The following is a 57,671-nucleotide window of genomic DNA, read 5'->3' on the forward strand; positions in this document are numbered from 1 at the left end:
TTTACACCCCAATAAACGCCGAATAAAAGAGTATGATTGGGCAGATTTACACGGTGTTGCCATTCATAACTATTCGCCTTACTCACTAGTTAGCGATATTTTAATGGTGTGCAAACCCGGTACCAATCAAACCATAGACCATATCATGTTCGACCCAATCAGAAATGGGGTAGGCAGTCATTTAATCTGGGGTTGGGTCAATAATTATATGATATTTGATAAATTAGCCGACCCCAGCCGAAGCATCTACCCAACCGACCAAGAAGACAAATTCAAACGGAAAATTATCAACGGTCAAGGTTGGCCAAAATGGATGATCGAAGCATTCAATGCCACAACACAAGACGAGCTAACCAACATCAAACAAAAATATCAGGTTAAGCAATAATAAGGTTAAAAGTTGTTTTTGAAATTTTGACGGTATAAAGATGTATTTATGGGGATAATGTTTTCATTTGAAAAGTTGTAAACTTTTACCTTATCCCCCATAAAAATTAAATTTTGTAAAAAGTGTTCACCTTAGGTGTTTACTAAATAAAAAATAGTCGTATGAAAAAATAAACATTATTTACCAGTATTTTATTTCTCTTACTGTTATCACCTTGTTATCTGAGCCTTGATTTTTTCTGATTGTAGTGGATTTAATCCAGTCTCCATATTTATTATAATCATAAAAATAAGTTTCTGAGCCAACTATTTTTTTATTACCCAAAACTAATGTCATTGTCATCTTTTCTATTTGTCTTTTTTCATTGTACAAATAGTCTATTATATTGATTGTCCTTAATTCATCGGAGTTATACATTAAGGATTTACTCCTTATAGGTAAATCATTTTCCCAGCTAATGTTTATTTCATTTTTTATCTTACCAACTTCTATAAAAGTTTGAATCAATTTTCTATCTTGATAATTATTTATCGATTTATATTGTGAGTCATTTTCAAAAATTTGACGATCATTATAGCCAATATATTCAGTAATTTGGTTAGTATGATTTCTAATAAAGTTTCCATCAGTTATGTTTACTCTAAATAAATTACTGTAAAGTTTAAATTTGCTGTTTTTATAATCATATTCAAAAGAAATTCCCAATGCTTTACTTTTTATATATTTACCATTTGCTAATAGGACATCCCCTGACTTTGTATACTTAAAAACTTGTATGCTTTCTAATTCTCCATTGACTTCGGTTTTTATTATTTGTTGTTTCATATAACGTGAAACAGGAGCAAACATAGGGGGAGATGATTCAAAAGCTACAAATCGATCAAAAGGCTGAGGAGATAAATCGCAACTTGTGAGAAATAAAGACAATAATAAACAATAACAACAAATTCTCACTTGGCACTCCTCATAAACAATATAAAAATAGTATATTAGTTTAAATATTAATATACAACTTAATAAGTAAATCCGTTGTCAACTAATTAATATAAAGATTTTAGTAACTAACCTTGTTCTTCTGCTTTTGGTTGGCAGTCTTTATTCATGTCTCAATTTATTTGTAAATTTGTCCCCATCCCAGTATTATTACGTTTTTTAATATAAGCCTTTAAGTTTTCATTTATAGCCTAATCTAATGATGTGCCAAAGCTGTTTAGTAAAAGGGGCTTATTAGGCCCTGTGTTTTGGACATACTCAATATATGCATGATCTTGCTTTTTCTAAAGCGTCCATTGTGCCGATAACCGTATTACTTTTACCTGCTTAGGGGCTGTGAACACCAGCGTTTTGACTACCTGTGCAAGTGACAAGTTATAAAATATAAACAATTTAATATTATGATTGATTGATATTTTATGATTTGAGTTCAACATATTATTTACCTTCCTTATTGCTAAGTTTGGTATTGAGTCGATTTCTTTGATTGGTAGCGAAACAAGCCAAATCCCTTAATTGTATGAACAAATAACCTATGTCACGCATATCATTTTTAAAGCTTTGCTCGGTATAATCTTCATTTTCACAAGCCCAGAACATCAAATTACCAATCGCACCGATTCCACCTAAAATCGATTGTTGCAGTTCTTCAAAATGGCTCTCTACTCGTGATAAATGTTCGACAGGAAAATCCGCCTTATAAAGATTTAAGACAGAAAGTAAATTAGACAGGTCAAGTTGCCCGTTTTCAGGGTATAGGGTATCATTACTATTAGCCATAGCATTACTCCGTATAATGTTTGTGGTTAGATGCTTCGATAGTGTTGGTAGCACTTCGAGGCATTGCTTTTTGATGGTCTTACCTTTAGTATGGTATAAACCATTAACTAATAATCTAACATAATGGTATAAACCAATGCAAGAAGAAAATAAAAAAAGAAGTTTTGATCGTTCCAAAAGTACATCTAAAATAATCCGTTTCGAAGACGATTTACTTGAACTAATCGAAAGACAAATATTACAAGAAAATAGTAACTTTAGTGCATGGGTCAAGGATGCTTGTCGTGAAAAGCTAGCTAAATCAAAAAAGAAATAGTCTTTTAACTTAATACCACTGATTAGTGGTATTGGTTTTATTCTCGCTATGGGTTCTTTATTATTATTCCCTTAAATTCCTTATTTTCTCTTTTTATGGACTCAAGAAACCTGCTTTTTAAATTCAATCCCATGCAATGAATTTTAAGACGTATACACGTGCGCATAGTGTTCTTAATTAATCGATCCATTTATAAAAGATAGTCTTCATTAAGATCTGTTTGCTCTTTCTTATTAATTATATCTATAGCTTCAGATAAACTATAATATAACGGTTCAGGTAATGCCATTCATCCCTCACGTTCTTAATAGACAATTGAGACAGTTCGCTAGGGTTGCGGATGTTCGGGGATCAGTCTAGATGCAAATAATATTATAATATTCAGTTAGCTACATTATAGCACTGTGTTTATAGTCATAAAGTCAATTTTGAGGTAGTGAATACTAACGAAAAGAGGGGATTTTATTTGCAGTGTTTTAAATAAAATTGTTTTACTTTATAAATGACAAATTTAGAAGTTTCAAATCCTAATAGGATTCTATTAAAAGTATCATCATTACATGGTTTATGACAAACAAAACTTCCATCATTCACATTTTTTATGAGATTATCGACTGAATATATATCTGCTTTTTGATAGAAAATAAAGCTATCATGACGTATAAATTCATGATCTCCAGCCTTTAAAATACATGTTTTATCTACATGATTTTTGTCTGTAACTGTTGAAACATTAACAATTAATACACTGTCAGTTAATGTTCTTGGATAATAAACGGGGTCACAACAAATAATACTTAGATGATCAGTTCTGCCCGACGGAATTAAAATAGTTCCTTTTTTTGCAGGATAAAAACTCATTTCAAGGCAGCCATCACACCATCAAGTTCGTTAATTTCAAGAAGAGAATTAGATAAAGATGTAGCTTGTTCTTCTGTTTTGCCGAGTGCTAAAAAAACATCTTTGTAACTTATTTTTATAGCTCCCCCCTGAGGATCCTTCCACTCTTTACAAAATTCATGTGTAAAATCTCTTAGCTCAAACCCGCTCATGTTTCCAAAACGCTTATAAGTGCTTTCGAGAATTTCTAAATCAGCATCACTTAGCTCGTCAAAAGTTTCTCTGTCTATCTTTTGAGGTATTAAAGATATTTCATTATCTTTTTTATCAGAGATACTTTTTTGCCATGTAGAATCGTCAATTTTACCATTAATTAAATCTAATGTTTGGGACAATACTGGTCCATGAGGCATTGAAAACATTTTATCTTCACTAATTGGATAGCCATATAAGTTCAATGATTCTCTATCTGATAAATATAAAAGTTTTATTAGCTTTAAATGAGCCATTCGACCACCCTCTTTATCTATAAAATACATAGACATTTGAGCGACTTTTGCTGCATTAAACATAGTATAAAACCTCTTTGGTTGTAAATTTGTTAACAACTTGTTTTGTTAACTCTAATAATTATAAGTTATGTTAACTCAACAAGCAAAAGGAAAATAATACTGTTTTAATATACAGTATTTTGCGGGTTTTGTCCATCGCATTATTAATATGCTAAATTCTATAATCAAATTCAATTATTTGATTTAAAATAAAATTAAAGTATGTGATAACTATTTAGTAGCGACTATATTCCGCTTCAGTTTTAAAATATAGACGTTGCAAAGAACTTAAAGAGATTACTATTAGCAAGGTGTTTATAAACTATTGAATCCTCGAGCAACACAATCAATCTTGTTTTTGGCACTTCGTTAATATAAAGATTTACTGTTTCATTTTGTTTTATGCTACTTTTACCGTGCCCTTAAATTCTTCAAGCCAAGAAGGGGGGAGGGGTAATTTAAATAACTTTAATCTTGCTACACATCCCCTGATTTTTTGCAAAATCACGAATTGAAATGATTTTTTAGTTTTTGTTTATTCGCTATCACTATCTTGATAGTTATTTAATCGTTCTTTGGAATATTAAGATCGTCTTAGAATATAACTCATTGATTAGTTTTTATATAAATCAATTTGATAACAATAAGATAAAGATTATATTTAGATGTGAATAATTTTAAGGGTAAGTTTAGCAGTAAAAATAGGCTTTAAGCCTTATTTATGCTGATTTTGATGTGTTTTTAAAGGATTTTGAAGAATGTTGCTGATTATTGAATTGGTGCCGTGGGCGGGACTTGAACCCGCATGCCCTTAGAGCACTACCCCCTCAAGATAGCGTGTCTACCAATTTCACCACCACGGCGCCGTTTTTATTCTGGAATATCCGATGTCGGATTGACATTCGTCGGTTTTGTTTGTTCAACCGAATTTTGTTGTGTTGTTACAGGAGTTGATTCATTGACTTCGATTTTTCTGAACTCACTATGACCAACCATATTTGACAGAACGATACTGATAACAAAAAACAGCACCCCTAAAATTGTTGTTGATCGCGTTAAAAAATTACCACTACCTGAAGAGCCAAATAATGTCGCAGAAGCACCTGCTCCAAAAGACGAGCCCATTTCAGCGCCTTTTCCTCGCTGTACCAATACTAAAATAATTATTGCTATGGCGATAATTAAATAAACTGCTATTAGAAGTCCGTACATTTTAACCTGTCAATTTGATGTGTGTTATACAACAAAAATTTATAGATGCGAAATATTAGCGAAAGTGTGACAAACAAGCAAGTATATTTTCTTATTTTCTGTATTTATCGTAATCAATTGTATGTTTCTCAGGTAAAAATCAGTATAATGTCGCCATTTTTATTATAGTATCGTTGTTTTATGAAATTTATTGTTAAGCTCTTTCCTGAAATTACCATTAAAAGTGAATCTGTTCGTTTACGTTTTATAAAAATATTAACCAGTAATATTCGAAATATTTTAAAACGTCATATTGAAGAAGTCGCAGTTATTCGTCATTGGGATTTTATTGAAGTCCGTCCAAAAGTTGCCAATAGTGAAGCGCAAATTCTCGATTTATTGATCCGTATTCCCGGTATTCACCATGTTTTAGCGGTGGATGAACTCCCTTATGTGGATATTCATGACATATACGAAAAAGCATTAAATTATTATGCTCCTCTGATTGAAAATAAAACATTTTGTGTGCGAGTTAAGCGTCGAGGAAAACATGATTTTACCTCAATTGATGTTGAGCGTTATGTCGGTGGAGGACTTAATCAATTTGTGGCTTCTTCCAAAGTGAAATTAACTCGCCCTGACGTCACTGTTAATTTAGAAATCGATAAAGATAAATTGTTACTTGTTAAAGGACGTTATGATGGTATAGGTGGATTCCCTACAGGCACACAAGAAGATGTTATCTCGCTAATTTCGGGCGGTTTTGATTCAGGCGTATCGAGTTATATGCTCATTAGACGTGGCTGTCGTGTTCATTATTGCTTTTTTAATCTTGGTGGTAAAACACACGAAATTGGTGTCAAACAAATGGCACACTATTTATGGGAGCGTTTTGGTAGTTCGCATAAAGTTCGTTTTATTGCTATTGATTTTGCCGACGTGGTGGGTGAGATTCTTGAAAAGGTGGATGACGGTCAAATGGGGGTTATTCTTAAACGAATGATGATTCGAGCCGCGTCAAAAATTGCTCAGCGCTATAAGGTCGAAGCATTGGTGACTGGTGAGGCTTTAGGTCAGGTTTCAAGTCAGACATTGACCAATTTACGCTTAATCGATAATGTCAGTGATACTTTAGTGTTACGTCCACTCATTACGCATGATAAAGAAACCATTATTAATCTTGCTCGCCAAATTGGAACAGAAGATATCGCTAAAACCATGCCAGAATTTTGTGGTGTGATTTCGAAAAGCCCAACCGTTAAGGCAGTAAAAGAAAAAATTGAAGCAGAAGAGCTCAATTTTGATTTTTCAATTTTGGATAAAGCGGTTGAAGAAGCCGAAAATATCGATATTCGTGAAATCGCTAAACAAGCTGATACAACAATTACACAAATAGAAACGGTTACAAAACTTAATAATGAGCATGTGGTGATTGATATCCGCTCACCTGATGAACAAGAAGATGAGCCGCTTGAATTAAGTGATGTAGAAGTTAAACATATTCCCTTTTATAAGTTAGCTACACAATTTGCTGATTTAGATCAATCTAAGCAATATTTACTGTATTGTGCTCGTGGTGTAATGAGTAAATTGCAGGCTTTATATCTTATGGAACAGGGTTATTTAAATGTAAAGATATTTAAAGTATAAAATTACTAAGAATTTTGTATATTGTTAGCACTTTTTGCATATATAATAAATATAAGGGAGAAAACAAAGCTGTATCAATAATAGGACAAATCTAAAATATAAATTATAAATATTATGAATCAATAGGATTAAGAGGGTTGTAATGAACAAATTACTTGTAGTTGATGATGATCCAGAAATAGCCTCGTTGTTGTGTGAATTATTAGAATTAGAAGGATTTGAAGTTGTAACAGCTAACAATGGAGTCCAGGCTTTAGAAAAGTTTGATAATACCATTGATCTTATTTTACTTGATATTATGATGCCTGAAATGAATGGATTAAGTGTATTATCTCAACTTAGAAATAAATATACGGTTCCCGTCATTTTTTTAACAGCTAAAGACAATGAATTTGACAAAATTATTGGACTTGAACTGGGTGCAGATGATTATATCTTGAAACCATTCAATGACAGGGAGCTTGTTGCAAGAATCAATGCTCTTTTACGTCGAAAACGTTGGGATAATTTAGTTGGTGGCTTTGGCGAGAAGTCACTTCAATATACGATTGATAAACTTACTGTCAATCGGAAGCAACAATCTGTTTCTTTCGATGATAAGTATATTGAATTAACAGGCACCGAATTTCAAATATTATTAAAACTTCTTGAAAATGCTGGGAAAATAATCTCACGGGATACCTTGAGTGAAACAGTGCTAGGTAAGGAATTTATTCCTCTGGCTCGTTCGATTGACGTGCATGTTTCTAATTTACGTAAGAAGCTTCCACCACGTAGTGATGGCTTACCGTGGATTAAAACATTGCGTTCTAAGGGCTATCTATTCGTTGTAGATCAGAATGATGATCTGTTACAAAATTAGATTTTTTTTTCTAAATAAGGTAAGAACATATGTGGATTTTTGATCGTTTAACTATCAGAATTTTCACTATATTCTTACTGACTATAGCATTTTTTTTGATGCTAATTATCATATTGCCGAGTCTTGATTCTCGAAATTTGACCTATTTGTCAAATCAACAGAAACAAGTCGGCAATATTTTGGCTAGTCAGCTCGAAAAAGAGTTAACTAATGTACCTAAGAACAGTTTTCGTTGGTGGATGCGTTTTATTGTTGTCATGGACAGCCATCAAAAATCCAGTCAATATTTATTTATATTGACACCCAATGAACAAATTATAACCGCAGACACTAAAAACGTTGATTTAGTTAAAAATTTTAGTGAAAAATCCCACAATATTAAAGATCCCGCCAAAAAGATTTATGGTTCCCAAGAAATTATTGGCCCGTTTCTTGTTAATTATGCTAAAGAAGAATATAAATTGTATGTTTTACAGCCTGCGTCGGATATACAATCACAATTTGTCAGCTTGATTTTTGATCATCCTTTTTTGTTATTAGCGTTAACAATGCTAATTAGCTCGCCATTTTTGCTTTGGCTATCTTGGAGTATTGCAAGACCAGCACGAGGCTTGAAACGTGCCGCCGATCAGGTTGCTAAAGGTAATTTACAAGAGTGGCCAGATCTTGAAAAAGTAGGTTCTACTGAGTATAAAGCAACGGGTGCGAGTTTTAATCATATGTTACGGGAATTGAAACGAATGCAAGAGTCTCAGCAACGTTTATTTTCCGATATTTCTCATGAATTACGTACACCATTAACACGTTTACAGCTTGCTGCATCATTATTGCGTCGTAAGCAGGGGGAAAGTACGGAAGTCACTCGTATTAATAATGAAGCCTTAAAATTAGATGCTATGATAGGGGATCTATTGTCATTGGCTAGACATCAGTATGATAACAACGAAATTCGTGATTTATATAGTGTTAATATACTATTTAAACAAGTGCTTGATAATGCAACATTTGAAGCTGAACAGATTGGAAAAGATTTTGTAATATTGCATCCTCCAACTAACTATACTATTTTATGTTATCCAACAGCGTTATGTAGTGCGCTTGAAAATGTGATACGTAATGCTTTCCGTTACTCCAATCATAGAATTGAGGTTGATTTTGTCGCTCACCAAAAACACCTGACGATTACCATTGATGATGATGGATTAGGTGTTCCAGATAGTGAATTAGAACAAATCTTTAGACCATTTTATCGTACCAGTGAAGCCCGAGATCGTGAATCAGGTGGAACCGGCTTAGGTTTGGCGATTGTGTCTAATGCTATTATGCGAGATCATGGAACTGTTAAAGCAGAGAAAAGTCCCTTAGGCGGACTGAGAATTGTGATAGTATTGCCTATCCAAAATAAAAAATAGAAGAGAATTGTTGTGTCTAATGCTCCATTAAATATTGTTTTATTCGAACCTGAAATTCCTGCTAATACTGGTAATATTATACGCCTTTGTGCGAATACGGGCTTTAATTTACATATTATTGAACCAATGGGATTCTTTTGGGATGATAAAAAACTTAGACGAGCAGGGCTTGATTATCAAGAGTTTGTCGATGTTAAACGTTATAAGAATATTCATCATTTTTTAGAGACAAATCGACTTGATTTAACCACACAAATTTATGCGTTAACCACAAAAGGGCAAAAGCCACATAGCGAAGTCAGCTATAAAAATGGCGATTTTTTAATGTTTGGCCCCGAAACACGGGGCTTACCAACAACAATACTTGATGCTATTCCACAAGACCATAAAATTCGCATTCCTATGTTAGCCAATAGTCGGAGTATGAATTTATCAAACTCAGTTGCGGTGGTAGTTTATGAATCATGGCGACAATTAAATTATATTGGCGCTAAATAGTTTATCGCCGTTATCGAAAAAAATAGTAATAACCCCAAAATAAGTTTGTAAATAATTTGGGTAAATCAATTTTTTTGTTAATGAAAAATTTACAATACGACTAACAAAAAATTACTGAATGGGTTGGTTATGTCAAAATCTAGGATGTGATTATGAAATTCGATTGTCTATAAGTATTAAGATGCATACTTTTTAGGATATTTAAGCAATATAGCCAAGCATTTTTGCCTGACTATATCGGTTAAAATAGTTAATGTTAAATTAACTTATTTTATTTAACACGTGAAACGTATTCGCCTGAACGTGTATCAACTTTAAGAACTTCACCAATTTGTACAAACAGTGGTACACGGACAACCGCACCAGTTGATAATGTTGCTGGTTTACCGCCTGTTCCTGCTGTATCACCTTTTAAACCTGGATCAGTTTCGATAACTTCAAGTTCAACAAAGTTAGGTGGAGTTACTGCGATAGGTTGACCGTTCCATAACGTTAAAATACATTCAGCTTGATCGACTAACCATTTGGCATTGTCGCCAACCGCTTTGGCATCAGCAGATAATTGTTCAAATGTATCGTTATTCATGAAGTGCCAAAATTCACCATCGGTATATAAATAAGTTAAGTTCATATCGACAACATCGGCTGCTTCAACAGATTCACCCGATTTGAACGTTTTATCAACGGTTTTACCAGAAAGTAATTTTTTAATTTTTACACGGTTAATTGCTTGCCCTTTTCCGGGTTTATAAAATTCGTTTTCAACAATTACGCACGGCTCACCATCTTGCATTATTTTAAGACCGGCTTTAAACTCATTAGTACTATAAGATGCCATAAAAGCTCCAACTATCATTCTGAATTACAAAAATGAGCCATATTATACAGCAAAAAGTTGAACTACCAAATAAAGATGACTGGATTTTTGATCTTGCTAATGTTGTGACCGATATCAAACAACTTTATTGTTATTTAGATTTAGATCCAGATACGATCTCTCTATCAATGAAACAAGCGAAAAAACAGTTTCCGCTTCGAGTTCCTATGGCTTTTATTCATCGAATGAAGAAGGGTGATTATCATGATCCATTGCTAATGCAAGTACTTTGTAATGATAATGAAATGATCAATGTCGATGGATTTAGCGCAGATCCGTTGCAGGAACAAGATAACACTATTCCTGGATTATTGCATAAATATTACAATCGAGCCTTATTAATGACTAAAACGGCATGTGCGATTAATTGTCGTTACTGTTTTAGGCGACATTTTCCTTATCATGAAAATCAGGGTAATAAGAAAAATCTTACTGTTGCATTAGATTATATTGCGAATCATCCAGAGCTTGATGAAATCATATTATCTGGCGGTGATCCGTTAATGGCTAAAGACCATGAATTGGATTATCTAATGAGTGAATTAGAAAAAATTAAGCATGTTAAACGGCTACGCATTCATACCCGTTTAGCGGTAGTGATTCCTTCTCGTATTACCGCTAAACTTTGTCAACTTTTTGCCAAAAGTCGTTTACAAATTGTTGTTGTCACGCATATCAATCATCCTAACGAAATTGATGACGATGTGTCACATGCCGTTAACCAATTAAAACAACATAATGTGACGGTTCTTAATCAAAGTGTATTATTAAAAAATATTAATGATAATGTGAATACTTTAGCTCAATTGAGTAATAAACTGTTTGATAATGGTATTCTACCTTATTATATTCATTTGTTAGATAAAGTTCAGGGTGCGGCTCATTTTTTAGTGGAAGACAAACAAGCTAAACAATTAATGAAGCAGCTAGCTGAACAGATATCGGGTTATTTAGTCCCTAAATTAGCCCGTGAAGTAGGCGGTGAAAAAAGCAAGCGTGTGCTTACATTTAATGATTAATTTTATGAATATGAAAAGTTCATTGTATATATTATGGTTATAAAGGTAGCGCAATTTGGGGGGATTTTATCTCATTTATCTATTAAAATTCCATTGACGAAAAATAAAATAGCCTCTATAATTCCGACCTCTTTAATTAATGCTGTGGAGTTTATACTCTACAACTTGTTGATAAATTAGATTTGGATATAAATCGTCATGAAACGCACATTTCAACCATCAGTATTAAAACGCAACAGAACTCACGGTTTCCGTGCTCGTATGGCTACTAAAAACGGTCGTCAAGTTCTTGCTCGCCGTCGTGCTAAAGGCCGTGCTCGTTTAACTGTTTCTAGCTAATTTAAAGTTGGGTGACTAAACTCACTTTTCCTCGGGAGTTGCGCTTGTTAACTCCCTTTGATTTCAATTATGTTTTTCAGGAATCCATAAGAGCTGGATCGCCTTTTCTTACGCTAATTTCTCGAAAAAATAAATTATCACATCCACGTCTTGGGTTTGCTATAGCCAAAAAACAGGTAAAGCGAGCTCATGAACGCAATCGCATCAAAAGACTTGCTAAAGAGTACTTCCGTCATCACCAACATCAATTACCGAATATTGATTTTATTTTAATGGCAAAGCAACCTGTTGTAGAATTAGATAATCAACAACTTTTAGCAACATTAGATAAACTATGCCAAAAAATTGTAGGCAAACATCAGGTTTGAACAAAATTTTATTGATTATAAAACAGCATGTAATGGCTTGTAAATTATTGATAATAAATGTTTTTGTCTTAATGATTCGCGTTTATCAAAAAGTTATTAGTCCTTTATTTGGTCCAAAATGTCGCTTTACCCCAACGTGTTCTCAGTATGCAATAATTGCGCTAAGACGCTTTGGATTAATAAAAGGAGGTTGGCTAACAGTGAAACGTGTATTAAAATGTCACCCTTTACATGAGGGAGGAGAAGATCTTGTTCCTCCTAATATTAAAAACAATAGAGAAAAACACTAATGGGATCTCAACGTAATATCTTAGTCATTGCTTTACTTTTTGTATCGTTTTTTATCTGGAAGGCTTGGGAAGAGGATCATGCTCCTAAACCGCCTATCGCTAATCAAATGGCACAACAAGTAAGTGGTGATGATTCTAATAATAGCTCAATGCTTGGTAAGAGCATTACTATCAAATCTGATGTTCTTTCACTGACTATTAACACTTATGGTGGTGATGTTCAAGCAGCTCAATTATTAAAATATGAGCAGACACTCCATTCAAATACCCCTTTCCAATTGTTAAACTCTCGCCCTGATTTTGTCTATATTGCTGAAAGTGGTTTAACGGGTAAAGATGGCCCTGATAATGTGATGCAAAATGGTAAACGCCCTGTTTATCAAACTGCACAGACAGAATATACGTTAGCCGATGGGCAAGATGAATTACGAGTACCATTCAGTTATCAGACTAATGGCGTAAAATATACCAAATATTATGTATTGCACCGTGGTAGTTATGCAATTGATGTTGAGTATAAGATTGATAACCAAAGTACAATGCCTGTTGAAATAGCGATGTATGGGCAATTGAAACAGACTATAGAGTTACCACATGATGCCGTGACGGAAGGCGGTGGTGGATTAGGGCTAAGTGCTTTCCGTGGTACAGCTTATTCTAGTGCTGATACAAATTATAGCAAATACAGTTTCGATGATATCAAAGACAAAGCGTTATCAGTCGAAACAAAAACAGGTTGGATTGCAATGTTGCAACACTACTTTGCATCAGCTTGGATTCCAACACAGGATCAAAATAATTTATTTTATTCCCGTGCTACAGCGAATAATTCACAAGCAACCATTGGTTTTAAAGGTGAATCAACGACAGTGCAGGCAAAAAGTACCCAAACAATTAATGCAAAATTGTGGTTAGGGCCTGAAATTCAAAGCGAATTAAAACAGACTGCAAAACATCTTGATTTGATTGTGGATTATGGTTGGCTGTGGTTTTTATCGCAACCATTGTTTTATCTCTTAAAATTTATTCAAAGTTTTGTTAGCAACTGGGGTATTGCAATTATTGCCATTACCTTTATTGTTCGTGGTATTTTATTCCCATTAACACGCGCGCAATATCGTTCAATGGCTAAAATGAAATTGTTGCAACCTCGTTTACAAGCGTTAAAAGAGCGTTATGGTGATGATAGACAAAAAATGAGCATTGAAACCATGGCACTTTATAAGCAAGAAAAAGTAAACCCATTAGGGGGTTGCTTACCGCTATTGATTCAAATGCCAATTTTCTTGTCTCTATTCTATATGTTAGGGAATACTGTTGAATTACGTCATGCACCATTTATATTATGGATTCATGACTTATCAGCACAAGACCCATATTATATTTTACCGTTACTAATGGGTGGAACCATGTTCTTAATTCAGAAGATGTCACCAACACCTGTCACAGACCCATTACAACAAAAATTGATGACCTATATGCCATTAATCTTTACGGTATTCTTCTTATGGTTCCCATCTGGCCTAGTTTTATACTATATTGTCAGTAATTTATTTACGATTGCGCAGCAACGTGTTATCTATTGGGAATTAGAGAAAAAAGGTCTTCACGAAAAGAAAAAGAAATAATGAGAAATAGAAAGGAGGAGTAAAATCCTCCTTTTTTCTATCTGTTTGGATATTAATTTATTATGAATATAGAGCAACAATTACATTTAACAGGAAATGAAAAGGGATATTGGTTTGTTAGTCAAAATGGGCGTCTATGGTTACCGAATGGTAAACTGCCATTCGGACAAGCGAACGAACTAGGTTTTAGTCATGAGATTGCTCAACCAATCGGTGAATGGAATGGACAAATGGCTTGGCTAATTTGCAAAGAAATGAACTCATCAATGAGTTCTATTAAATGCCTTCTGAATAGAGATGATCCGTCATTATTTTATATGGCTGGACGGGCAGTACAATTATCCGAGTTCTATCGTTCACATAAGTATTGTGGCTATTGTGGACATAATATGCATATCAGTCATACAGAGTGGTGTTGTTTGTGTGACAACTGTAATGAACGTTATTATCCTCAAATATCTCCGTCTATTATTGTTGCAATTCGGAATAAAAACAAAATTTTATTGGCTAAACATGCACGTCACAATAAGGATAATTTATTCACTGTGCTAGCTGGATTTACTGAAATTGGCGAGACAATGGAAAATGCTGTTGAGCGTGAAGTGTTTGAAGAGTCAAAGATCAAAATCAAAAATATTCGCTATGTAGGATCACAACCTTGGCCGTTCCCTAACTCACTCATGATGGCTTATTTAGCTGATTATGATAGCGGAGATATCCAGATTGATAAGAACGAATTGGTCGAGGCAGCTTGGTATCATTACAGCCAACTACCTAAAATTCCTGAATATGGGACTATAGCTAGGCGATTAATAGAAGATACGATTGTTCTTTGTCGAGAATATGATGAGCTTGGTAAGAACGAATAAAATTCAGCATGACAATAAATAGGCTAATAGTCGCCTATTTATTAAAAAGAATTTGAGAATTTAATGGCTTTATCTTTAATATTTAAGCTACGCCTAGTATTAGTGACGGCTACACCAAATTGCTAATGCATTACAATCCCAGTTTTTCATCATGTCACACCATGCAGAACGCCAACGTCTAACCGTATTACTGCTAAAATTCATCTTTTTTTCAATTTGAAGGTTATTTTCACCAGAAACAAGTAAATCAATAAATTCTAACCAGAGATCTGATCTAGGAAGTTTATTTAATTGAGTATCGCTTAAAATATTAAAGCTGTGTCGGCAACGTTTACATCGATAACATGTGCGTGTTCCGATTTTAGTTGTATCTGTTGAACCACAATGTATACAAATAGGTTTTTGTTCATTAAGAAGTTCAATGATTTTAGTGTTCATCATTTTATGTTGTTCTGCCAATGTTGTTGGAATTTTGGCTTGTTTATTGTCCGTATACCATTGGTATAAAGAATTATAATTTGTTTCTAAATAAGAAACGATGGCATGATCTCGTCGTATCACTTTCTCAAGAGAGCAATTTAGTTTGTTGGCAATATATTGATAACTTTTATTTTCAATACGATAAGCAAATATCATTTCTAGCCAGTTAAATGGTGTTAACCGATTGAAAGGAGTATTAGTCGCTGCAGTACAATATTTATTACATGCCTTACAACGGTAGGTAACAGTTGGGGTTGAACGAATTGTATAAAAATCATTGTTTTCACAAAATGGACAAATTTCAATGTTTTGTTGAGTAATTTTTTCTAAACTTTTAAGAAAATTATCTAATTCATTATGCAATTCGTTGGGTACTAGTTCATAAATCATTTCTTACTCCCTAATCACTTATCTTCGTAAATATTATCAGATATTTAGCTAAACAAGTAGGCTAACTAACACTTTTTTACATTATTCATATTTGTAAATATTACGAAAATATTAAGAAATATTATGAACAGTTAGTATCAAATAAAATAGTTATTTTGATAACAAATTTATGATTTAAATTTTGAGGAAAATACTTACTTTTAAAGACAAATTTACATCAATTTTTTATTAAAAAATTAATGATAAGTGAAAAAAAAATCGACATTTCAGGTAAAAATGTCGATTTTATAGCAGGTAAAAAAAATAATTTTGTTAAGTGTTATTTAACCATTCGGCGACTTGTTTGGAAAAATAGCTTAATATGCCATCAGCTCCGGCTCGTTTAAAGCAGAGTAATGATTCCATAATTGCTGATTTTTCATCTAACCAATTATTTTCAATTGCTGCCTTTAACATGGCATATTCCCCTGATACTTGATAAGCAAAGGTTGGAACAGCAAAGGTGTCTTTTACTCGGCGAATAATATCAAGATAAGGCATACCAGGTTTTACCATGACCATATCAGCACCTTCACTTAAATCTTGATAAATTTCTTGTAATGCTTCATCGCTATTCGCAGGGTCAAGTTGATAAGTTTTTTTGTTACCTCCTTTTATATTTTTAGCTGAGCCGACCGCATCACGGAAAGGGCCATAAAAACTAGAAGCATATTTTGCGGAATAAGCCATAATTTGCGTATTATGAAATCCTTGGGCTTCAAGTTCGTCACGAATTGCACCAATGCGTCCATCCATCATATCGCTTGGTGCGATAATATCAACACCAGCATGAGCTTGCATTAAGGCTTGTTTAACAAGTGTTTCGACAGAAACATCATTTAGAACATAACCTTGTTCATTGATAATACCGTCTTGTCCATGCGTCGTATAAGGATCAAGTGCCACGTCGGTTAATATGCCAAGATCAGGAAATTCTTTTTTTAATGCACGTACGGCTTTGGGAACTAAACCATTTTCATTATAAGCCTCTTCTGCAAGAAGCGATTTTTTTTCAGCTTCGATGGCAGGAAACAGAGATAAAACGGGTATTCCCAATTTAACAATTTGTTCAGCTTCCTTTAATAATACATCAATACTCATTCTGTTCACATCTGGCATAGATTTAACAGGTTGGGTAATATTTTTTCCTTCAATAATGAAAACGGGATATATAAGGTCATTAACACTTAAACTATTTTCTGCAACTAGACGGCGACTAAAATCTTGCGCACGATTACGTCGCAGTCGGCGTTTAGGATATTGACCTGTGATAAATGGCGACATACAAGCTCCTGCTTATTCTTTTTTTATTAAAATTGGTGTAATTATCTGATGCTCAAAGCTGTTTAGCAAATTAATTTGCTGTACCAGAATAAATCAAATTTTTACTTTACAACATATATTGATTAGAGGTAAAATTGCGCACTAATTTTTAGTCCTTTGTGATATTAACCAATTTTGAGGTGAGAGGCACATGCCAGTAATTAAAGTACGTGAAAATGAACCTTTCGATGTAGCATTACGTCGTTTTAAACGTTCTTGCGAAAAAGCAGGAGTTTTAGCTGAAGTTCGTAACCGTGAATTTTATGAAAAACCAACAACAATTCGTAAACGAGCTAAAGCAGCAGCGGTTAAACGTCATGCTAAAAAGTTAGAAAGAGAAAACGCTCGTCGCACTCGTTTATATTAATATTTTTGCGATAATTTATAATTAAAATTTAAATTGATATAAGAATCAGTTTGCTATTTTTAATATAAAGAATTCTAGCAAGCCGTACGTAAGATACGGCTTGTTGTCTTTCTAAAATGCCAATATTGGTTGAATATTCATTATGAAAGGTCAAATTCCTCGCGATTTTATTTTAGAACTCATCGCTCGATCCAGCATTCTTGATGTGATCAGCAAACGCGTTAAAATGAAAAAACAAGGAAATAACTATTTTGGTTGTTGTCCTTTTCATGATGAAAAAACCGCTTCTTTTTCGCTTAACGAAAAAAAACAGATCTATTATTGCTTTGGCTGTGGTGCGACGGGTTCTGTCGTCACTTTCTTGATGCAATATGAACGCTTATCATTTCCAGAAGCTATCGAAGAATTAGCTAGTATGCAAGGGATTCGTGTTCCTTATGTTGATAGCGAAAATAATCAAATAGATCGATCCAAACATATTGAATCTCGTAATGTTCGCCGTGATTTGTATGAGTTGATGGCTAAAATAACCCATTTTTACCAACAACAATTAGCACTGCCAACGTCAACCACCGCTAATCAATACCTTGAGCAACGTGGATTAAATGCCGAAATTATTAATCGGTATAAAATTGGTTTTGCGCCAAATGAATGGCGATTAACTTTGCAAAATGTGGTCAAAACCAAAACAGAAGCCGAGCTTTACAATCAAGCTGGTATGTTAGTCACGAATGATAATGGTAACCAATATGATCGCTTTCGTGGTCGAATTATGTTCCCGATTCGTGACAGACAAGGTAATGTGATTGCGTTTGGTGGGCGAACGATTATTAATGATAATGCGAAATATATTAATTCCCCCGAAACCTCTATTTTCCATAAAGGGTTTCAGTTGTATGGACTTTATGAAGCGCAAGAAGTCAATCGTAATCCTAAACAACTGATGGTGGTTGAAGGATATATGGATGTCGTATCGCTTGCCCAATTTGGTCTTGATTATGCCGTTGCGGCACTTGGTACTGCAACATCTGAAGAGCATATTAAACTGTTATTTAGAGCAACAGATTCTGTCATATTTTGTTATGACGGTGATAACGCCGGGCGTAGTGCAGCTTGGCGAGCACTTAATGTCTTATTACCTTGCTTGATTGACGGTAAAGAAATAACTTTTGCTTTTTTACCTCAGGATGAAGATCCGGATAGCTTGGTTCGAAAAATAGGTAAAGACGGATTCGAGTCCTATTTGCAAACTGCGCCGAATTTATCTAAATTTTTATTCGATGAGCTTTTAAAACAAGTTGATCTAAAAACGCCAGAAGGAAAAGCAAAATTAAGTTCACTTGCTTTACCACTGCTTGATCAAGTAAAAGCAAAGGCATTTCGTTTAAATTTATTGCAACAATTAGGTAAATATTTGGGATTACTAGATGTGTCTCAATTAGAACAATTGTTGCGGACAAGTCGAGCGAAAGGCAATGAAAAAACTGTAGTCAATACACCTGTATCACAGGTAAAACTAACTACAATGCGTATTTTGATCGGCTTATTAATACAGTATCCTTATCTTGCTAAGCAAGTTACCGATATTCAGGCGGTTAGTCAGGTAAAAATGGCGGGTATCGAATTTTTTATCGAACTACTTGAATTATGCCAACATTACCCAAATATAACTACTGCACAGATTTTAACTGAATACATCAATAAACCGTTTTATAAACAATTAAACCGTTTAGCAACATGGGAGCACCATTATCAAGACAATCAAATAGAGTCAATTTTTTCGCATACGTTAAAAGAGTTATATGATAATATACTCGCCCAACGGCAAGATGAACTGATCGCAAAAGAGAGAGTCTCCGGCTTAAGTACCGCAGAGAAAAAAGAATTAGCGACACTAATACTTGTTTTATCGAAAAAAGACTAAATATTGGGTATATGTAGAACAGAATTTTTATTCTTCTTACATATATAATATATATGACCAAATAACTTAATGTGGATACCTTTATGGAGCAAAATTCTCAATCACAGCTAAAACTCCTAATCATTCGAGGTAAGGAGCTAGGATATTTAACCTATGCTGATGTCAACGATCACTTGCCAGAAGAGATTATTGATTCAGATCAGATTGAAGATATAATCCAAATGATTAATGACATGGGGATTCAAGTTCTTGAAGAAGCCCCAGATTCTGATGATTTATTACTTTCAGATAATGTCCCTGATGAAGAAGCCGTTGAAGCAGCAACTGCATTGGTATTATCTAATGTTGAGTCAGAAATAGGTAGAACAACAGATCCCGTCCGTATGTACATGCGTGAAATGGGCGCAGTAGAACTGCTTACACGTGAAGGCGAAATTGATATAGCCAAACGTATTGAAGATGGTATTAACCAAGTTCAAACATCGGTATCAGAATATCCAGAAGCAATTACTTATCTTTTAGAACAATATAATTTAACCGAAAGTGGTGAAGTCCGATTATCTGATCTAATCACTGGTTTTGTTGATCCTAATGCGGAAGGATCGGCTGACGCACTTCCTGAAGATTTAGAAGAAACTGAAACAGACATCGATCTTGATGACAGTGATGAAGAAAGTGAAGACGAAGATGGCGATTCTTCAGCAGATGATGATGTCTCTATCGATCCTGAAGTTGCACGTGCTAAATTTGCTGAATTAAAAGAGCAACACGATAAAACATCAGAAGCGATCAAAAAATACGGACGAGCTCATAAAAAAGCGCAAAAAGAGATCGAAAATTTATCTGAAATTTTCAAACAATTCCGTTTAGTCGGTAAGCAGTTTGATATTCTTGTCAACAATATGCGAAGCATGATGGATCGCGTAAGAGCACATGAACGTGTCATTATGAAGATCTGCGTTGAACAATGTAAAATGCCGAAAAAACAATTTATGACGTATTTTACTGGTAATGAAAACAATATGAGCTGGTATACGAAAGCGTCAAATGCGAAAGGTGCTTTTGCTGCCAACTTAAATGCGTTTGAGGATCAAGTTGCAGAGCAAATTGAAGCATTGAAAAAAATCGAAGCTGAAACCAATCTTTCTATCGAGCAGATTAAAGATATTAACCGTCGTATGTCTATCGGTGAGGCGAAAGCTCGTCGTGCCAAGAAAGAGATGGTAGAAGCAAACTTGCGTTTAGTAATCTCGATTGCTAAAAAATATACAAACCGTGGTTTACAGTTCTTAGATCTTATCCAAGAAGGTAATATTGGTTTGATGAAAGCAGTTGATAAGTTTGAATATCGTCGAGGTTATAAATTTTCAACCTATGCAACTTGGTGGATCAGACAAGCGATTACTCGTTCGATTGCGGATCAGGCAAGAACTATCCGTATTCCAGTACATATGATTGAAACGATTAATAAATTGAATCGTATTTCACGTCAAATGTTACAAGAAATCGGTCGTGAACCAACGCCAGAAGAGTTGTCAGAGCGTATGCAAATGCCTGAAGACAAAATACGTAAAGTACTGAAGATTGCCAAAGAACCAATCTCAATGGAAACCCCAGTCGGTGATGATGAAGATTCACATTTAGGGGACTTTATCGAGGATACGGCTCTCGAGCAACCATTAGATGCGGCAACATCAGAAAGTTTACGTAGCGCAACACGTGATATTCTTTCTGGGTTAACCCCTCGTGAAGCAAAAGTATTACGTATGCGGTTTGGTATTGATATGAATACCGATCATACGCTTGAAGAAGTTGGTAAACAATTTGATGTAACACGTGAACGTATTCGTCAAATTGAAGCCAAAGCACTGCGTAAATTGCGTCATCCTAGCCGTTCAGACGTGTTACGTAGCTTTTTAGAATAGTCTTTTTTATTTGTAACTATATCGCCACAATTGTGGCGATTTTTTTTAACTTTTTAACTTGATAACTATGAATATATTACAACGTCTTAAAATAGATCCGTTTTTATTAATTCTGATTTGCGTTGTACTTACTGCTAGCGTGTTTCCTTGTAAAGGTGAAACTAAAACTGCTTTCGAATACCTCACCACCTTTGCTATTGGTCTACTGTTTTTTATGCATGGCGCAAAGCTCTCTTTTCAAGCAATCGTTATTGGCATTAAAAATTGGCGGTTACATTTGCTGATTTTTATCACCACTTTTGTGGTTTTTCCGATTTTTGGCGTCATGATGCAATTATTGGTGCCAACGTTTCTCTCTGAAAATCTATATTTAGGGTTTGTCTATCTTTGCGTTCTACCTGCCACCGTTCAGTCCGCCATAGCTTTTACTTCAATTGCAAAAGGTAATGTTGCAGCGGCTATTTGTAGTGCTTCAGCCTCGACGTTATTAGGTGTCTTTATCACGCCTGTATTAGTTGGTTTATTGATGCATACACAGGCTGTTGCATCAATGAATATCATGGATGCCATTAGCTCAATTATGCTCAAGTTAATGTTACCTTTTATTATTGGTCATTTATCCAGACGCTATATTGGCAAATGGGTCGACAAATATAAAAATATTATTTCTAAAACCGATCGTTTATCTATCCTTTTAGTGGTTTATGTGGCATTTAGTGATGCGGTTGTAAATGGAATTTGGTCACAAGTTGGCGTGTTATCACTATTGAGTGTTATCTTTTTTTCTATTTTATTATTAATTCTTGTATTATTGTTTACTACCTATAGTGCAAGATTATTAGGGTTTAATAAAGAAGATGAAATCACGATTGTATTTTGTGGGTCAAAAAAGAGTCTTGCTAGTGGTATTCCCATGGCAAGTGTGATTTTTCCTATCTCGATTATGGGAATAATGATTTTACCTTTAATGATTTTTCACCAAATTCAATTGATGATTTGTGCCTTTTTAGCCGCTCGTTATGCGAAGCGAAAAATATAAAAATTATTTTGCTCATTGCCTTATTCTCAAGGATAATAGAGCCGCCATTAACTACAGAAAGATATATTATGTTTCATCTATTTGCTGATTTAGAATTTTCAACAATTATATTATTAGTCTTTGCATTGCTTTTTGTCCTTTTTTACGAAGCAATTAATGGATTTCATGACACAGCTAATGCTGTGGCAACTGTCATTTATACAAGAGCATTGAAAGAACAACTCGCTGTTTTTATGGCTGGCGTGTTTAATTTTTTTGGTGTGCTTCTGGGTGGGTTAAGTGTTGCTTACGCAATCGTTCACCTTTTACCAACCGATTTATTACTCAATGTTAGTTCAGCGCATGGACTGGCAATGGTCTTTTCAATTTTATTTGCTGCCATTATTTGGAATTTAGGGACATGGTATGTCGGTATTCCTGCATCAAGTTCGCACACCTTAATTGGTTCAATTATTGGGGTTGCACTTGCTAACGCATTTATCATGGATACTTCAATTATTGAAGCACTCAATATTCCTAAAATGATTCAAATCTTCCTGTCATTGATTGTTTCCCCACTTGTAGGGCTAATCATTGCCGGTTTAATGATATTTTTATTGCGTAAATACTGGACTCGTAAAGGTCAAAGTAAAAAAAGCAGTAAAAAAAGAGAACGTATTTTTATGACGCCAGAACAGCGCGAAAAGCTCTATGGTAAGAAGAAACCCCCTTTTTGGATCCGTATCATGTTAATTATATCAGCAGCAGGTGTTAGCTTTTCACATGGTGCGAATGATGGGCAAAAAGGCATTGGTTTGTTAATGTTAGTTTTAATGGGAATTGCACCAGCAGGCTTTATTGTGAATATGAGTGCATCTACTTATGACATTACCAATACGCGTAATGCAATTCACAATATTGAAGAGTATTTTGTTTCACATCAAAAAGATTTAACCAGCGTAATTGGTCATCAACCCGTTATCGATTCGACAATTCCTACAACCGATATTAATCAATATCACTGCGACTACTCTCGTTCGTTTATGACGATAGGTATTGCTAATTCATTATTTAATAAACTTAATGATTATGAAGCATTAACGGTCGATCAACGTTCACAAGCAAGACGTATTTTACTTTGTTTATCCGATACTGTATCGCATGTTGCAAAACAACCTAATGTTTCTACCGAAGATAAACAATATCTAAAATCTTTAAATAATGATTTACTCAAAACCGTTGAGTATGCACCTGTTTGGATTATTATTGCTGTTGCTTCAGCACTGGCATTAGGCACCATGATTGGTTGGCGACGTGTTGCAATCACCATTGGTGAAAAGATTGGTAAAAAAGGGATGACTTATGCACAAGGTGTGTCAGCGCAAATTACAACCGCATTATCAATTGGTATCGCCAGTTATACAGGAATGCCTGTATCAACAACACAAGTTCTTTCTTCATCGGTTGCCGGTACCATGATCGTTGATGGTGGTGGGGTACAAAGCAAAACGATAAAAAATATTGCATTAACTTGGATTTTAACATTGCCAATTTCAATTTTGCTATCTGGATCACTTTTTTGGCTTGCTCAAAAATTAATTTAGTAGTAAAAAAGAAGATATTAATTTTACTTTTAATCTGAGCGCCAAAAAAGAAAGGAGTAAAGAACAATGGCTTATAAACATATATTAGTCGCAGTGGATTTATCACCTGAAAGTGAAGTGCTTGTTGAAAAAGCGGTATCGATGGCAAGACCTTATAATGCTCAAGTCTCATTGATTCATGTTGGTATTAATTATTCTGATCTTTACACAGGTTTAGTTGATATTAATATGAATGATATGAAGGATAAAATTACCGAGGATGCCCATATTGCTTTAAATAAATTAGCTGATGATGCCGGTTATCCTATTGCTCATACATTATCAGGCAATGGGGAGTTTGGTCAGGTATTGATTGAAGCTATTCATGAATTCAACGTCGATCTTGTTGTATGTGGTCATCACCAAGATTTCTGGAGTAAATTAATGTCTTCCGCTCGTCAACTTATTAATAATACACATATTGATACTTTGATTGTTCCATTAAAAGATGAAGAGCCCGCTGAACAAGTCGCGAAAGAAAAACTTAACGATCAACCCGCTTAAATAGCGGGTTTTTTATTCTTTACACGTTACTGTAAAACATGCTATCGATTCTTATTTCATAAGTTAGATGAGTGTAAGATGGCTACTTTGCCTTTTTTTTGATAAGGCATGTTGACGTTTTCAGGGCTATACTCAAAGGTCTAAATTAATCAATAAGGAGATTTACGATGAATATTGCATTAGTGACAGGGGCATCTTCAGGTTTTGGTCAAGCAACGTGTCGTAAGTTAATTGCTGATGGTTACAAAGTTATCGGAACTGCTAGGCGAGAAGATAAATTAAAAAGTCTTGCCAGCGAACTGGGGTGCAATTTTTTACCATTGGTTTTAGATGTGACCAAAAAAGATGCGGTAGAATCCCTATTGTTACAACTTCCTAAAGAATTTCAACCCATTGATATCCTCATTAATAATGCCGGCTTGGCGTTAGGGCTCGAACCTGCCTATCAAGCTAATTATGACGATTGGGAAACCATGATTGAAACAAATATTATTGGCTTAGTGCATTTAACTCATCAAATCTTACCGGGAATGGTTGAGCGTAATTTTGGTTATATTATTAATCTTGGATCCGTTGCGGGGAGTTATGCCTATAAAGGTGGCAATGTGTATGGTGCATCTAAAGCCTTTGTAAAACAATTTAGTGCCAATTTACGAACAGATCTACTGGGTAAAAAAATTAGAGTGACCAATATTGAACCGGGATTATGTGGTGGAACTGAATTTTCGAATGTGCGATTTCATGGTAACAATGAACAAGCCGCTGCTGTTTATAAAGGTGTGGATTATATTACACCTGACGATATTGCCAATACCATTTCATGGTTAGTCAATACACCACCACATTTTAATGTGACTTCGATTGAAATTATGCCTGTGGCTCAAGCTCAAGCAGGATTATCAGTATTTAAAGAGTAAAAACAAAATAAATTAATTGTTTTTTAGAATAGTAAAAAATTAAGTTTAGTAAACAAAATAGACTTGCACTTAAGCTAATGGATTGCTATTCTTTTATCCTATAATTTTGATTAAGGTTTATGGCAATGACTTTCTCTGAAGTAACAAAAACATTTGCGACAAGTTTGCCGGGCACAGATAGTTATGTCAAACTGCGTAAAGCTATGCGCTCATTAATTCAAGACGATCCAAAAAATGCTGCTGTGTATTTTTTGATTTTTGGGTTTGCGCGAACTTATGTCATGTTGTATGAAGATCAGGAAGTATCACCCCAGTTTGCCGAAGATAATCAAAAATTGATGTTATCGTATTTAAATATACTTGATGAAGCATTGAAAAAACAAGATGCACAAAGCATATATCAAGCATTGAACAAAGTGGTCAATGAATACGAAAATAGCAAAAAAGTATTTTGATATAGCAGCCCGACATGAAAATGTCGGGCTGTTTTATTTTGTATAGCAATAAAAACAGAGTAGGGAATATCATGAACATAATAATGACAATCACAGGCATTATTATCACCTTAGGCACCATTATGCGATCTAGGGCGGGTTGATATTTTTCTAAAAAATATAAGAAAACCCGCCAAAAAAGGCGGGTTTTTATTTTGTATTGAAGATATGAGGTTCAAAATTTCTTATAAAATGAAACGACTTCAGTCAAGATAAGAAAAAAAATCTTATTTAACTGCAATGAGTTTTTATCAGACGTTTTGGCTCAATGGTATTTTGGATGGTTAATGACATAACTTAGGATAGTAAGGGTGGGTGTGATATGAAAGTATTAAAATTTGGAGGAACATCTGTCGCTAATGCAGAACGTTTTTTGCGAGTAGCAGAAATTATTGAGAATAATGCTAAACAAGAGCAAACAGCGACAGTATTATCGGCGCCGGCAAAAATCACTAACCATTTAGTAGCGATGGTTGAGAAAACGGTTGATGGGCAAGATATTAAAAATAACCTTTATGAAGCGGAAAAAATCTTTGCGGATTTGTTAGAAGGTCTTTCAAAAGCACAACCAAATTTTGCTTACGAAGCCATGAAACATTTTGCATTAAATGAGTTAAATCATATCAAACAGCTACTTGAAGGTATTCGTTTATTAGGACAATGCCCCGATAGCATCAATGCTTCTATCATTTGTCGAGGTGAAAAACTCTCTATTGCCATTATGCAAGCACTGCTTAAAGCAAAAGGGCATTTAGTCACGGTTATTGATCCAGTGGCAATGTTAATTGCAGAAGGTGACTACTTGGAATCAACGGTTGATATTGCTCAATCCACACATCGAATTAGTGATATGCACATCCCTGAAGACCATATAATATTGATGCCTGGTTTTACCGCCGGAAATGATAAAGGGGAACTCGTTGTGCTTGGGCGTAATGGCTCTGACTATTCCGCTTCCGTGTTAGCGGCTTGTTTGCAAGCTAGTTGTTGCGAGATTTGGACGGATGTCGATGGTGTTTATACTTGTGATCCTCGTATTGTACCGGATGCGAAATTACTCAAGACTATGTCTTATCAAGAAGCCATGGAGCTATCTTATTTTGGTGCCAAAGTGCTTCATCCACGAACTATTTTACCTATTGCTCAGTTCCAAATACCTTGTCTTATCAAAAATACCAATAATCCTGATGCGCCGGGAACATTGATCGGTGCCAATGTCGTTGACTCAACAACACCAGTAAAAGGCATAACTAATCTCAATAACATGGCTATGATTAATGTATCTGGCCCTGGTTTGAAAGGGATGGTCGGCATGTCGGCACGGGTCTTTGCTGCCATGTCTTATGCCGGTATTTCGGTAGTACTCATTACGCAATCTTCATCAGAATATAGTATTAGCTTTTGTATTCCTCAAACAGAATTATATCGAGCTCAAGAAGCATTAAATGATGAATTTTATTTAGAATTAAAAGATGGATTACTGGAGCCGATTGAAGTAATTGATAAGCTTGCTATTATCTCGGTGGTTGGTGATGGTATGCGCACGCTACGAGGTCTATCAGCTAATTTCTTTACTGCTTTGGCGCGAGCCAATATTAATATTGTGGCTATTGCTCAAGGATCATCTGAACGCTCAATTTCGGTCGTTGTGGATAATGATGTCGCCGTAATGGGTGTGCGTGTTACTCATCAAATGCTATTTGGCACCGACAAAATGTTAGATGTCTTTGTCGTTGGTGTTGGTGGTGTAGGGGGAGCACTGGTTGATCAGATAGGACGCCAACAAAGATGGCTTAAAAATAAACAGATTGATCTGCGGGTCTGCGGTCTGTTTAATTCTAAACACAGTTTATTAAATCGTGATGGCATTGATCTAAAAAATTGGCGAGAACAGATTAAACAATCTGACATTCCTTATACCTTAGAAAGCATCATTGAATTTGCTAAAAATAATCGTCTTCTCAATCCAATTTTGGTTGATTGTACTTCTAGTAGTGAAGTGGCTGATAAATATGCAGACTTTTTAGCCAATGGTTTCCATGTGGTTACCCCTAATAAGAAAGCGAATACCAGTTCAATGGCTTATTATTTACGTTTACGACAAGAAGCTGAAAAAAGTAAACGTAAGTTCCAATATGATACCAATGTGGGGGCAGGGTTACCCGTTATTGAAAATCTACAAAATTTACTCAATGCTGGTGATGAACTCATTAAATTTTCGGGTATTTTGTCGGGTTCGCTTTCTTTTATTTTCGGTAAACTCGATGAAGGCATGTCGTTATCAGAGGCGACGAAGCTAGCAAAAGAGAAAGGCTTTACTGAACCTGATCCAAGAGATGATTTATCAGGGACAGATGTTGCTCGAAAGCTATTAATCTTAGCCCGTGAAGCAGGATTACAACTTGAGTTAGATCAGATAAAAGTGGAATCGGTGTTACCCAAAGAATATGCGCAAGGAAGTATCGAAGAGTTTATGACAAAATTACCGCAACTGGATGCTGAATTTAAAGCAAAATCCGAAAAAGCGATACAAGAGGGGAAAGTATTGCGTTATGTAGGCAGCATTGAGGGCGGACAATGTAGTGTTAAAATTGAAGCCGTCGATAGTGAAGACCCACTTTATAAAGTTAAAAATGGTGAAAATGCATTAGCATTTTATACTCGCTACTATCAGCCAATCCCATTAGTCTTGCGAGGTTATGGTGCAGGTAATGATGTCACTGCAGCGGGTGTGTTTGCCGATATTTTGCGTACAACATCAGGAAAAATCGGAGGTTAAATGACACATCAATCCATAACAGTATATGCTCCTGCATCAATGGCGAATATCAGCGTGGGATTTGATATTTTAGGTGCAGCAATTAGCCCAATAAGTGGAACGATGCTGGGTGATTGTATCACTGTTGAATCATCAACTGAATTTAAACTGGTTAGTAAAGGGCAGTTTGTTAAAAAATTGCCACGAGACCCTAAATACAACATTGTTTATCAATGTTGGCAGCGTTTTTGTAAAGCAATGGGTAAAACGTTACCGGTGAGTATCACACTTGAAAAAAATATGCCTATTGGTTCTGGTTTAGGTTCAAGTGCGTGTTCAGTCGTGGGGGCGTTTGTCGCCTTAAATGAGTATTTTGGTCAACCTTTTAATCAAATTGAAATGCTTAAAATGATGGGTGAACTGGAAGGACGAATTTCGGGTAGTGTGCATTATGATAACGTTGCGCCTTGCTATTTAGGTGGCATGCAACTGATTCTGGATGAAATGGGCATAATCAGTGAATCTATTCCTCATTTTGAAGATTGGTATTGGGTTATGGCTTATCCGGGGATCAAAGTCTCAACGGCTGAAGCACGGGCTATTTTACCTGCACAATATCAAAAATCAGATTGTGTCGCTCATGGTCGTTATGTAGGCGGCTTTGTGCATGCCTGTTATACCAAGCAATCTAAATTAGCTGCTGCCATGCTGATCGATAATATTGCTGAACCTTATCGCAAACAGTTGTTACCAAACTTTGATGAAACACAGCAACGTGTAAAACAACTTGGTGCGTTAGCTTCAGGCATTTCAGGTTCTGGACCAACCATGTTTGTTATTGCGGATAAATTAGAGACTGCGCAGCAAATCGAAATACTTCTTAAAAGTCGCTATTTACAAAATAGTGATGGGTTTACGCATATTTGTAAAATTGATCAACAAGGGGCAAGAGTAATTTAAGTTTATCCATTTTTGAACCGTGAGGTAAACTTAAATCTATTCTGAATTATGACTGACTAACCGCTAAAAAGGTTGTCAAAAAGTGTAACCAATTAAAGCATAAAGATTATCGGAAAATATCATGAAATTGTATAATTTAAAAGATCACGCTCAGCAAGTTAGCTTTGCTCAGGCTGTTAAGCAAGGATTAGGACGAAACCAGGGGCTTTTTTTTCCTGAAAAATTGCCAAAATTTTCTGCAAACGAAATTGAATCGCTATTAAAACTCGATTTTGTCACGCGAAGTGCCAAAATCTTATCCGCATTTATTGGCGATGAAATCAGTCATCAAGATATGCAACGTTTAGTTAATAATGCCTTTCAATTTCCTGCGCCAGTCAAAGCAGTTGAAAATGATATTGGTACTTTAGAGTTATATCACGGGCCAACACTTGCTTTTAAAGATTTTGGTGGGCGCTTTATGGCGCAAGCATTAGTTCAAGTTGCTGCCGATGATAAAATCACTATTTTAACGGCGACGTCGGGTGATACTGGTGCTGCGGTTGCCCATGCTTTCTATCATCTACCTAATATTCGGGTGGTAATTTTATATCCACAAGGAAAAATCAGCCCACTACAAGAAAAACTCTTTTGTACATTGGGCGATAATATTCATACTATTGCTATTCAAAGTGATTTTGATGCCTGCCAAGCTCTGGTTAAAAAAGCCTTTGATGATGAAGAGTTAAAGACAGTAATTGGTTTAAATTCAGCAAATTCAATTAATATTAGCCGGTTACTCGCCCAAATTTGTTACTATTTTGAAGCTTATGCCCAGCTCACGCCAAAGCAACGAGAACAGTTGGTCATTTCGGTGCCAAGTGGTAATTTTGGTGACTTAACTGCCGGATTATTAGCTAAGACGATGGGATTACCGATCAAACGCTTTATAGCCGCGACTAATGCTAATGATACCGTTCCTCGTTATTTAGAGACGGGGAAATGGGAGCCTCATCCTACTATTGCCACGCTATCTAATGCAATGGATGTGAGCCAACCTAATAACTGGCCACGTATAGAAGAAATTTATCACCGTGAAGGTTGGGTTTTAAAAACACTTGGACATGCCGCTATTTCCGATGAAGTTTCTAAACAAGCTGTTTGTGAATTGGATAAAAAAGGTTATTTATCTGAACCGCATGGCGCTATTGCTTATCGTGCGCTTCGTGACCAACTGCAAACCGGTGAATATGGATTATTTTTAGGTACTGCACACCCTGCAAAATTCAAAGAAGTGGTTGAAGATATTTTGGGGCGAACCATTCCATTACCTAAAGCATTAGCTGAGCGTGCAGATATGCCGTTACTTTCACATAATATGCCTGATGATTTTGTCAAATTACGTGATTTTTTGATACAGTTAGATTGGTAATTCGCTTTCCGTCGCTGAATTGGCGACGGTCTGTTTGGCTGGGTATTTAAGTGTTCAGGCTAATTTTCAAAAACAAATTGACTTTATTAAGGTAAACCTTGTTTAAATTAACATTTTCAGATATTGTAATGTACATTATGTCATTATAGAGATGTTTTATGTACTGTCCGTTTTGTAATGCTGAAGATACTAAAGTCATTGATTCTCGTTTGGTTGGTGAAGGATACCAAGTCCGTCGCCGTCGTCAATGTGTGGAATGTAATGAACGTTTCACTACATTTGAAGTTGCTGAATTAATCATGCCTAATGTCATCAAAAGCAATAAAGTTCGTGAACCATTTAACGAAGAAAAGCTCCGTAATGGCATTAAGCGTGCACTTGAAAAGCGTCCTGTTAGTTTTGATGCTATTGAAGATGCCATTACACGTATTAAGTCTAAACTGAGAGCAACGGGTGAGCGAGAAGTTCCTGCAAAATTAATTGGTGACTATGTCATAGAGGAGCTTAAAAATTTAGACAAAATTGCTTATATTCGTTTTGCTTCTGTCTATTTTAGTTTTGATGATATTGAACAATTTAGTAATGAAATTGCTAAATTACAACAAAAATAATCAATAATATGACAACAATTTCTGATCAAGATCACGTTTACATGCATCAAGCGATTGAGCTTGCTAAGCTTGGTCGTTTCACGACAACGCCTAATCCTAATGTCGGGTGTGTCATCGTTAAAGATAATCAAGTTATTGGGACTGGTTATCATCAAAAAGCGGGTCAACCCCATGCAGAAGTTTATGCCCTACAAATGGCGGGACAACAAGCAAAAGGTGCAACCGCTTATGTTACCTTAGAGCCTTGTAGTCATTTTGGTCGAACGCCACCTTGTGCCGATGCATTAATTCAATCAGGGGTTAAACGTGTCGTTATCGCAATGCAAGATCCCAACCCTAATGTTGCAGGTAAGGGCATTAAACGTTTACAAGATGCAGGTATTGAGGTAACCCTAGGGATTTTAGCTGACCAAGCGGAAGCGATTAATAAAGGTTTTTTAAAACGCATGCGCACAGGCTTACCTTTTGTCCAACTGAAACTGGCGGCTTCGTTAGACGGAAAAATTGCCATGGCATCGGGTGAAAGCAAGTGGATAACCTCAAATAAAGCCAGAGAAGATGTACAACAGTTTCGTGCTCAAGCCAGTTGTATATTAAGTACCCGTAAAACAGTACAAACCGATAATGCAAGTTTAACCGTTAGATATCACCAATTACCCGATGACATACAGAAAATCTATCCTATCGAAAAGATTAGACAACCCATTAGAATAATTATTGATGGTCAACATCAATTAACCGGTGATGAGAATATTTTCCAACAACCCGGCGAAACTTGGGTTGTACGAAAGCAAAATTTATCAATTGCAGTGCCCAACGCATTGTTGATTGTAGAGCCCTCAGCTAATCAGTATATTGATTTAAAAGTTTTACTCGAAAACTTAGCTCAAAAGCAGATAAATAGTGTTTGGGTTGAAGCAGGTGCACACCTTGCCGGTGCGTTAATTGAACAAAATTTAGTTGATGAACTGATTATTTATTATGCGCCAAAGCTGCTAGGTCATAATGCTAAAGATATGTGTATTTTACCTAATTTGCAAAAATTATCCCTAGCTCCTCAATTTCAATTTGAATCAGTTGTAGCAGTTGGTGAGGATATGCGCGTTATTCTAAAAAGAAAATCATCTGCAATTTGATGACAGTTCAATTCCCTATTTTAAAAAAGGAAAACGTTAATTTGAATAGTGAACGGGGCCTTTTGTATGAAAAGGCAAGCTTTAACAAGCTGGATATCGATTGTTTTTTTACTTTAGATGAGTATCAAATTATCGACGATTTTATTTATGCGGATATATCAGGAATAGCAAAAGTATGTGGTTATCAAATTCTGTTTTTTTATATTTTGGGGCATGTTGAAGCATTATCACTGGAAGATGTGGTGGAGAACACGTTTTTACGTGATAAAGCTAATCAAATTTTAACTTATTTAGGTTTTGATTTTAAAATGGGTCATCCGTTTGAGTTAACAGATGAGTTTAATCATAATTTTAAGTTTAAAGACTCTATTAATGACGATGAGGTGCGTTATTACTATGACTTTAACGAGATGTTAATTGTTTTAGGTATTAATTGGCAGGGATTTTTAGTCTCATTTGAAATGGTAAAAGATAAGGCAATTATTCATAATCGCCTGGAAAATTTTTATTCATAAATGAACTGTATTTTCTATTGCAAATATGAACTGTGCTCAGTTGAGTAACGGCATCTATTGTTAATAAGATGCCGATACCCCCCATGAGTTAAATGCGAATACTTCATTCGGTGATTATCATTAATTACCTTGAAGAATGGCTAATAGTTGTTCTGGTGCCTTTACTGCTAAGATACGCTCAAGTGTATCGTCTGCAATCACGGCACGTGTTAATTTACGTAATATATCTAAGTGCTCATTCGATTTAGCCGCAATACCAATGACAACATAAGCAATATTATTATCTTCGTCCCATTTGATACCTTGTGGATAATAAATCACTTTAAGTCCCGTTTCGATAACACTATCACGTTTTTCTATTGTGCCATGTGGAATAGCTATACCATTACCCAAAAAAGTCGAAATTTGTGCATCACGATCGAACATTGCTAGAGTATAATCATTTTTGACTAATCCCGCGTTAATCATCTTTTCAGATACTGCTTTAATCGCATCTTGTTTTAGAAAAGCGCCCTCTATAATTGAAATATCATTTACATTGAGTTTTAAATCGCTCATTTGTTATCCTTATTTTGTTAGTCTACCGATGATGAGCGGTAGACTAATTTGTTGATTATACCGTTGCTTTAATAGCTAATTTTTTGTTTTGTGCAATACGAACTAAACCTAATAGAATTGCGCCAACTATTGCACCAGCGAAAATGCAACCAACCCATAAAAGCGGTTTATTGACCAAAGGCAATACTAAAAAGCCGCCATGTGGAGCAGGCACTTGAATTTGGCATAAAAATGTCAATACGGATGCAATTGCCGACGATAACATCATGATTGGAATGACGCGCAAAGGATCTTTTGCCGCAAATGGAATTGCACCTTCGGTAATATGTGTGGAACCGAGAACATAATTAACAATACCCGCAGCACGTTCTTCTTCTGTAAAGGCTTTTTGACGGAAAATGGTCGTCGAGAAGGCGATAACAAAAGGCGGTGCAATGCAAGCAGCTGAAACCCCTGCCATAAAATAGTAATTTCCTTCACCCAATAACATAGTACCTGTTACATAAGCTGCTTTATTAATAGGGCCACCAAAATCAAAGGAACACATAGCACCAATAACAATACCGAGTAAAATTGGATTAGTATGTTGTAATGAACCAAGCCATACAGCCATTGTGTTATTCGCTATGGCGATGGGTTTACCGAGATAATACATCCCTGCACCAATAACAAATACACCGATTAATGGCATGATAAAAATAGATTTCAGTCCTTCGAAAGAGCGAGGTAGATGATCTAACCATTTTTTAACATATAGCATCAAATAGCCAGCAGCAAATCCAGCGAGAATACCGCCTAAAAAACCTGCACCGGTAGCCGTAGCCATTAATCCACCTACAAAACCGGCAACCATCCCTTGCTTACCTGCAATAGAATTGGCTATAAAAGCGGTGAAAATAGGCACCATAATGTCAAATGCTTTTCCACCAATTTGATTAAGCATTGCTGCAAATTCATTATATTGTTCATTTTTAGGATCTGCGGAATAAATACCCCATAAAAATGATAAAGCAATGAGTACACCACCGGCGACAACAAATGGCAGCATGTTTGATACACCGCTCATTAAATGTTTATAGAGCTGGCGTCCAATCGATTCTTTGACTTCCACTTGATTTGAACTCGCTTTATTAACACTATTTTGTACGCCTTTGCGAACTGGAACTGTCCCTGAAGTGATTTGTTCTATTAATGCTGTCGCTTTATGTATACCCTCTTTAACGGGAACTTCAATAACAGGTAAACCATTAAAGCGATCAGGATTAACATCTTTATCTGCCGCAATAATCACCCCAATGGCATTTGCCATATCAGCTTCGGTAATTGCATTATCAACACCACTTGCACCATTGGTTTCTACTTTAATTTCAATTCCTGCTTTTTGTGCAGCTGATTTTAATGCTTCTTCTGCCATATAGGTATGTGCGATACCGGTTGGGCAGCCTGTTACAGCGAGTATCTTCTTCATAACGCCCCCTTTATTTAATTTGGGTAACTACAAGTTTCTCCATATAGGTACTGATTTTATCGAGTAGACCTAATCCATCTGATTCCGCAACATTAGCCCCTGTTGCAGAGGCTTTTTTCATTGCTTTTTCAACGTGTTCTTGTTTCGGTAGCCATTCACTAAGAAATGCAGCAAGTGACGCATCGCCTGCACAAGCAGAACTGATCAAATTGATTGGCACAGCATTACAATACCAAACATGCTGACCATTTGAAAAGTAAAGACCTTTTTCCCCCATAGTTAATAAAATATTTTGAGCACCAAGTGAATGTACCGTTGATAATGATGCAATGACTTGTTCTGTCGTTTGGGTTTCTAATCCAAAAATGTCTTTCAGTTCATCATTATTGGGTTTAATTAATAGCGGTTTATAAGTAAGTAATTGAGCGAGTTTAGGATGACTGATATCTAAAATAACTTGAATATTTTTGGTTTGGCATATATCTAAAACAGCTTGATAATATTCAGGTTCGATATTATTAGGTAGACTACCACTGATGACTAAATAGCTATTGTGATTGAGTGAATCGATGATGTTTAGCATTTCAGCTTTCTTTTTATCTGGCACAAAAGGCCCTTTTCCCACGAGCTTATATTCATTTTGTCCATCATTAATAAAAACGTTAATGCGAGTGATATCATCGATAAAACAAGGTTTGATTTCGATCTGCATTTTGATGAGTTCATCAACAATATATTTACCCGAAAATCCTCCAAAAAAGCCCAATGCACATGTTGGTCTATTAAACTTTTTCAAAACAATTGAAACGTTAACGGCTTTACCATTGGGACTATATTCTGTATGTGAAGTACGATTCACTGAATTAGGATTTAGACCTTGGCAACGGATATTCATATCAATTGCCGTATTGAGTGTTAAAGTATAGATCATATGTTGACCTCTTAGAGTTTACCGGCACATCCACATGTTGTAATGATTTTTTTAACCACTTCTTTCATCGCTGCTTTTGCTGGTTTCATGTAATGTCGAGGATCATTGGCATTTGGATTTTCGATAAAATAGTGTTTTAGCGCATCAGAAAAGGCGATTTTGAGTTCTGTTGCTACATTGACTTTGCAAATACCACGTTGAATGCATTCACGGACATCTTTGTCCGGAACACCTGAAGCGCCATGTAATACCAGTGGAATATCCACCATGGAACGAATTTCAGAAAGTCGATCAAAATCTAATTTAGGTTCTGATTTATACAGACCGTGAGCTGTCCCAATTGCAATGGCAAGTGAATCAATTCCGGTTCTTTCAATAAATTCAACTGCTTGTTTAGGATTGGTATATAAAGCATCTTTAGCATCCACCACAAGATCATCTTCAACGCCACCAAGCCTACCTAATTCAGCTTCAACACTCACATCATAGCGGTGAGCATAATCAACAACGCGTTTTACTAACGCAATGTTTTCTTCAAAAGGGAAATGCGAACCATCAATCATGACTGAGCGTATTCCTGAATTAATTTTTTCAACAATATCATCGTATTCTTCGTGGTGATCGAGATGAACAGCTAATGGTACATTGTGTTTTTTAGATAACGCTTCGGCAATGGCAATAATATTTTCGGTACCGGCATAACTATAGGTACCTGGGGTGCCGGCTAAAATCACAGGGGACTGTAATTCGGCAACCGTTTCAACAACAACTTGCATGGTTTCTAGATTATGTATGTTAAAAGCTGGAACGGCATAATGTTTCTGCTGTGCTTTTTTTAACATATTATGACTTGAAATGATCGACATATGACAGCTCCTTAATTATCGATATTAATTCACTTTCAATTATTCATTTTTTCAAATGAAACTTATTTTTATTTATTATGCTTTCAAAATGAAAGTTATGCTAGTGCGATTACCGTGAGGAGGATCACAAATTTTAATATTTGCTTAAGAAAATGAGGAATTTAAATTGGAAAAGTCGAGTTTTAATGGGTAACATTAGTTTCATAACTTTTAGATATGTAAGCTGAAATAATTAAGTTAGAACACTGTTTGCGAATTATTGTTGACCACTTGTATGATAAATTTTATTATCAACGTTCTTGATTTATTATATGTAATATAGGATATAAAAATTGACTAAAGTGTCTTCAGCCCTGTTAAAACGTCGGTTAGACATAGCAGAAATTGTGCGAAAAAAAGGTGAAGTAAAAGTTGATGAGTTATCATACATGCTTCAAGTTTCAACAGTAACTATCCGTCAAGATTTGACTTACTTAGAACATCAAGGGTATTTAAAACGTTCTTTTGGGGGAGCAATATACTTATCACCAGAAGCATCAATAAATAAAAACAATTTAACCAATGCTAATTATTCATCATTTATTGATGATCGTAATAACATTGACTTAGTAAAAAATTGTTTAAATTACATAAATGATGGAGATACTATTTTTTTGAGTCATGGTAGATTAACGAGAAAGCTCATCCCCTATCTATATTCCAAAAGATCTTTAACAATAATCATGAATGACCTCAATAATGCTCAACTTGCTAAAGAATTCACTGATGCAAATATTATCCTTATTGGGGGGATGTTATTAGAAGGTAATATACTACAAAATAATGGAATTGACCCTATTTTGAATGACTATCAAATCTCGCATTTTATAATAGAATTATGTGCTATTAACAATAATAATCAATTAATAATAGAAGATTTTGAACAGATTAATGCTTATCAGCAAGTGACTAAAAAAGCTCACCATATAATCGGTATTTTACCGCAAAGGGGTATTTGCAATGATGATCATAGCATTGGTAAATTGAAAAATCTGGATGTCGTCATTTTATCAAGACCTGCCGTCACCGAATATCATCAACAATTATTAGATTCAAATTTTAGACAATTTGCAGCAAATAAATTTAGTGTGACTTATCAAATGACTTAGGAGCATGATATGGATTTTAAGATTTGCACTATAGGAGAATTATTAGTTGAATTTTTAGCAAGCGAGCAGCATCAACGATTTGATCAAACAGGCGAATTTATTGGCCCTTTTCCAAGTGGTGCACCTGCAATTTTTGCAGATCAAGTTGCTAAATTAGGTTTTCCTGTTGTTTTTTTCAGTTGTGTTGGTAAAGACCCTTTTGGCAGAATGTGTGTTAATCGGCTCAAACGAGATGGAGTGATTACAGATGGCATCACTTTTCATGATAAAGCCAATACCGGAAGCGCTTTTGTTTCATATCGAAATTCAAATGAAAGGGACTTTATTTTCAATATTCCAAATAGTGCATGTGGTTTACTTTCCTTCAATCATATTATTGAAAATCTTCTAAAAGATTGTTCTCATTTACACGTTATGGGTTCTTCTCTCTACTCTTTTCGAGCAATTGATGCTATGCGCAAAGCACTGGACATCATCAAGCAAAATGGTGGGACTATTTCCTTCGATCCCAATTTACGCAAGGAGATGTTTAATATTCAGGAAATGGAGCAATCATTCGATTATATTATGGAATATACCGATATATTTTTGCCAAGTGAAAGTGAAGTTTACTATTTTGCTGATGATAATGATGAAAGTGAACTTGAAATCATGACTAAATTGCTTCAAAAAGGGATTAAACATATAGCTGTAAAATGTGGTGCTAAAGGCGCTAATTATTATGGATATGATGAAAATAATAAAATCAAAACGATGCATGTTGATGGTTTTAAAAGAGAATCGGTAGATCCAACCGGAGCGGGTGATTGTTTTGGAGCTACATTTGTCAGTTTAATGTTAGCCGGTTTTTCGGTTGAAAAAGCACTAGAATATGCTAATGCAAGTGGTGCGCTTGCGGTATCCAAAAAAGGACCAATGGAAGGGACTTCAACATTAACAGAATTGGACAAATTTATTTCCCATTCCAAAGATAATTAAATATTGTAAGTTTATTTTAAAGCGAAATAAAATCAAAAAAAATCCCAATAACAACGTTATTGGGAAAACATAAGGAATAGGAAAACAATGAAATAAATACATTGTCGAGTATATTATGCACCTTTTTTAAGTAAAAGTATGTAATTAGATGTAAATATTTTTCTAAATTGTCCGTATTTAATCCGTTAATTTAACGTAAATTAACAAATTGGCATTGTAAAAATAAACTTAACATATTGATAATTCTATAAAAATATTTCAAGCAATGAGTTTAAAAAAAGTTTTCCATGCTCTGTAATTTTCCAATTTTTTTTATCATCACAAAGATAATTTTTTTCAATGGCAATGTTTATTTGTTTTTCGATAGTCTTTAAAGGCAAAAAAGTTCGCTCTTCAAACTCGTATTTTGGGAACGATTCAAATAATCTAAAACGATTCATAAAAAATTCGAATGCAAGATCTTCCTTTGGTACGGTATAAGATTTTTCGATATAACGTCCTTCAAGATACCCTTTGGGGTGACGTGTTTTTACGGTACGAATAATATCTCCATTAGATTGGGTTATTTTACCATGTGCACCACATCCAATTCCTAAATAGTCACCAAATCGCCAATAATTTAAATTATGTTGGCATTTAAATTCTGGTTTCGCATAAGCTGATGTTTCATATTGCTGATAACCATGTTGAGTTAATAGCTGATGACCTAGTTGATAAATTTCCCATAACTTATCATCATCCGGAAGAACAGGTGGTTTAGAACCAAAAAGCGTATTAGGCTCAATGGTTAATTGATACCAGGATAAATGGGGAGGATCAATGGCGATTGCTTGTGTAAGATCAAATAGGGCATCGTCCAAACTTTGATCGGGGAGTCCATGCATTAGATCTAAATTAAAGCTGTTCAATTTTAGTTTATGTGCTAATTTCCCAGCATTGATTGCTTCCTGGGGATTATGAATACGTCCTAATTTGATGAGTTTATCGGTTTGAAAACTTTGAACTCCTATTGAAATACGATTTATTCCTGCTTGTTGATAGCCTGTAAATCTTTCTGCATCAACCGAATTTGGATTGGCTTCGATAGTGATTTCGGCATCTTTTTCAATTGGAATCAGTTCATTAACCTTGGTTAACAGATGATTAATCAATTCAGCAGAAAATAAACTTGGCGTACCACCGCCGATAAAAACCGAATGGATCGAGCGTTCAGGACAAAGTGCTATATCTTGCTGTAAATCTTTAATCAAATGATCAATATAAGCACGATAATCAGGTGTTTTTTTGATGGTGTGAGAATTGAAATCACAATAAGGACATTTTTGTACACACCAAGGCATATGTATATATAAGCTAAGTGGAATTTTATATGAAAACATCTGCCTATCCTAAAACTTAATAGCGGTTGATGAATGGTTATATAAATATTGCACTATTTTACTTCAATTCATAAAAAAAAGCTTTTTTTACTATTTTGGTATTTTTAAATTTCGTGTAAAGAGCGTACAATCACCATTAATTTTTCGATATTAATTATCGATAAGACTATTTTTTGTAGGAGAAAATATGAGTATTGTTAACAACATTTTGGATAATGGTTTGTCAGCAGCGTCAATAAGCCCTTCAGTAAAACAATCGGATTTTGGTGAATTACCCATTTTAACGGTTAACCATAAAACATGCACGGCAGCGATATCATTACAAGGCGCGCATTTATTATTTTGGCAACCATCGACCGAAACATCTCCAGTTATTTGGTTAAGTGAAAAAACCTTTTTTAAAAAAGGAACGGCTATCCGTGGCGGTGTACCCATTTGTTGGCCTTGGTTTGGGCAATTAGGTAATCCTTCACACGGTTTTGCTCGTATTGTTGAGTGGACGTTAGATTCTTGCCAAGAAGACGCTAATGGTGTCGATATCATCTTGTCATTAACGAATAACTCACAAACTGAATCTTATTTCTCAAAACCGTTTAAAGTTTGGTTAACGATACATGTCGGAAATAGCTGTGAAATCACATTAAGTTGTCAAGGTGATTTTGAAGTGACAAGTGCATTACATACCTATTTTGGTATTAGCGATATCGACAATGTAATAGTCAAAGGGTTAGGTGATACTTATCAAGATCGTTTGTCTGTTGAAAATAAGCCAACAATTAATGGACAATTAACCTTTAATCAAGAGGTTGATCGTATTTATACCCATGCTGAAAATACCATAACGATTGATGATACTTGTCGAACAATTCAGCTTACAAACATTAATGCTAGTGATGTTGTTACATGGAATCCATGGACAGATAAAGCTAAAGCGATGGCTGATTTTGATGACCAAGAATATAAAAAAATGGTGTGTGTTGAAAGTGCATGTATTAATCAAACACTCAAATTATCACCAACACAAAAAATGTCATATGGCTTTAAAATTAAATTGGTCTAATTTTGCAAAGCAAGTGATGTTTAAACGCAATCGTTTTTATTGACAGCAGTTGATTAATTGTTTGCGTTTACAAGCATAACGCTTTATAATCCTCAAGCTTTTTTAAAGCACCAATTTCATAACCAACTACTGGGTCGCCTGTAATTGGTTTTTTATCTAAATAACATAGAGAAATAAACATGTTTACATTAAAAGCAGAAGTTAGAAAAGAGCATGGTAAGGGTGCGAGCCGCCGCCTGCGTCACGCTGGTCAATTCCCAGCAATTATTTATGGTGGAACTGAACCTGCAATATCTGTTGTGCTTGATCACAACCATGTTTTCAACATGCAAGAAAAACCAGAATTTTATTCTGAAGTGCTTACTATTGAAGTTGACGGTAAAGCTGTTAAAGCTAAAGTACAAGCAGTACAACGTCATCCATTCAAGCCTAAATTAGTTCATATGGACTTTGTTCGCGTATAAAGTGCACTATTAGGCTAAATCAATAAAGCTTATAGCAAAAGGTCACCGATATGGTGACCTTTTGTTTTTTATTTTTTAATGATGGCAAATGCCTATTATTATGATTTATAGCATTAACTGGGTGTACACTGGCTATTTAACATAATAGAATAAATCATATTGATATCATTTTAGTTAGGAGAAAACCATGTCTGATGTCCCAGCTTGCAATTTAGTTATTTTTGGTGCTAAAGGGGATTTGACGAGGCGTAAATTATTACCGTCTTTATATCAATTAGAAAAGTATGGAAAACTGCCTGAGGAAACCAAAATATTAGGCGTTGGTCGTGCCGATTGGGATAAAGTGGCTTATAGTGAAGTGGCTAAGGAAGCACTAACAACATTTATGTCAGAACCTTTAGATGAGAATATTTGGCGACGATTTAGTCAGCGCCTTAATTTTCATAAATTGGATGTTAATGATATCGCTGGTTTTAATGATTTAAAGAATAAACTTGAGCAAAATCGCACAGCTATTTTTTATTTTGCAATGCATCCAGGGACTTTTGGTACAATTTGTAAAGGTTTGGCCCATGCTGGTTTAAATCAAAAACACAATCGGATTGTGATGGAAAAACCACTTGGTACTGATTTACAGTCATCGCGAGACATTAATGATTCTGTCGCACAATTTTTCGATGAATCACAGGTTTACCGTATCGATCACTATTTAGGTAAAGAATCGGTTTTAAACCTTTTAGCTTTACGTTTTGCTAATCCGGTTTTTGCATCTTTATGGAATCGTAATTCTATCGATCATGTCGAAATTACCGTTGCTGAACAAGTCGGTATTGAAGGTCGATGGGGTTATTTCGATAAAGCGGGTCAAATGCGTGATATGGTTCAGAATCACTTATTACAAATTTTAACTATGATAGCTATGTCACCACCGGCTAATTTAAAAGATGAAAGTTTACGTAATGAAAAAATTGCTGTACTAAATGCACTTAGACCTATTGATAAAACTAACCTTAGGGAAAAAGTTGTACGTGGCCAATATACAGCTGGATTTGTTAATGGTATAAATGTTCCAGGCTATTTAGAAGAAGATGGAGCAAATAAAGAGAGTAGCACCGAAACTTTTGTTGCAATTCGCGTTGATATTGATAATTGGCGTTGGGCTGGAGTGCCATTTTATTTACGCACAGGCAAGCGCTTAGCCAGTAAATGTTCAGAAGTTGTGGTATATTTTAAATCATTACCACTTAATATATTTAGTGAATCATATCCTGAATTGCCACAAAATAAATTAACGATTCGATTGCAACCTGACGAAGGTTTAGATATTGAAATCTTAAATAAAGTACCGGGATTGGATAGTACTCATAATTTACAAACAACCAAACTTGACCTAAGTTTTAATGAAGCGTTTCAACAAAATAGTGCTGATGCTTATGAGCGATTATTACTCGAAGTAATGCGTGGACGTCAGGCATTATTTGTTCATCGTGATGAGGTTGAAGCCGCTTGGAAATGGGTCGATTCTATTATTAGTGCTTGGAATTCGGAAAAAGAACTCCCGAAAACTTATCAAGCAGGTACTTGGGGGCCGGTAGCTTCTGTCGCTTTAATTACTAAAGATGGGCATTCATGGCACGAATTTGAATAAAGGAACATAACTATGTTTACACTAAACAAATATGCAAATAGTCAAGTATTAAATGAAGAACTCACAGCTCGTATAGTTAACGATCTTAAGCAGGCTATAGAAAAAAAAGGACATGCATCTATTGCTGTTTCTGGCGGAAAAACGCCAATTCCTTTATTCACCTTGCTTAGTCAGCAAGACTTAGAGTGGAATCGAGTTTATATTACATTAGTTGATGATAGATGGGTCGACGATACTGACGATGCCAGTAATGAAAAATTAGTCATGACTTATTTATTACAAAATAAAGCAAAATTTGCTAATTTTGTTGGTTTAAAAAACAGTTGTGATAATCCGTTTGATGGTGCCGAAGTAACGGAACAGATTTTAGATAAAGTGCCGATGCCTTTTGATGTTTTGATTTTGGGAATGGGGGAAGATGGTCACACTGCTTCACTATTTCCAGGAGCAGATAATTTGAAATTGGGCTTGGACATGCACTCAAATCGTAAAGTAATCGGCATGACACCATTAACTGCGCCACTTGATCGTATCACATTAACACTACCAATCATATTAGGTAGTAAAAATATCTATTTACACCTAATTGGTGAAAGTAAGATTAAAGTTTTAGAACAAGCTGAAAAAGGTACCGATGTTAATCAAATGCCTATAAGAGCAGTTTTACAGCAAGATAAAGTCAATGTAGTAGGTTTTTGGGCTCCTCGTTAATTCAATATTTGTTTGCCAGCAAAAGCTGGCAACTAATTGTTTTAGTTATGCTTAAATTTTAACAAAATCATTAAACAACGAATTGTTATAAATTTAATATTTTAATCATCGCTGTTGCCAGTTTATTTTTATAAATAATATTTTACCTTTCTTTATATCTTCATGGTTTTAGATTCTATTACTGACACTATATCTCGCTTTAATAAGCAACTTAGCTCAAGCTTCAATGCATTCTAAAATTTGTATGTTGAATGTCTTTATTAAATTTATTTAATGTAAAACCTATAGTTAGATTTAAATAAACGAATTAAAAATCCAAACTACAATTATCGAAAAATTAATTAATTAAATAGCTATTATTTTGTAAATTTTTGTGGTAAAAAGTGGGGTTAAGTGGTAAAAAAGTATAAATTATTTAACGTTTTGATTTTTATGAAATTAAAATTATTAAAAATTTACCAATAATGGTGCTTAAATGTTTAGTGGTGCAATTTCAGTCAATATCGATAGCAAAGGGCGGATGGCTATTCCCACTCGCTATCGGGAATTATTGGCTGAAGGTATGGTATGCACTATAGGTTTATACCATCCATGCCTTGCCCTCTATTCAATGACGGAATGGAAAATAATTGAGCAACAACTTTCGACATTATCATCTATTGTCGAAGCTGAACGAAGAATTAAACGATTACTATTAGGTTATGCAACCGAATGTTCAATGGATAATTCGGGACGAATTTTATTACCACAAACGTTACGCACTTATGCCAAGTTAGAAAAACTGACAATGTTTGTTGGACAATCCAATAAATTTGAAATTTGGGATGAAGGAGTATGGTATCAACAAATTAGTGAGGATATTGCCGCACTACCCGCTGATATGGAAAATTTATCCTCTAATTTAAAAAATTTAACTATTTAAAAAGAGCTAAAAATTGAGTGATTATCAACATACTACTGTTTTATTAAACGAGGCAATAAACGCATTAAATATAAAAAAAGATGGCATCTATATTGATGGCACGTTTGGTCGTGGTGGTCATTCAAGAAAAATACTTGAGCAACTTGGTAAACAAGGAAAATTGATCGCCATAGATCGTGATGAGCGTGCAGAACAAACAGCCAAAAAAATAATTGATTCAAGATTTACATTCATTCGAGGCGAATTCTCGAATGTATATCAGTATATTGATTCTTTGGGACTATTAGGTCAAATAGATGGTTTCTTATTAGATCTGGGTGTATCTTCGCCTCAGCTTGATGATCCTGAACGTGGTTTTTCTTTTATGCGAGATGGTCCACTTGACATGCGAATGAATAATCATAAAGGTGTTACCGCAAGTGAATGGTTATTAAGTAGTGATGAAGAAGATATAGCTTGGGTATTAAAAACATTTGGTGAGGAAAAATTTGCGAAACGTATTGCAAAAGCGATTGTGGAGCAAAATAAAATTTCGCCTATAACACGAACATTAGAATTAGCTAATATTATAGAAAAGGCGACACCTAAAAAAGATAAAAATAAACATCCTGCAACACGTAGTTTCCAAGCTATACGTATTTATATTAATAGTGAATTAGAAGAGGTGGAACAAGCTTTAAATAGCAGTTTATCTGTGCTAGCTAATAAAGGAAGACTAGCTATTATTAGTTTCCATTCTTTAGAGGATAGAATCGTTAAGCAGTTTATAAATAGGCAAAGTAAAGGTCCAACTTTGCCAGCAGGATTACCGTTAACAGAGCAGCAGATAAAGCAGTATGGTAGTGCAAAATTGAAGTCCCTTGGCAAAATTAAACCGAGTAATGATGAAATTGAAAAAAATCCACGTTCTCGAAGTGCAATATTGAGGGTAGCAGAAAGAAACAATGAACAGTAGCCAAAACAGTAATAATTATCATGACGGTATTTATGATGAAATAGATACTCAGCGTAAACCAAATAAAAGTTTATTTGGTTTAATCATTGGTGATTTGGTCAATCATCAAAAAATGTCTATTTTTTTATTAGTACTTATTGTTTTGTCTGCTGGTGCAGTATTGATTACGACTCAACAAGTTAGAAAGCAGTTATCTGAACGTGAACGACTTCTTTTGGAGCAAGATGTTTTAGAAAGTGAATGGCGTAATCTAGTTATTGAAGAAAATGTATTAGCTGATCCAAAGCGAGTTGAGGCTAAAGCTAAAAATCAATTAGATATGTCTTATGTTACACCAGAAAATGAAACTGTTATTGTGATAAAGAGTAAATGATGAAATCTATCACTAAATCAAAAAAGACTGTTAAGAATAATAAAGTCAATAAATTGAATAGTAAAAAACAGTTTTTTTCACCTAGTCGATTTTATGTTGTATATGGTTTGATTGTGATTGCCATAATTGCATTAATTACTCAAATGGCAATTTTACAGATTATCCATCCTGATAAGCTGATAGCTGAGGGCAATAAACGCTCGTTGCGTCATCAGGATATGGATGCACCCAGAGCCATGATAACGGATCGAAATGGACGAGCTTTAGCTGTTAGTGTACCAATGTATGATGTTTGGGCAGACCCGAAAATAGTTATTCAAAAAGGGGGGGTAAATGCTAATGATGTTAGATGGAAAGGATTGTCAGCGGCTTTAAATATACCGATTGCTAACTTAGAACAAAAATTGAGTAATCCATCTACACGATTTGCTTATTTAGCTAAACAGGTTACACCAACGTTATCGGATTATTTAAAGCAGCTAAAATTACCAGGGGTTTCATTTGTTAAAACCTCTAAACGTTTTTATCCAGCTGCCGAAAATATAGCTCAATTGATTGGTTTGACAGATACCGATGAAAACGGAAATGAAAAAGGTTCAGAAGGAATTGAAAAAAGCTTTAATAAATGGTTAATCGGCGAATCAGGACAACGAGTAATAAGACGTGACAGATTTGGACGTGTAATTGAAGAACTCGCACGGACTGAAAGTGAGAGAGCTTCAGATTTAGTCTTAAGTATTGATGAACGTTTGCAGTCATTAGTTTATAGCGAACTGAGTCAAGCTGTGCAATTTAATAAAGCTGATAGTGGTACAGCGGTATTGATTGATGTTCATACAGGTGAGATTTTGGCGATGGCAACTAGCCCATCTTATAATCCTAATAATCGTTCATCAATTGATTATAACTCGTTACGCAACCGTGCCATTACCGACGCTTTTGAACCCGGTTCAACTGTTAAACCATTAGTTGTAATGGCAGCTTTAGAAAAGAAGATTGCGAATTTAAACACGATTATCGATACGAGACCATTTTATGTAAACCGCTATGAAATTAAGGATGTTTCCTATCAAAAATCACTTAACTTAGCGGGTATATTAGAAAAATCAAGTAATGTTGGTGTCAGTAAATTAGCGTTACAAATGCAGCCAAGCGAACTGGTAGAATATTTTAGTCGATTTGGTTTAGGACATCCTACAGCATTAGGTTTAGGTGGTGAAGTGAGTGGTTCAATTGCCGCAGATAGAACTCGAAAATGGGCAGATATTGAACGAGCAACATTCTCATTTGGTTATGGATTGAATGTTACGCCATTACAATTAGCTAGAGCGTATGCAACCATTGGTAGTTATGGTGTTTATCGACCCGTTTCGATATTAAAAGTTAATGAACCAATTAAGGGTGAGCGAGTCGTACCGGAAAAAATTGCCAAAACGGTAGTTCATTTAATGGAGGCTGTTGCGGTAACAGGTGGTGGCACAAAAGCTTCTGTACCTGGTTATAGTGTTGCAGTGAAAACTGGTACGGCTAAAAAATTATCTGGTGGGCGATATGTTAATCAATATTTAGCCTATACAGCAGGAATTGCACCCTCTACGGCGCCAAAATATTCTTTGGTCGTTGTGATAGATAATCCTAAAGCAGGTCAATATTATGGGGGATCTGTTTCAGCGCCAGTTTTTAGCCGTATTATGGGGGGGGTTTTAAGAACAATGAATGTAAAACCAGATCGTCATGTTGATGGTCAAATGATTATTTATTAATAGGTGGTAAATGATGGCTATAAGTACATTTAAAAAATTAGTCAGTATATTAGGTGGAAAAAAAGATCGAACGATCAAAGATTTTCCTCTTAATCATTTACGCATCGATAGTCGAATGATTGAAAATAATGATGTATTCGTTGCTATTAAAGGAAGTGTTGTTGATGGTAAAACATTTATTACACAAGCCATTTTAGCTGGTGCTGCAGCAATATTAATTGAGACGAATCGGAAATCGAACGATCTCCATATAGATTATATCCAGCACGAAGACAAAAATATTCCTCAAATAAGAGTATTCCAATTATCTAAAAAATTATCTGTCATCGCCAGCAAATTTTATCATTCTCCTTCTAAAAAACTGTCAGTTATTGGTGTAACAGGAACCAATGGAAAAACGACAGTCACTCAGCTTATTGCCCAATGTGCTACGATATTAAATGAAAAAGTAGCCATTTTAGGGACAATAGGAAATGGTATATATAATCATCTTAAACCTTCCGAGAATACGACATCATCAGCTGTTGATATCCAAACTTATTTAGCTGATTTTGTGAAAAAACGGGTAAAAGTGGTTTCAATGGAAATTTCCTCCCATGGATTAACGATGAATCGTGTCAAAGGGATTACTTTTGCCGCAACCGTATTTACCAATTTGAGTCGTGATCATCTTGATTTTCATAAAACTATGGGAAAATATGCAAAATCAAAATGGTCGTTATTTAGTGCAGACGAAAAAGAAAAACAAGTTATTAGTGCAGGTAAATCTATAATTAATTATGATGATAAATATGGTAAGCGTTGGATTGAAAAACTTTCAAATGTTACCGCTGTATCATGTCAACCTAAATCATTAAGCCGATTAAAAAATTTAAATATACCTTATGTTGGCGTATCTATGATTGAATATCATGACAAAGGCGCTGAAATCCACATGCAATCGAGTTGGGGTAATACTGTTATCAATAGTCGATTGTTAGGAGAGTTTAATGTTTCAAATCTTTTATTATGCGTAGCGACCCTGCTAACACTCGATTTTCCGTTTTTTGCTGTTGTCAATATGGCTTCTTTCCTTAAACCTATCTGTGGTCGAATGGAAGTATTACACACGCATCATAGCCCAACTTTTATTATTGATTATGCTCACACCCCCGATGCCTTACAAAAGGCATTACAAGCAAGTCGTATTCATTGTAAAGGAAAATTATGGGTTGTTTTTGGTTGTGGTGGCGATAGAGACACAGGTAAAAGATCATTAATGGGGGATATAGCAGCACAATATGCTGATAATATCATTTTGACAAATGATAATCCTCGTACAGAAGATGAGATGAAAATTATTAATGATATCCAACAAGGCTTGGTGAATAACAAAAATGTACACGTTATTACTGATAGAGTTACTGCTATAAAAAAAGCATTTTCCAAAGCCAAACCAAATGATGTGATATTAATTGCGGGTAAAGGTCATGAAGATTACCAAATCGTTGGAAAAACTAAACATCACTATTCAGATCAAGAAACAGTGAAACAGCTTTTAGGAGTAGAGAATCAATCATGATTCCATTAAATATTGAGCAAATCAGAACAATAGTAAACGGTGAATCATTTAATATTCAACACGATGAGTCAACCGTAGCATTTATTTGTACTGATTCACGTAAAATTACAAAACAATCTCTTTTTATTGCGCTTGTTGGTGAACATTTTGATGGGCATGCATTTGCCTTACAAGCGATTAAAGACGGTGCGGTTGCCGTCATGGTTAATCATAAAATTGAGGATAATTCTATTCCACAAATAGTGGTTAAGGACACTCGTCTGGCGTTGGGTCTAATTGCTGGTTATATCCGTAATCAAAGTTACGCTAAAATTGTTGCCTTGACAGGCTCATCCGGCAAAACATCTGTAAAAGAAATGACTGCCACTATTTTGCAAAATTGTGGAACAACGCTTTATACGCAAGGTAATTATAATAATGACATTGGTGTACCATTAACACTTTTAAGACTAACAAAAGAAGATCAATTTGCTGTGATAGAGCTGGGCGCCAATCATATAGGAGAAATTGCCTATACAACTCAGTTAGTTCATCCACAAACTGCATTAATTAATAATATTGCTGAAGCGCATATTGAAGGTTTTGGCTCACTTGAAGGTGTCGCTACTGCAAAAGGTGAGATTTTTGAAGGGTTGACTAAAGATGGTATTGCTATCATCAATTTAGATAGCTGTTCAGATAAATGGTTTGAGCAATTAACAGATAAAACTGTTTGGACTTTTTCATTAGAGAATCCATTAGCCAATTTCTACGCAAGTCATATTAAAATGGCAGATGTGACCACATTTAAATTACATACACCGTTTGGTGAATGCGAAATCCAATTACCATTAATAGGGTTACACAATATTTCAAATGCAATTGCAGCTTCAGCTTTAGCGATTTCTGTCGGAGCAAGCTTAGATCGCATTCAACAAGGATTATCAACATTAAAGCCAGTTAAAGGAAGGCTTTTCCCGATTAAATTAAACCAAAATCAATTAATTTTGGATGATACTTATAATGCCAATGTCGGTTCAATGTCTGCTGCAATTAATGTTTTAGCAAATCAATCAGGTTATAAAGTTTTAGTTGTAGGCGATATGGCTGAATTAGGGCAAGACGCTCAAAAGTATCATCAACAAATTGGTGAGCTTGCTAAACAACAAAAATTGGATTGTGTTGTTAGTGTTGGTCAGTTGAGTCAATTTGTTAGTCAATCAAGTGAAGTCGGTCATCATTTTAATGATAAACAAGAAGCAACAAATTATATCATAACATTATTGCGTCAATATCCAAATTTAACCATGCTAGTGAAAGGTTCACGCAGTGCAAAAATGGAAGACGTTATAGAACAAATTAAACAACAAAAAATAAATCAGGGTTAAAAACTATGTTGGTTTGGATATCAGAATATTTAGTTAAACATTTTTCTTTTTTTAACGTGTTCTCTTATTTGACTGTGAGAGCAATTTTAGGCTTATTAACCTCTTTAGCGATATCGATAATTATGGGGCAAAAAGTCATTGACTGGTTACAAAAGTTACAGATTGGACAAGTAATACGTAATGATGGACCTGAATCCCATTTAAGTAAAAAAGGAACGCCAACAATGGGAGGAACGTTAATCGTTGCCTCAATTTCATTATCAGTATTTCTTTGGGCTGATTTAAGAAACCCTTATGTCTGGGTAACATTATTTGTTCTAGTTGGATATGCCATCATTGGCTTTACGGATGATTATCTGAAAGTGATTCGAAAAAATACCGATGGTCTTATCGCCAGATGGAAATATTTTTGGCAATCTGTTATTGCTCTCATTGTGGCTTTTGGTCTTTATGCATATGGCAAAGATAGCTCTGTAACCGTATTGGTTGTGCCATTTTTTAAAGATGTCATGCCTCAACTAGGTATTGGATTTATTTTACTCACTTATGTTGTGATTGTTGGATCGGGTAATGCTGTTAATTTAACAGATGGACTTGATGGACTTGCAATTATGCCAACGGTATTTGTGGCAGCGGGCTTAGCGCTGGTATCGTGGGCGACAGGTAATACACACTTTGCAGAATATTTGCATATACCTTATATCAAATTTAGTGGTGAATTGATGATTGTTTGTACAGCGATCATTGGTGCAGGACTTGGTTTTTTATGGTTTAACACTTATCCCGCTATGGTATTTATGGGAGATGTGGGATCACTGGCTTTAGGCGGTGTGCTTGGAATTATCGCGGTACTTTTACGCCAAGAATTTTTATTACTTATCATGGGGGGCATATTTGTTGTCGAAACCCTATCGGTAATTCTACAAGTTGGTTCTTTTAAATTACGTGGTAAACGAATTTTCAAAATGGCTCCAATCCATCATCATTATGAATTAAAAGGATGGCCGGAACCTCGGGTTATTGTGCGTTTTTGGATTATTTCGTTAATGCTTGTATTAATTGGGTTATTAACCTTGAAATTACGGTAATTAAATTAAATCAGGATTGAATCATGATTAGTTATCAAGGTAAAAATGTTGTTATCATCGGGTTAGGTGTCACAGGGCTTTCTTGTGTTAACTATTTTCTTGCCCAAAATGTTATTCCTAAAGTGATTGATACCCGTTTATTACCTTCAGGATTAGAACAATTAGATCAACGGGTTGCCTATCATTTAGGCGATTTGAATGTCGATTGGCTATTTGATGCGGATTTAATAATTGTCAGTCCTGGTATCGCTCTATCAACCCCTGAACTCAAACAAGCTGCTGATAAAGGTATCGAAATCATTGGTGATATTGAGCTATTTTGTCGTGAAGTTAATCAACAACCCAATAAAAAAATTGTGGCAATCACCGGTGCCAATGGTAAAACGACGGTGACGACATTAGTTGGTGAAATTGTTAAGTCAGCTGGTATCAAAGTGGGTGTCGGTGGCAATATAGGTCAAACTGCGCTCTCTTTACTGGCTCAAGATTGTGATGTGTATGTACTTGAGCTGTCAAGTTTCCAACTTGAAACCACGCACACTTTACATGCAACGGTTGCAACGATTCTGAATATCTCAGAAGATCATATGGATAGGTATCCTTTAGGACTCAAGCAATATGTAGAGGCTAAACAACGAATTTATGTGAATGCAGAATATTGTGTAGTAAATCATGATGATAAATTAACTTTTCCAAAAGACAAAGAAAGTCATAATGTGTTTTTTGGATTATATGCAGGCGATTATCATTTGGATAATGATTGTGCACATTTGATTGCGCAGGAAAAACCTGTTTTATCGACTAAAACAATGAAACTAACGGGAAGCCATAATTATCTCAATGCGTTAGCCGCATTAGCTATTGCAGATAAATTATCAATATCACGACAATCTAGTTTAGCGACAATAGCCAACTTTCATGGTTTACCTCATCGTTTTGAATTAGTTTTGGAACAAAATGGGGTCAAATGGATCAATGATTCTAAAGCAACCAATGTGGGCAGTACGGAAGCTGCTTTGAAAAGTGTTGTATGTCATGGAAAATTATTTTTATTGCTTGGCGGTGATGGAAAATCAGCGGATTTTTCTCCACTAATTCCTTATTTAAAAAATAGTCACCTTGAAATTTTTTGTTTTGGTCGAGATCGTGAGTTATTAGCAAAATTAGCCCCCAACATCACAACAATGACAGCGACATTAGCTGAGGCTATGCAAATAATCGCTCAAAAAGTGGTGGCTAATGATGTCGTTTTACTCTCACCTGCTTGTGCAAGTTTAGATCAATTTAAAAACTATATAGAGCGAGGAAATCAATTTGCACTTCTGGCAAAGCAATATGCCCAAAGGGGTGAAAAATGATCTCGTTGGCCATAAAAAAGCAAGTTAATCCTCATGTCCCTTTTGATAATCAATTGCTTTGGACGATTTTTGGATTGATGATATTCGGCTTAGTGATGGTGACATCAGCGTCAATGTCATCAAATGATAATAATCCTTTTTTCTATACTCAGCGTGAACTCATACAGCTAGGTATTTCGCTTGTTTTGATGTGTATAACGTTATCGATTCCAATGAAACGTTGGCAGCAATTTGGAACTGTATTACTCATTATGACAATTATCATGCTTGTTGCTGTTTTAGGCGTGGGGTCTTCCATTAATGGTGCAGCGAGATGGATTCCGCTAGGCGTATTTAACTTTCAACCGGCCGAGCTTGCTAAATTGGCTTTATTTGTTTTTTTAGCAAGTTATTTGACTCGAAAGTCAGATGAAGTACAAAGTGGATTTTGGGGATTTTTTAAACCAATGGTCGTCATGGCCGTGCTTTCTATTTTACTATTACTTCAACCCGATTTAGGCACAGTTATTGTATTATTTATTGTTACTATTGGAATTCTCTTTATCGCTGGTGCAAAGCTATGGCAATTTATCGCTATTTTATCAACAGGTGTAGTGGCAGTTGTTAGTTTAATTCTGTTTGAATCTTACCGTTTAAAGCGGCTTTTAACCTTTCTCAACCCGTGGGAAGATGCAAATGGAGTTGGATATCAATTAGTCAATTCATTAATAGCAATTGGTAATGGCGGTTTTGCAGGACAAGGAATAGGAAATTCTGTTCAAAAATTAGGTTATTTACCTGAATGTCATACTGATTTTATCTTTTCAATTATTTCTGAAGAGCTCGGTTTTGTTGGCGTTATGATGTTACTGACCTTGCTCTTTCTTTTGACATTTAAAGCTATGGCAATAGGATATCGAGCTTTGAACGAAGGCTCCCAGTTTTCTGGATATTTAGCTTGTGAAATTGGTATTTGGTTCGGATTTCAAACCTTTGTTAACATTGGGGTAACATCAGGTATGCTTCCTACAAAAGGGTTAACATTACCATTTATTAGTTATGGTGGTTCAAGTTTAATTGTTATGAGTATTGCAGTAGCAATATTATTTCGAATCGATTTTGAATTTAGGCAACAACAGGCACAAGCAAGAATAAGGTCAATAAAATAATGAAAAAATTATTAGTCATGGCAGGTGGTACGGGAGGGCATGTTTTTCCAGGTATTGCTGTTGCACATTATTTAATGAAACAGGGTTGGCAAGTCAGATGGCTTGGCACAGCAGATCGAATGGAAGCGCATCTAGTTCCTGCAAATGGTATCGAGATTGATTTTATAGAGATATCGGGTCTACGAGGTAAAGGAATTGGTGCAATGCTAAAAGCACCTTATAAAATTTTAAAAGCGGTTCTACAAGCCAGAAAAATCTTAAAAACTTATCAACCTGATGTTGTACTTGGTATGGGAGGGTATGTGTCTGGGCCGGGTGGCATTGCAGCGAAGACATTAGGAATTCCTGTCGTATTACATGAGCAAAATGGTGTAGCAGGGTTAACTAATAAGTGGCTTGCAAAAATTGCAACTAAAGTTTTACAAGCATTTCCGACTGCTTTTCCAAAAGCTGAAGTAGTAGGAAATCCTGTTCGTGACGATTTATTAACTATTGCTGAACCTAACGAACGTTTTGAAGATCGTCAAGGACCAATTAGAGTTTTAGTTATGGGCGGAAGTCAAGGGGCAAAAGTACTCAATGAGGTTGTTCCTAAGGTAATGACAAAATTGTCCGATAACTTTGTTGTTTGGCATCAAACAGGAAAAGGCATGCTAGAACCTGTTATGCGAGCCTATCAAGATTGTGATATGACGGTAAATAAAGTAACAGAATTTATTACGGATGTGGCAGAAGCCTATCGTTGGGCGGATATTGTGATTTGTCGCAGCGGGGCATTAACGGTAAGTGAAATCGAAGTTGTTGGAATTGGTGCCATTTTCGTCCCATTTATGCATAAAGATCGCCAGCAATTTTGGAATGCTAAATCGCTTTCCGATATTGATGCTGCAAAGATTATTGAACAACCCGACTTTAATAGCGAATCATTAATGAGTGTGTTAAGAAATTTAAATAGAGATAAATTAATCGAAATGGCGGTTAAGGCGAAAAGTCTATCTATCATAAATTCTACCGAAAAGGTAGCAGAAACGTTAAAATCAGTGATAAAATAATTAGTTTTTGATATAACTTTATGTAATAATCTTGTCAAGATGTTTTAGGTAAGGTCGATGTTTAAATAGTAACGGCATTGAGTATAAAAAATAGATTTTTACAAACTTAAATAAGCTCAATAAAAGGTTAACAAAAATACTCAACTAGAAAATAATTAGGAGTTAGATTGTGAATACAAAGGAATTAGCTGAATTAAGAGCAATTATTCCCCAAATGAAACGCGTCAAACATATCCATTTTGTGGGTATTGGTGGTGCCGGTATGGGTGGAATTGCTGAAGTTCTAGCTAATGAAGGTTACGAAATTAGTGGTTCAGATATTGCTGAAAATGCCGTTACCGAACATCTAAAGAAATTAGGCGCAAAAATTATTATTGGTCATGCAGCTGAAAATATAATTAATTCAAGTGTAGTCGTAATCTCTTCCGCAATTTCACAAGATAATATTGAAGTTGTTGCTGCACGGGATGCTCGTATTCCAGTTATTCAAAGAGCTGAAATGCTTGCTGAATTAATGCGTTTCCGATATGGAATTGCTATCGCAGGGACTCATGGTAAAACGACGACAACGGCAATGGTCACCGCTATTTATGCCGAAGCGAAACTTGATCCAACTTTTGTTAATGGTGGTTTAGTTAAAGCAGCGGGTACTCATGCAAAATTAGGTAGTAGCCGTTATTTCATTGCTGAGGCTGATGAAAGCGATGCATCATTTTTACACTTACAACCTATGGTTTCTATTGTTACTAATATTGAACCAGACCATATGGATACTTATCAAGGGAGTGTAGAAAATCTTAAGCAAACATTCATCTCTTTTTTACGTAATTTACCTTTTTACGGTTTAGCGGTGATGTGTTATGACGATCCAATTAACCGTGAATTATTACCGATCGTTGGACGAAAAATTATTACTTACGGTTTTAGTGATGAAGCGGATGTGGTGATTAAAAATTATCGTCAAGAACGAGGTGTCAGTTACTACACTGTGTGTCGTCCAGATCGTAATGATTTAGAAATCGAATTAAATGCACCCGGTAAACACAATGCATTAAATTCAGCTGCGGCAATTATTGCTGCAACAGAAGATGGCATAGATGATCAATCGATCATTAATGCTTTGGCGAAATTTGCTGGTACAAGTCGCCGTTTTGATTTACTAGGCGTTTTTCCGCATGCTAACGGTAAAGATATTATGATGGTTGATGATTATGGTCATCATCCAAGCGAAGTTAATGCAACGATACAAGCGGCTAAAAATGGTTGGCCGGATCGTCGTTTAGTTATGCTATTCCAACCTCATCGATATACACGTACACGCGATTTATTTGATGATTTTGCTCAAGTGTTATCTCAAGTTGATGCGCTTGTTATGTTAGACGTCTATTCTGCTGGTGAGCAACCAATTGCCGGTGCAGATAGTCGTTCTTTGTGCCGTTCAATTCGTAATCGGGGCAAAGTGGATCCAATTTATGTTTCAGATTTAGATCTCTTACCAGAAATGATGAAAGAAATTTTAAAAGGTGGAGATCTGTTATTAACTCAAGGCGCGGGTAGTGTGGGTCGTATTGCACGTCAGTTAGCCGA

56 protein-coding genes and 1 tRNA gene (1 of these 57 running past the window's edge) are annotated in these 57,671 nt (G+C 35.3%); 43 read left to right on the top strand and 14 right to left on the bottom strand.

Translation table 11 applies throughout. From position 1 onward, the window contains the following. The coding region (locus tag ACKJXD_RS04715) for a DUF6708 domain-containing protein (protein WP_430875681.1) at positions 1-388 on the top strand (388 nt) is incomplete at its 5' end. Positions 389-568: 180 nt separating this feature from the next. Here ACKJXD_RS04715 and ACKJXD_RS04720 read toward each other — a convergent pair. Beyond that, on the bottom strand, positions 569-1,342 hold the full coding sequence (locus ACKJXD_RS04720) for a hypothetical protein (protein ID WP_430875682.1): 774 nt from the start codon (positions 1,340-1,342) through the stop codon (positions 569-571). A 477-nt stretch (positions 1,343-1,819) separates the two neighbouring features. Next, entirely contained in the window at positions 1,820-2,161 is a 342-nt protein-coding gene (locus ACKJXD_RS04725) for a hypothetical protein (protein WP_430875683.1), read from the bottom strand. A 136-nt stretch (positions 2,162-2,297) separates the two neighbouring features. Here ACKJXD_RS04725 and ACKJXD_RS04730 point away from each other — a divergent pair, with 136 nt between their 5' ends. Continuing rightward, the gene (locus tag ACKJXD_RS04730; RefSeq protein WP_065558933.1) at positions 2,298-2,477 is read left to right on the top strand and encodes a YlcI/YnfO family protein; all 180 of its coding nucleotides are present in this window, start codon (positions 2,298-2,300) and stop codon (positions 2,475-2,477) included. A gap of 462 nt (positions 2,478-2,939) precedes the next feature. On the opposite strand, the gene ACKJXD_RS04735 is transcribed toward ACKJXD_RS04730, so the two are convergent. The 4 genes from ACKJXD_RS04735 to secG all read right to left on the bottom strand — a co-directional run bounded on the left by ACKJXD_RS04735 (position 2,940) and on the right by secG (position 5,080). Continuing rightward, the gene (locus tag ACKJXD_RS04735; protein ID WP_220216550.1) at positions 2,940-3,338 is read right to left on the bottom strand and encodes a hypothetical protein; all 399 of its coding nucleotides are present in this window, start codon (positions 3,336-3,338) and stop codon (positions 2,940-2,942) included. Next, positions 3,335-3,889 carry a Panacea domain-containing protein gene (locus ACKJXD_RS04740; RefSeq protein ID WP_220216551.1) on the bottom strand — a complete coding sequence of 185 codons (555 nt, stop codon included), beginning with the start codon at positions 3,887-3,889 and terminating at the stop codon, positions 3,335-3,337. The genes ACKJXD_RS04735 and ACKJXD_RS04740 overlap by 4 nt, the downstream gene beginning before the upstream one ends. A 756-nt stretch (positions 3,890-4,645) precedes the next feature. After that, a tRNA-Leu gene (locus ACKJXD_RS04745) sits at positions 4,646-4,731 on the bottom strand. 7 nt (positions 4,732-4,738) lie between these two features. Then, positions 4,739-5,080, bottom strand: a complete 342-nt coding sequence (secG, locus tag ACKJXD_RS04750) for a preprotein translocase subunit SecG (protein ID WP_220216552.1) — start codon at positions 5,078-5,080, stop codon at positions 4,739-4,741. A 180-nt stretch (positions 5,081-5,260) separates the two neighbouring features. On the opposite strand from secG, the gene thiI reads away from it, so the two are divergent. From thiI to trmL, 4 genes are all read left to right on the top strand, one after another. Continuing rightward, positions 5,261-6,709: a tRNA uracil 4-sulfurtransferase ThiI gene (gene thiI / locus ACKJXD_RS04755; RefSeq protein ID WP_220216553.1), complete on the top strand. Its 1,449-nt coding sequence runs from the start codon at positions 5,261-5,263 to the stop codon at positions 6,707-6,709. Between the two features lie 142 nt (positions 6,710-6,851). Continuing rightward, the gene (locus ACKJXD_RS04760; protein ID WP_220216554.1) at positions 6,852-7,571 is read left to right on the top strand and encodes a response regulator; all 720 of its coding nucleotides are present in this window, start codon (positions 6,852-6,854) and stop codon (positions 7,569-7,571) included. Positions 7,572-7,600: 29 nt separating this feature from the next. Further along, a complete protein-coding gene (cpxA, locus tag ACKJXD_RS04765) occupies positions 7,601-8,983 on the top strand; it encodes an envelope stress sensor histidine kinase CpxA (RefSeq protein WP_220216555.1) in 1,383 nt (460 codons plus the stop codon). A 12-nt stretch (positions 8,984-8,995) separates the two neighbouring features. Further along, the gene (gene trmL, locus ACKJXD_RS04770; protein ID WP_220216556.1) at positions 8,996-9,481 is read left to right on the top strand and encodes a tRNA (uridine(34)/cytosine(34)/5-carboxymethylaminomethyluridine(34)-2'-O)-methyltransferase TrmL; all 486 of its coding nucleotides are present in this window, start codon (positions 8,996-8,998) and stop codon (positions 9,479-9,481) included. A 271-nt stretch (positions 9,482-9,752) separates the two neighbouring features. Here the strand turns inward: trmL and efp are convergent, their stop codons facing one another. Continuing rightward, complete coding sequence (efp, locus tag ACKJXD_RS04775) at positions 9,753-10,319, bottom strand: elongation factor P (protein WP_034882790.1); 567 nt, start codon at positions 10,317-10,319, stop codon at positions 9,753-9,755. Positions 10,320-10,351: 32 nt separating this feature from the next. On the opposite strand from efp, the gene epmB reads away from it, so the two are divergent. The 6 genes from epmB to nudC all read left to right on the top strand — a co-directional run bounded on the left by epmB (position 10,352) and on the right by nudC (position 14,871). Then, the gene (gene epmB, locus ACKJXD_RS04780; protein ID WP_430875684.1) at positions 10,352-11,377 is read left to right on the top strand and encodes an EF-P beta-lysylation protein EpmB; all 1,026 of its coding nucleotides are present in this window, start codon (positions 10,352-10,354) and stop codon (positions 11,375-11,377) included. Positions 11,378-11,575: 198 nt separating this feature from the next. After that, entirely contained in the window at positions 11,576-11,716 is a 141-nt protein-coding gene (gene rpmH, locus ACKJXD_RS04785; protein ID WP_039105005.1) for a 50S ribosomal protein L34, read from the top strand. 11 nt (positions 11,717-11,727) lie between these two features. Continuing rightward, positions 11,728-12,084 carry a ribonuclease P protein component gene (gene rnpA / locus ACKJXD_RS04790; protein ID WP_255556813.1) on the top strand — a complete coding sequence of 119 codons (357 nt, stop codon included), beginning with the start codon at positions 11,728-11,730 and terminating at the stop codon, positions 12,082-12,084. 32 nt (positions 12,085-12,116) lie between these two features. Continuing rightward, entirely contained in the window at positions 12,117-12,374 is a 258-nt protein-coding gene (gene yidD / locus ACKJXD_RS04795; RefSeq protein WP_220217269.1) for a membrane protein insertion efficiency factor YidD, read from the top strand. After that, positions 12,374-14,002 carry a membrane protein insertase YidC gene (gene yidC, locus ACKJXD_RS04800; protein ID WP_430875685.1) on the top strand — a complete coding sequence of 543 codons (1,629 nt, stop codon included), beginning with the start codon at positions 12,374-12,376 and terminating at the stop codon, positions 14,000-14,002. Before yidD ends, yidC begins: the two co-directional genes overlap by 1 nt. 62 nt (positions 14,003-14,064) lie before the next feature. Then, positions 14,065-14,871, top strand: a complete 807-nt coding sequence (gene nudC / locus ACKJXD_RS04805; RefSeq protein ID WP_430875686.1) for an NAD(+) diphosphatase — start codon at positions 14,065-14,067, stop codon at positions 14,869-14,871. 99 nt (positions 14,872-14,970) lie between these two features. Here nudC and ACKJXD_RS04810 read toward each other — a convergent pair whose 3' ends face one another. Then, positions 14,971-15,741, bottom strand: a complete 771-nt coding sequence (locus ACKJXD_RS04810) for a transposase (RefSeq protein WP_430875687.1) — start codon at positions 15,739-15,741, stop codon at positions 14,971-14,973. A gap of 312 nt (positions 15,742-16,053) precedes the next feature. Further along, positions 16,054-17,064, bottom strand: a complete 1,011-nt coding sequence (gene hemB / locus ACKJXD_RS04815) for a porphobilinogen synthase (protein WP_220216562.1) — start codon at positions 17,062-17,064, stop codon at positions 16,054-16,056. A gap of 190 nt (positions 17,065-17,254) precedes the next feature. Here hemB and rpsU point away from each other — a divergent pair, with 190 nt between their 5' ends. From rpsU to ACKJXD_RS04885, 14 genes are all read left to right on the top strand, one after another. Continuing rightward, positions 17,255-17,470, top strand: a complete 216-nt coding sequence (rpsU, locus tag ACKJXD_RS04820) for a 30S ribosomal protein S21 (protein WP_034882800.1) — start codon at positions 17,255-17,257, stop codon at positions 17,468-17,470. A gap of 142 nt (positions 17,471-17,612) precedes the next feature. Further along, positions 17,613-19,394, top strand: coding sequence for a DNA primase (gene dnaG / locus ACKJXD_RS04825; protein ID WP_430875688.1), 1,782 nt, complete (start codon positions 17,613-17,615; stop codon positions 19,392-19,394). Positions 19,395-19,477: 83 nt separating this feature from the next. Beyond that, on the top strand, positions 19,478-21,319 hold the full coding sequence (gene rpoD, locus ACKJXD_RS04830; RefSeq protein ID WP_220216564.1) for an RNA polymerase sigma factor RpoD: 1,842 nt from the start codon (positions 19,478-19,480) through the stop codon (positions 21,317-21,319). A 67-nt stretch (positions 21,320-21,386) separates the two neighbouring features. Next, positions 21,387-22,358, top strand: coding sequence for a bile acid:sodium symporter family protein (locus ACKJXD_RS04835; protein ID WP_430875689.1), 972 nt, complete (start codon positions 21,387-21,389; stop codon positions 22,356-22,358). Between the two features lie 68 nt (positions 22,359-22,426). Further along, positions 22,427-23,941 carry an inorganic phosphate transporter PitA gene (gene pitA / locus ACKJXD_RS04840; RefSeq protein ID WP_220216566.1) on the top strand — a complete coding sequence of 505 codons (1,515 nt, stop codon included), beginning with the start codon at positions 22,427-22,429 and terminating at the stop codon, positions 23,939-23,941. Between the two features lie 66 nt (positions 23,942-24,007). Continuing rightward, positions 24,008-24,484, top strand: a complete 477-nt coding sequence (uspA, locus tag ACKJXD_RS04845) for a universal stress protein UspA (RefSeq protein ID WP_267361406.1) — start codon at positions 24,008-24,010, stop codon at positions 24,482-24,484. A 167-nt stretch (positions 24,485-24,651) separates the two neighbouring features. Further along, the gene (locus tag ACKJXD_RS04850; RefSeq protein WP_220216568.1) at positions 24,652-25,401 is read left to right on the top strand and encodes an SDR family oxidoreductase; all 750 of its coding nucleotides are present in this window, start codon (positions 24,652-24,654) and stop codon (positions 25,399-25,401) included. A gap of 125 nt (positions 25,402-25,526) precedes the next feature. Then, a complete protein-coding gene (locus ACKJXD_RS04855) occupies positions 25,527-25,856 on the top strand; it encodes a hypothetical protein (protein WP_065558914.1) in 330 nt (109 codons plus the stop codon). A 361-nt stretch (positions 25,857-26,217) separates the two neighbouring features. After that, complete coding sequence (gene thrA, locus ACKJXD_RS04860) at positions 26,218-28,674, top strand: bifunctional aspartate kinase/homoserine dehydrogenase I (RefSeq protein WP_430875690.1); 2,457 nt, start codon at positions 26,218-26,220, stop codon at positions 28,672-28,674. Then, a complete protein-coding gene (gene thrB, locus ACKJXD_RS04865; protein ID WP_220216570.1) occupies positions 28,675-29,613 on the top strand; it encodes a homoserine kinase in 939 nt (312 codons plus the stop codon). A gap of 121 nt (positions 29,614-29,734) precedes the next feature. After that, entirely contained in the window at positions 29,735-31,024 is a 1,290-nt protein-coding gene (gene thrC, locus ACKJXD_RS04870; protein WP_430875691.1) for a threonine synthase, read from the top strand. A gap of 158 nt (positions 31,025-31,182) precedes the next feature. After that, positions 31,183-31,635 (top strand): transcriptional regulator NrdR, encoded by a 453-nt coding sequence (nrdR, locus tag ACKJXD_RS04875; protein ID WP_065558910.1) that lies wholly within the window; start codon positions 31,183-31,185, stop codon positions 31,633-31,635. An 8-nt stretch (positions 31,636-31,643) separates the two neighbouring features. Then, positions 31,644-32,771, top strand: coding sequence for a bifunctional diaminohydroxyphosphoribosylaminopyrimidine deaminase/5-amino-6-(5-phosphoribosylamino)uracil reductase RibD (gene ribD, locus ACKJXD_RS04880; protein ID WP_430875692.1), 1,128 nt, complete (start codon positions 31,644-31,646; stop codon positions 32,769-32,771). Next, positions 32,768-33,286, top strand: a complete 519-nt coding sequence (locus tag ACKJXD_RS04885) for a hypothetical protein (RefSeq protein WP_430875693.1) — start codon at positions 32,768-32,770, stop codon at positions 33,284-33,286. The genes ribD and ACKJXD_RS04885 overlap by 4 nt, the downstream gene beginning before the upstream one ends. Before the next feature lie 120 nt (positions 33,287-33,406). Here the strand turns inward: ACKJXD_RS04885 and ACKJXD_RS04890 are convergent, their stop codons facing one another. The 4 genes from ACKJXD_RS04890 to ACKJXD_RS04905 are packed head-to-tail and all read right to left on the bottom strand — an operon-like array spanning position 33,407 to position 37,109. Next, on the bottom strand, positions 33,407-33,844 hold the full coding sequence (locus ACKJXD_RS04890) for a PTS sugar transporter subunit IIA (protein WP_220216574.1): 438 nt from the start codon (positions 33,842-33,844) through the stop codon (positions 33,407-33,409). Positions 33,845-33,899: 55 nt separating this feature from the next. Next, on the bottom strand, positions 33,900-35,312 hold the full coding sequence (locus ACKJXD_RS04895) for a PTS fructose transporter subunit IIC (RefSeq protein WP_294825949.1): 1,413 nt from the start codon (positions 35,310-35,312) through the stop codon (positions 33,900-33,902). Positions 35,313-35,322: 10 nt separating this feature from the next. Then, positions 35,323-36,243, bottom strand: a complete 921-nt coding sequence (locus tag ACKJXD_RS04900) for a 1-phosphofructokinase family hexose kinase (protein WP_430875694.1) — start codon at positions 36,241-36,243, stop codon at positions 35,323-35,325. 11 nt (positions 36,244-36,254) lie between these two features. Next, complete coding sequence (locus ACKJXD_RS04905) at positions 36,255-37,109, bottom strand: tagatose bisphosphate family class II aldolase (protein ID WP_430875695.1); 855 nt, start codon at positions 37,107-37,109, stop codon at positions 36,255-36,257. A gap of 341 nt (positions 37,110-37,450) precedes the next feature. On the opposite strand from ACKJXD_RS04905, the gene ACKJXD_RS04910 reads away from it, so the two are divergent. Both ACKJXD_RS04910 and ACKJXD_RS04915 read left to right on the top strand, forming a co-directional pair. Then, the gene (locus ACKJXD_RS04910) at positions 37,451-38,257 is read left to right on the top strand and encodes a DeoR/GlpR family DNA-binding transcription regulator (RefSeq protein ID WP_255556885.1); all 807 of its coding nucleotides are present in this window, start codon (positions 37,451-37,453) and stop codon (positions 38,255-38,257) included. 9 nt (positions 38,258-38,266) lie between these two features. Next, positions 38,267-39,235 (top strand): sugar kinase, encoded by a 969-nt coding sequence (locus ACKJXD_RS04915; RefSeq protein WP_430875696.1) that lies wholly within the window; start codon positions 38,267-38,269, stop codon positions 39,233-39,235. 245 nt (positions 39,236-39,480) lie between these two features. Here ACKJXD_RS04915 and hemW read toward each other — a convergent pair whose 3' ends face one another. Continuing rightward, on the bottom strand, positions 39,481-40,614 hold the full coding sequence (hemW, locus tag ACKJXD_RS04920; RefSeq protein WP_430875697.1) for a radical SAM family heme chaperone HemW: 1,134 nt from the start codon (positions 40,612-40,614) through the stop codon (positions 39,481-39,483). 187 nt (positions 40,615-40,801) lie between these two features. Between hemW and ACKJXD_RS04925 the strand changes: the two genes are divergently transcribed. The 15 genes from ACKJXD_RS04925 to murC all read left to right on the top strand — a co-directional run. Beyond that, entirely contained in the window at positions 40,802-41,674 is an 873-nt protein-coding gene (locus ACKJXD_RS04925; protein WP_430875698.1) for a D-hexose-6-phosphate mutarotase, read from the top strand. A gap of 179 nt (positions 41,675-41,853) precedes the next feature. Further along, positions 41,854-42,138 (top strand): 50S ribosomal protein L25, encoded by a 285-nt coding sequence (gene rplY / locus ACKJXD_RS04930; protein WP_220216582.1) that lies wholly within the window; start codon positions 41,854-41,856, stop codon positions 42,136-42,138. A gap of 187 nt (positions 42,139-42,325) precedes the next feature. Next, positions 42,326-43,786, top strand: a complete 1,461-nt coding sequence (zwf, locus tag ACKJXD_RS04935; protein WP_220216583.1) for a glucose-6-phosphate dehydrogenase — start codon at positions 42,326-42,328, stop codon at positions 43,784-43,786. Between the two features lie 12 nt (positions 43,787-43,798). Then, positions 43,799-44,497 (top strand): 6-phosphogluconolactonase, encoded by a 699-nt coding sequence (pgl, locus tag ACKJXD_RS04940; protein ID WP_294825937.1) that lies wholly within the window; start codon positions 43,799-43,801, stop codon positions 44,495-44,497. A gap of 475 nt (positions 44,498-44,972) precedes the next feature. After that, entirely contained in the window at positions 44,973-45,419 is a 447-nt protein-coding gene (mraZ, locus tag ACKJXD_RS04945; RefSeq protein ID WP_220216585.1) for a division/cell wall cluster transcriptional repressor MraZ, read from the top strand. Positions 45,420-45,432: 13 nt separating this feature from the next. Continuing rightward, the gene (gene rsmH / locus ACKJXD_RS04950; protein ID WP_294825935.1) at positions 45,433-46,374 is read left to right on the top strand and encodes a 16S rRNA (cytosine(1402)-N(4))-methyltransferase RsmH; all 942 of its coding nucleotides are present in this window, start codon (positions 45,433-45,435) and stop codon (positions 46,372-46,374) included. Next, positions 46,364-46,747 carry a cell division protein FtsL gene (ftsL, locus tag ACKJXD_RS04955; protein ID WP_220216587.1) on the top strand — a complete coding sequence of 128 codons (384 nt, stop codon included), beginning with the start codon at positions 46,364-46,366 and terminating at the stop codon, positions 46,745-46,747. The genes rsmH and ftsL overlap by 11 nt, the downstream gene beginning before the upstream one ends. Beyond that, entirely contained in the window at positions 46,747-48,510 is a 1,764-nt protein-coding gene (gene ftsI, locus ACKJXD_RS04960; RefSeq protein WP_370632152.1) for a peptidoglycan glycosyltransferase FtsI, read from the top strand. The genes ftsL and ftsI overlap by 1 nt, the downstream gene beginning before the upstream one ends. A 10-nt stretch (positions 48,511-48,520) precedes the next feature. Continuing rightward, positions 48,521-50,071 (top strand): UDP-N-acetylmuramoyl-L-alanyl-D-glutamate--2,6-diaminopimelate ligase, encoded by a 1,551-nt coding sequence (gene murE, locus ACKJXD_RS04965; protein WP_294825930.1) that lies wholly within the window; start codon positions 48,521-48,523, stop codon positions 50,069-50,071. Then, the gene (murF, locus tag ACKJXD_RS04970; protein ID WP_430875699.1) at positions 50,068-51,438 is read left to right on the top strand and encodes a UDP-N-acetylmuramoyl-tripeptide--D-alanyl-D-alanine ligase; all 1,371 of its coding nucleotides are present in this window, start codon (positions 50,068-50,070) and stop codon (positions 51,436-51,438) included. The genes murE and murF overlap by 4 nt, the downstream gene beginning before the upstream one ends. A gap of 5 nt (positions 51,439-51,443) precedes the next feature. Next, the gene (mraY, locus tag ACKJXD_RS04975; RefSeq protein ID WP_220216591.1) at positions 51,444-52,526 is read left to right on the top strand and encodes a phospho-N-acetylmuramoyl-pentapeptide-transferase; all 1,083 of its coding nucleotides are present in this window, start codon (positions 51,444-51,446) and stop codon (positions 52,524-52,526) included. Between the two features lie 23 nt (positions 52,527-52,549). Next, a complete protein-coding gene (gene murD, locus ACKJXD_RS04980; protein ID WP_430875700.1) occupies positions 52,550-53,884 on the top strand; it encodes a UDP-N-acetylmuramoyl-L-alanine--D-glutamate ligase in 1,335 nt (444 codons plus the stop codon). Continuing rightward, positions 53,881-55,032 carry a cell division protein FtsW gene (ftsW, locus tag ACKJXD_RS04985; protein ID WP_220216593.1) on the top strand — a complete coding sequence of 384 codons (1,152 nt, stop codon included), beginning with the start codon at positions 53,881-53,883 and terminating at the stop codon, positions 55,030-55,032. The genes murD and ftsW overlap by 4 nt, the downstream gene beginning before the upstream one ends. Beyond that, positions 55,032-56,084, top strand: coding sequence for an undecaprenyldiphospho-muramoylpentapeptide beta-N-acetylglucosaminyltransferase (gene murG, locus ACKJXD_RS04990; protein ID WP_220216594.1), 1,053 nt, complete (start codon positions 55,032-55,034; stop codon positions 56,082-56,084). Before ftsW ends, murG begins: the two co-directional genes overlap by 1 nt. Before the next feature lie 169 nt (positions 56,085-56,253). Beyond that, positions 56,254-57,671 carry the 5' portion of a UDP-N-acetylmuramate--L-alanine ligase gene (murC, locus tag ACKJXD_RS04995; RefSeq protein WP_430875701.1) on the top strand. 31 nt of this gene lie beyond the right edge of the window, so 1,418 of the gene's 1,449 nt are visible here — the first part of the coding sequence; it begins with the start codon at positions 56,254-56,256; its stop codon lies beyond the right edge, outside the window.

The sequence above is a fragment of the Gilliamella sp. G0441 genome (assembly GCF_050589305.1).
In the GTDB taxonomy this organism is placed as follows: domain Bacteria; phylum Pseudomonadota; class Gammaproteobacteria; order Enterobacterales; family Orbaceae; genus Gilliamella.

What these genes read in the sequence shown, in the direction of transcription:
- ACKJXD_RS04725 (WP_430875683.1), bottom strand. Translation starts at nt 2,161, where the DNA reads ATGGCTAATAGTAATGATACCCTATACCCTGAAAACGGGCAACTTGAC.
- ACKJXD_RS04730 (WP_065558933.1), top strand. Translation starts at nt 2,298, where the DNA reads ATGCAAGAAGAAAATAAAAAAAGAAGTTTTGATCGTTCCAAAAGTACA.
- ACKJXD_RS04735 (WP_220216550.1), bottom strand. Translation starts at nt 3,338, where the DNA reads ATGAGTTTTTATCCTGCAAAAAAAGGAACTATTTTAATTCCGTCGGGC.
- ACKJXD_RS04740 (WP_220216551.1), bottom strand. Translation starts at nt 3,889, where the DNA reads ATGTTTAATGCAGCAAAAGTCGCTCAAATGTCTATGTATTTTATAGAT.
- secG (WP_220216552.1), bottom strand. Translation starts at nt 5,080, where the DNA reads ATGTACGGACTTCTAATAGCAGTTTATTTAATTATCGCCATAGCAATA.
- thiI (WP_220216553.1), top strand. Translation starts at nt 5,261, where the DNA reads ATGAAATTTATTGTTAAGCTCTTTCCTGAAATTACCATTAAAAGTGAA.
- ACKJXD_RS04760 (WP_220216554.1), top strand. Translation starts at nt 6,852, where the DNA reads ATGAACAAATTACTTGTAGTTGATGATGATCCAGAAATAGCCTCGTTG.
- cpxA (WP_220216555.1), top strand. Translation starts at nt 7,601, where the DNA reads ATGTGGATTTTTGATCGTTTAACTATCAGAATTTTCACTATATTCTTA.
- efp (WP_034882790.1), bottom strand. Translation starts at nt 10,319, where the DNA reads ATGGCATCTTATAGTACTAATGAGTTTAAAGCCGGTCTTAAAATAATG.
- epmB (WP_430875684.1), top strand. Translation starts at nt 10,352, where the DNA reads ATGAGCCATATTATACAGCAAAAAGTTGAACTACCAAATAAAGATGAC.
- rpmH (WP_039105005.1), top strand. Translation starts at nt 11,576, where the DNA reads ATGAAACGCACATTTCAACCATCAGTATTAAAACGCAACAGAACTCAC.
- yidD (WP_220217269.1), top strand. Translation starts at nt 12,117, where the DNA reads ATGGCTTGTAAATTATTGATAATAAATGTTTTTGTCTTAATGATTCGC.
- yidC (WP_430875685.1), top strand. Translation starts at nt 12,374, where the DNA reads ATGGGATCTCAACGTAATATCTTAGTCATTGCTTTACTTTTTGTATCG.
- nudC (WP_430875686.1), top strand. Translation starts at nt 14,065, where the DNA reads ATGAATATAGAGCAACAATTACATTTAACAGGAAATGAAAAGGGATAT.
- ACKJXD_RS04810 (WP_430875687.1), bottom strand. Translation starts at nt 15,741, where the DNA reads ATGATTTATGAACTAGTACCCAACGAATTGCATAATGAATTAGATAAT.
- hemB (WP_220216562.1), bottom strand. Translation starts at nt 17,064, where the DNA reads ATGTCGCCATTTATCACAGGTCAATATCCTAAACGCCGACTGCGACGT.
- rpsU (WP_034882800.1), top strand. Translation starts at nt 17,255, where the DNA reads ATGCCAGTAATTAAAGTACGTGAAAATGAACCTTTCGATGTAGCATTA.
- dnaG (WP_430875688.1), top strand. Translation starts at nt 17,613, where the DNA reads ATGAAAGGTCAAATTCCTCGCGATTTTATTTTAGAACTCATCGCTCGA.
- rpoD (WP_220216564.1), top strand. Translation starts at nt 19,478, where the DNA reads ATGGAGCAAAATTCTCAATCACAGCTAAAACTCCTAATCATTCGAGGT.
- ACKJXD_RS04835 (WP_430875689.1), top strand. Translation starts at nt 21,387, where the DNA reads ATGAATATATTACAACGTCTTAAAATAGATCCGTTTTTATTAATTCTG.
- pitA (WP_220216566.1), top strand. Translation starts at nt 22,427, where the DNA reads ATGTTTCATCTATTTGCTGATTTAGAATTTTCAACAATTATATTATTA.
- uspA (WP_267361406.1), top strand. Translation starts at nt 24,008, where the DNA reads ATGGCTTATAAACATATATTAGTCGCAGTGGATTTATCACCTGAAAGT.
- ACKJXD_RS04850 (WP_220216568.1), top strand. Translation starts at nt 24,652, where the DNA reads ATGAATATTGCATTAGTGACAGGGGCATCTTCAGGTTTTGGTCAAGCA.
- ACKJXD_RS04855 (WP_065558914.1), top strand. Translation starts at nt 25,527, where the DNA reads ATGACTTTCTCTGAAGTAACAAAAACATTTGCGACAAGTTTGCCGGGC.
- thrA (WP_430875690.1), top strand. Translation starts at nt 26,218, where the DNA reads ATGAAAGTATTAAAATTTGGAGGAACATCTGTCGCTAATGCAGAACGT.
- thrB (WP_220216570.1), top strand. Translation starts at nt 28,675, where the DNA reads ATGACACATCAATCCATAACAGTATATGCTCCTGCATCAATGGCGAAT.
- thrC (WP_430875691.1), top strand. Translation starts at nt 29,735, where the DNA reads ATGAAATTGTATAATTTAAAAGATCACGCTCAGCAAGTTAGCTTTGCT.
- nrdR (WP_065558910.1), top strand. Translation starts at nt 31,183, where the DNA reads ATGTACTGTCCGTTTTGTAATGCTGAAGATACTAAAGTCATTGATTCT.
- ribD (WP_430875692.1), top strand. Translation starts at nt 31,644, where the DNA reads ATGACAACAATTTCTGATCAAGATCACGTTTACATGCATCAAGCGATT.
- ACKJXD_RS04890 (WP_220216574.1), bottom strand. Translation starts at nt 33,844, where the DNA reads ATGAGCGATTTAAAACTCAATGTAAATGATATTTCAATTATAGAGGGC.
- ACKJXD_RS04895 (WP_294825949.1), bottom strand. Translation starts at nt 35,312, where the DNA reads ATGAAGAAGATACTCGCTGTAACAGGCTGCCCAACCGGTATCGCACAT.
- ACKJXD_RS04900 (WP_430875694.1), bottom strand. Translation starts at nt 36,243, where the DNA reads ATGATCTATACTTTAACACTCAATACGGCAATTGATATGAATATCCGT.
- ACKJXD_RS04905 (WP_430875695.1), bottom strand. Translation starts at nt 37,109, where the DNA reads ATGTCGATCATTTCAAGTCATAATATGTTAAAAAAAGCACAGCAGAAA.
- ACKJXD_RS04915 (WP_430875696.1), top strand. Translation starts at nt 38,267, where the DNA reads ATGGATTTTAAGATTTGCACTATAGGAGAATTATTAGTTGAATTTTTA.
- hemW (WP_430875697.1), bottom strand. Translation starts at nt 40,614, where the DNA reads ATGTTTTCATATAAAATTCCACTTAGCTTATATATACATATGCCTTGG.
- ACKJXD_RS04925 (WP_430875698.1), top strand. Translation starts at nt 40,802, where the DNA reads ATGAGTATTGTTAACAACATTTTGGATAATGGTTTGTCAGCAGCGTCA.
- rplY (WP_220216582.1), top strand. Translation starts at nt 41,854, where the DNA reads ATGTTTACATTAAAAGCAGAAGTTAGAAAAGAGCATGGTAAGGGTGCG.
- zwf (WP_220216583.1), top strand. Translation starts at nt 42,326, where the DNA reads ATGTCTGATGTCCCAGCTTGCAATTTAGTTATTTTTGGTGCTAAAGGG.
- pgl (WP_294825937.1), top strand. Translation starts at nt 43,799, where the DNA reads ATGTTTACACTAAACAAATATGCAAATAGTCAAGTATTAAATGAAGAA.
- mraZ (WP_220216585.1), top strand. Translation starts at nt 44,973, where the DNA reads ATGTTTAGTGGTGCAATTTCAGTCAATATCGATAGCAAAGGGCGGATG.
- ftsL (WP_220216587.1), top strand. Translation starts at nt 46,364, where the DNA reads ATGAACAGTAGCCAAAACAGTAATAATTATCATGACGGTATTTATGAT.
- ftsI (WP_370632152.1), top strand. Translation starts at nt 46,747, where the DNA reads ATGAAATCTATCACTAAATCAAAAAAGACTGTTAAGAATAATAAAGTC.
- murE (WP_294825930.1), top strand. Translation starts at nt 48,521, where the DNA reads ATGATGGCTATAAGTACATTTAAAAAATTAGTCAGTATATTAGGTGGA.
- murF (WP_430875699.1), top strand. Translation starts at nt 50,068, where the DNA reads ATGATTCCATTAAATATTGAGCAAATCAGAACAATAGTAAACGGTGAA.
- mraY (WP_220216591.1), top strand. Translation starts at nt 51,444, where the DNA reads ATGTTGGTTTGGATATCAGAATATTTAGTTAAACATTTTTCTTTTTTT.
- murD (WP_430875700.1), top strand. Translation starts at nt 52,550, where the DNA reads ATGATTAGTTATCAAGGTAAAAATGTTGTTATCATCGGGTTAGGTGTC.
- ftsW (WP_220216593.1), top strand. Translation starts at nt 53,881, where the DNA reads ATGATCTCGTTGGCCATAAAAAAGCAAGTTAATCCTCATGTCCCTTTT.
- murG (WP_220216594.1), top strand. Translation starts at nt 55,032, where the DNA reads ATGAAAAAATTATTAGTCATGGCAGGTGGTACGGGAGGGCATGTTTTT.